Source organism: Micromonospora sp. LOL_023 (assembly GCF_048060115.1).
GTDB lineage: Bacteria > Actinomycetota > Actinomycetes > Mycobacteriales > Micromonosporaceae > Micromonospora_E.
Genome location: NZ_JBHMIM010000015.1, coordinates 56,140 through 113,810, shown reverse-complemented (window position 1 = coordinate 113,810; position 57,671 = coordinate 56,140). Strand labels below are relative to the sequence as shown.

The window sequence follows — 57,671 nt, the reverse complement described above, 5'->3', positions numbered from 1 at the left end:
CCGGGCAGCCGGTGTGCAGCCTTCGGTGGGCCCGAACCCGCCCGGGCTGGTGCCAGGCCGCCCTTTTCACCGCCGGTGATTGGGGTGGCAGGGGCGTCGGCGAGGGTGATGACTGCGGACAGCGCTGGGCGCGGACTCGAGCGTCACGACACCACGGTGGCATGGCTGGCGGTGTACGCCGCGCCACGTCGAAGGTGCGCCAACTGATGCGTACCAGTTGGCGCACCTTCGGGGCGATCGTGGCGCGGGGGTGAGCCGACACCGGAGTCGTCACCGACCCTGATACCGGCAGGCTGTGGTGCGCCGACCTGTTACATGTCGTGGCACTGGCAACCGGAGCTTTGGACCTGCCATACCGACAGGGATGGAACCAGGCCACCGGCTGCGGTACCCGCCCAGCGCAACACCACCCGCACACTCAGGAACACAGGGTGGGCGCTGCGGAGGAACTGGACGACCTCACCGAAAGCCCAGCAGGCCGACCTGGACTGGATCGCGATCGGACCCATACACGCTATCGGAGATCCATTAGAATGCCTCAGTCAGCCGACATATGGCACGGCTGCCTTGGCAGTCCGCAGCGCATTCGCCCACCAGAGCAACTGGTCCATGAAGGACTTCGCGGCAGTGCTGACCGCCTCTGTCTGGTGCGGCTGGCCCTTCTCGTCGAACTGACTGTGTGCCATGTGGAAGCTGACTGTCTCCCGGATCGTCACCGCCTGCAGTTCCGCGAAGACCAGCCTTAGCTGTTCGACCGCACGAAGGCCGCCTGCCAGACCGCCGTACGACACGAAGCCTACCGGCTTGGCCTTCCATTCCTCGAGGACCGAGTCGATGGCGAACTTCAGCGATGCGGGGTACCCGTGGTTGTACTCGCAGGTGATGACGGCGAAGGCGTCGGCGGCACCGGTCCGCGACGTCAGCTCATTGATCTCAGGAGTCGGTTCCGCCCGGTGCCTGCTGGGAAGATCGAGGTCAGCGAGGTCGATGAGATCCACTTGTACGTCGTACTGCCTGGCTTGATCGACGAACCAGCGAGAAACAGTTTCAGAGAACCGCCCCTCACGAGTGCTGGCGACGATAACGGCGAGACGGATCTGTTTTTCAGACATTGTTTGGCATTCTCCCGAATGAGAAGGGGCGTGGCTACTGTTTGGTGAGGCTGGGCGGGATCAAGTGATCATGGCGACACTGCGTTCTTGACCAGATCGTTGAAAACTTCGATCGGCTTCAGCCAGTTCAACGTCTGATGCGGTCTGCCGTTCAACTCTGAAGCGACCTTATCAAGATCATCCTGGGTGTGCAAGGAAAGATCCGTACCCTTCGGAAAATACTGCCGGAGCAGACCATTCGTGTTCTCGTTGCTCCCACGCTGCCACGGCGAATGCGGATCACAGAAGTAGACCGGCATCCCCGTCCGAACCGTGAAATCAGCATGCCGGGCCATCTCCTTCCCCTGATCCCAGGTCACACTCCCACGCATGAACTCCGGCAACGTCTCCATCTTCGCCGCGAGCAGGAAAGCGACCCGGTCAGCGGTACGGTCGAACGGAATCCGCACCAGCATGACGAAACGGGTGGTCCGCTCGACCAACGTGGCGATCTGGGACCTGTTGCCCTTCCCGATGATCAGATCACCCTCCCAGAACCCGGGCACCGCCCGGTCCTCAGCCTCCACCGGCCGCTCGCTGATGTTCACCATGTCCTTGATGGAACCCCTGGCCACGACAGGACGCGACCGGTTCACCCGCTGCGTACGACCACGCCGCAGCGCCAGCTTCAGCTGCGTCCGCAGCTCCCCACGCGCCTGGAGGTACAGGCACTCGTAGATCGTCTCGTGCGACACCCGCATCTCCGGGTCATCAGGATGATCCACCCGCAACCTCTCGCCGATCTGCCGCGGTGACCACCTCTCCGCGAAACCGTCGTTGACCGCATCGTGCAACCGCCGCGAAGACTCCAGCTTACGTGGCTTCGGTCGCAGACGATTCCCGTCGCAACGCGCCTGCGCCTCGACCGCACGGTAATCCAACGATCCACCGTTGCGTGCGATCTCCCGAGCGATCGTCGAATGGTGCCGCCCGAGCAACCTTCCGATGGACCGAGCCGACGCCGAATCACCACCCCGGCCCAACTCCCGCGAGATCGTTTCTCGCTCCTCAACCGTCAACGGAGAAGACCCGCTCATCTACCACCCCGATCACTCGACACCCAAGATCATTTTGCCGGGTGTCGCCATGACCGTTTGACTCCGCCCTGTCTTCGTTGTCGGTCGTGCTGTGCCAGGCACGCTCCACGTCAGACCAGGTGGCCGGCGCGGCGGGCAACGGGCTGCGGTTGTCTGCCCGGAGACCGTCGAGCAGGATGCCTAGAAACCGCTGCCGGAGGGCAGGATCGCGATTGCTGTGAGCCGCCCGCAGTTCCCTGAGGGTATGCAGGAGCAGTACCAAGTCGTGGGCGTTGACGTCCGGCCGTAGGCTGCCGTCGCGCTGGGCGTACTCGACGAGTCGCTGCACCGCCTCGCGGGTGCGCTTGCTCGCCTGGAGAACCTCATCGGTCACCGTGAACGGGCCGGTCAGCCGGGGCGAGCCGTCCACGCCAGCCTCGACGCACGTGTCGATGAACCCGGTCAGCCCAGCCCAGGAGTCCGACGTCTGGACGGCTGCCTCGGCCGCCTGTCGAGTGTCGTCCATGTCCGCGAGTGACAGCTCGCGCATGAGGTGACTCTTGCTGGGATACCGGCGATACAGGGTGCCCATTCCAACACCGGCACGCTCGGCGATGACCGAGACGGGCGCGTCGGGTCCCAGCTCGCTGAAGATTGCGCGAGCGGCGGCCAGGATCCGGGTGTCGTTGCGGCTGGCGTCGGCGCGGCGCACGGGCGGCTTGTCTGGGGTGGACACGTCCCGATGCTAGCACGGAGTCGAGCGTTCCGCTCTCTTTGGGTCACCACGCCAAGCCCCCGTTCACCTCGAGCACGTGCCCGTTGACGTACGAGCTTTCGGCGCTGGCAAGGAACACGGCGGCGGCGGCAACCTCCTCGCCCAGCCCGGTCCGCCCCATGCTGAGCTTGCCCCGGAAACGCAGCCAGACCGCCTCGTTGCGCTGCAACGCGACGCCCATCCCCTCATCGATGAAGCCTGGCGCGAGGCAGTTCGAGGTGATTCCCCGAGGTGCCAGCTCGAGAGCGACACTGCGGGTGAACGCCTCGATAGCGGCCTTCGTCGCGCAGTAGGGGGCGGCACCGGCGACCGCTCGGCTAGCCAGCACTGACGACATCGTGATCACGCGCCCCCCGTCCGATCGCTCGAGGTGTTCAACCGCTGCCTGGACAGAGTTGAACACTCCGGTGAGGTTGACGCTGAGCACCTCGTTCCACTGCTGAGTGGACAGCGCCGTGATCGGACCGGGGATACTGATCCCGGCGTTGGCGACCAGGATGTCCAGACCACCGAACTGCTCGGAGGCTGTCTTTATCAGCTCGGCGGTGGCCTGTGGGTCCCGTACGTCGGTCGGGTGGAAGGCAACTTGGCTGGCGCCCGCTTCGAGCAAAGCAGCAGCCGCGCTCGCGTCCCGGCCGGCGATCATGACACTCGCCCCCTCTGCCAGGTACCCCTCAGCGATCCGGCGGCCGAGTCCACGGGTGCCGCCGGTGACGACGGCGACCTTTCCTTTGAGCCGCACTTTTGCCCCCTGTCCGTTGTCGTACGCCACCTGGGGTCTCAGGCTGCCCGGACCACCTCTGTCTTGGCTCGAGGAAGGCTGGTGCTCCCTTGGACCGATGACCGTCGGATCCGTTGGGCGTCTCGACCGGTCCTCCAGCCGGTGTCGACCGTCACCGGGCTTCATGGTGGCGGTGTCCGCGAGGGGCGCGCCGGAAGGCGGTGGACAAATGGGCGTGGTCGCACCGGAGCGGTCGGTTGCTGACGTCACACGGTCGTGGTGGTACGGGGCTCCGCTGGCCGCGCTTGTCGTCACGGCACCCTTCGTCGTGGCGCGTGTGATATGGATGCCGGATTCTGGGCTAGAGATAGCCGCCCACCACGGAACGCCGATCGGGGCCTACCCGGCAGTCGGCTGGTTGAGCGAGTATCCCGTCTTGGTAGGCGCCGTGGGGCTGTTACTGCTGCCCTTTCTAGGAGTCCCATTGATCTTCCCGCGGATTTACGTGGCCAACGCCCGTGGCATCCGCATACCCGTGAGCTATGCCGCCGGATCCGCGTTCGTCGGCGCGGCGGTAGCCGGTTTGGTCAGTTGGATCGCGGCCGGTGGTGCGGCAGTCGCGGCCGATGTATCGCCGGCCATGGTCGGCGTGCACGTACTGGTGGCGGCCCGGTACTGCTTCCTTCTCGGGCTCGTTTTTGGGGTCCTGGCACTGATCCAGGCCCGTTGGCACACCACGTTCCCGACCCGGGACAACGAGGCTCGGGTCGCAACAGCAGATAGTCACCGCTAGGAGAGTAATGCTTAACCGACGAGAAATTATCAAGCTGGGCGCGTTGGGCTCGGCCGTGCTTGCCCTTCCAGTAGACCGAGTCCTCCGCGCGACCGTCGGAGAGCCGACGGCAGCCCCGAGCGTGGCCACGCCCTTCTCTGTGCGTATGCCGATTCCTGCGGTGCTGCGGAGAACGGGAGTTACCGCAAATACGGACCATTACGAGATCCGCATTCGAGAGGTCCAGGCGGAGTTGGTGCCGGGTCTCCTGACCACCGTACGCACCTATAATGGAGAGTTTCCCGGCCCTACGATCCGTGCCTTCCGTGGTCGCCGGACGATAGTGCGACAGGTCAACGAACTCGGACACAATGTCGCGGTACACCTGCACGGAGGCCATGTCCCGCCTGGCGAGGACGGTCACCCGCTCGATGTCATCCCGCCGGGTGGCAGCCGTACCTATCGATACCCTAACGAGCAGCGTGCTGCCTCGTTGTGGTACCACGACCACGCTCACCACCACGAGGCGGTGAACGTCTACCACGGTCTGAGCGGTGCCTACCTGCTGAGCGACCCAGACGAAGCTCGGCTGCGGCTGCCGTCCGGGCGGTACGACGTGCCGTTGCAGATCCGCGACGCGCGGATCGAGGAGGACGGAACTCTGACATACACCAGGGCCAGTGCCCGTCCGCACATGCTAGTGAACGGCAAGGAACGGCCGTTCTTTCCGGTAGCGGGACGCAAGTACCGGCTTCGCCTGTTCAACCACTCCATTGACAGGTACCTCAACCTGGGTTTGTCGGACAACTCTGAGTTTCTCCAGATCGCTTCCGACGGTGGTCTGCTGACCGCGCCGGTCTCCACCACAGCGGTCAAGATCAGCGCTGGCGAGCGGGCCGATATCGTTGTTGACTTCTCCCGGTTCGCCCCCGGGGCCAGCGTCTATCTGCGGAACTCCGACGCCCTGTCGACCGAGAATGCCGACGTCCTGCGATTCGACATCGGGGCCGGAGTGGTAGATCGAAGCCGTGTGCCAGCGCACCTGGCTGATATTCCGCCGTTGCCCGTAGCAACAGTTTCTCGGAGCTTCGTCCTCGACCTGGATCCCGAGCGCAACATGCACGTCATCAACGGGCAGGGTTACGATTCGGCGCGGGTCGACGTCTCGACTCGCCTCGGCACGACGGAGATCTGGAGCATACGGAACGCGGAAGCAGCTATACCGCCACCGAACTTTCACGTTTCGCACAACTTTCACACCCACCTCGCGCAATTCCGGGTGCTGGACCGTGACGGCGTACCGCCCGGTCCGGCCGAGGCAGGGCTAAAGGACACGGTGTTCGTCCCCCCGGGCTCGACTGTCCGGATCGCCGTTACCTGGTCCGGCTACACCGGGCAGTACGTTTACCACTGCCATCAGCTTCAGCATTCAGTCGAGTCGATGATGGGCACGATCGAGATCACTCCCTGACCGGAGGGCCAACCCGCCGATACCCAGCCGTTGATCGGGACTCGACGACGGCCTACGCCGAGCGCGACCACTTGCCGGCCGGGGCGTCGCCGATCGGTTGGCTACCCCCGCCGGAACGACTCCTCGACAGGCTGTCGACGGTGCCCAGAGTGAGTTGACTGCCCTGCCGCAGCCAGGATTGGTCGCCCATCGACATCAGTGATCTTGACGGATTGCCGCCGCCGCTCCGGCTGTTCGGATAGCAGCGGCGGCAAATTCAAGCCATCCTGCAAGCTTCCCTCACGCCTTGCTCTGGCTGTCGATCACTTGTCGCGCGGCGGCAGGAGCGACAGGTGCTCGTTCCGGACTAGATCGTGGCGCAGCGCAGTCGAGACGAGCGCCTCGCGCTTCCACCTGATGCGTGTAGTGGAGGAGTCGACGTAGATGTAGTTGCGTAGCTTTTTCTCGGCCAGGTAGTCGATGTGATAGTTGATTGCATTTCGAGTCAGCCTGCTCCATCCGGAGATTGGGCGCAGCCGCTCGATCACTTCCGGCATGCTTGGCACGCCGCTGGGCCAGTCCCCGAGCAAACGTGGCTCGCAGAGCGCGACCAGCACAAGGAAGTACTTGCGTCGAGTGTTCAAGCCCACACATCTGGAGGAGGAGGGTGACATGATCTTTGCTGTGTTCACCCGCGGGGCGGATGTGGATAGTACGTTCAGGCTCTGTGGGCCGCAGTTGCCTGGCACCACTACGCGGGACATTTCGAACGGAACCGGCGCGGCGTCCCGGCAGGCTGCTACCTTTACGTACTCGCCGGGATCGGCGAGATTCTCCACCAGGTATGTCGTGGTGGCGTTGAAGTTGGACAGGAGCCAGTAACCCTTTGCCGCTGTGATCTGGCCAGCGGCAAGTGTGGCCAGCTCGTCCTGCCTTCCTACGGCGAGGGAACCGGCCCCCCGGCGATAGCCGAACTCGAGTACTTCCCCGGGGTCCAGGCGTACAGTCTCGGAGGTCCGGTTGGAATCCACCCGGGGCTGGGGAACTTGGACGATGACGTGCTGCACGGCACCTCCGAACGCCAAACCCGCTGGGAGCGGAAGCAGGCGCAGTGTTGAGTGTGGGCTGATCTCCGCCCGTGCGAATCCTCAGTATACGCCAAACGTATCGATTGGATGCGATGGAGGTTGTTACGTACTCCACCCGAGCATCGATGGCCTGCGTCGATCTCGCATTGGCGCAGGTCACCTACGGGTGGACGTGATGATCCCGGCGTTCGGAGTGGTCGGGTGGCGTGGAAGATGCAGATTGAGTCCTGACGGTTGTCAGGGTAACGACAGGTGCTGAGGGGTACCCAGGGTGAACGATGCCCTCGGCAGATATCGGTCAAGGTGTACATTTGATACTATTTGTCTTGGCGGAACGTGGGCAATAGCGGTTGTGACCTGAAGTCCGTCACTTTGGGTAGCTAGAGGGTGCCTGCTTGCGGTCGGGTGGATCTGTCGCCTAGATTGAGAGGTAGTTGGATCTGCAGTGACTTCGTGGCGGGCAGAAATCTGTGTCGATGGTGATGCGTTTGGAGCACCTACTGTCCCGAATCGGCCTTCTTGATCGTTTTCCGCGGGTTGTCGCTGAGGCGGTGCGCCGTTCTTCTTCAATTCTCGGCGAGTGTTCGTCTGATTGCGTGCCAGTCGAGCTTGCCTCGTTGGATGGAACCGAGGTGTCCAGATTAGGTTATTTTCGTTCTTCACTGCGAGGATGCAATGCCTAGTTACAGTGACGAAACAAGAATGGTCAGAGGCCGTTACGTGACGACTGCGGGGATGGATGTGGGAGTTTCACCGATCGGAATCGCCAATGGCGCTGTGCAGTTCCGTGTGCTTGGTCCGTTGGAGATCGTCCACGACGGCAGGGAGTGCACACCCAGTGCGCCGAAGGTTCTTCAGGTCCTCGCGCTGCTGGTGCTGCGAGCGAACCAGATCATCCACACTGGCGCGCTTATCGAGCAGCTATGGGGAGAAAGCCCACCTCGGAGCGCTCTGACGACGGTCCAGACCTACATCTACCAGCTGCGCCGGTTCCTCGAGCAGAAGGCGCTGGCTCGGAACGGGGAAGACATGGTCGTCACCCGGGCACCGGGCTACATCCTACGGGTGGAGCCCCATCAGATCGACCTGCGATCGTTCCAATCGCTGGCCGAGTCAGGGCGGGAACTGCTCAGACAGGCTCGGTACGCCGAGGCGGCCCGTGACCTGCGGGCTGCTCTGGCGCTGTGGAGCGGCAGCCCGTTGGTCAACGTGCAGTTGGGCGGCCAGCTCGGTGCGTATGTCGCGGACCTGCAGGAACAGCAACGCGCTGTGCTGCAGCTGCGGCTCGAGGCGGAGATGGAACTCGGGCTGCACCGGGACCTGATCGGTGAGCTGCGCTCACTGGTAGTGCTTCACCCACTCGACGAGTGGCTGCACGGACAGCTCATGCGCGTACTGGATCGCAGTGGTCGACGTAGCGAGGCCCTAGCCGCATATCACAACCTGCGGCAGACCTTGGACGCCGAGCTGGGGCTGAGCCCGTCGGCCGAGGTGCAGGAAATTCATCACCAGCTACTCCGGGCCAGCTGATTCCCGTACTGGCGATGCTGCCAATCTTTGAAGGTCGTCCGTCACCAGCTGTCGTCAAGCTTGTTTCGCCGGCACGGTTACCGCCACGCCGATCGACTGATCCTCCGCCGAGCCACGCTCACCTGCACCCGACCTGTCAATGGATGAGGGGGGCCAAATCACTGGCCAGCGGCGCGGTCTCGGTCTTGGGCGCCAACACGAGTTTGTATCCGACCTGCCGCACCGTGCCGATCATCGACTCGTATTCGGTGCCGAGCTTCGCGCGTAGCCGCCGCACGTGCACGTCGACGGTACGGTGACCGCCGAAGTAGTCGAATCCCCACACCTCCCGCAGCAGCTGATCGCGGGTGAACACCCGACCCGGATGCTGGGCGAGGAACTTCAACAGCTCGAACTCCTTGAAGGTGAGATCGAGCGGCCGACCCTTGAGCTTCGCGGCGTACGTGTCGGGGTCGATGGAAAGGTCACCGCTGGTCACCAGCGAGCCGGCGGCACCGGATGCCTGCGCGGTACGGGTGACCAACAGTCTGAGCCGGGTCTCTACCTCGGCCGGACCCGCCGATGCCAGGACGAGATCGTCGAGCCCCCACTCGGCGGAGACCGCGACCAGCCCGGCTTCCTCGACGACGGCCAGCAGCGGCACCCGCAGACCGGTGGTGCGCAGCATCCGGCAGGTGCCCCTGGCCTCGGCGAGCAGTTGCCGGGCGTCCATCAGCACAACGTCCGGATTCGGGCCGGACATCAGGGCCGACATGTCGTGGCCGGCGAGCCGCACGGAGTGCGGCAGCAGGTCGAGCGCGGGCAGTACCCGCTGGACCTGCTCGGTGTGGGGTCGGGTCGTCAGTACGAGAATCTCCACGGAATCCCACCTCTCGGCCGGCTCGGAGTCCAGCTGAAGCCAGCTTCCAGCACGAGTGTTTCCATTCTCGTAACAACGATGTTTCTCCTCGGGACACCGGCGCGGCGACGGCGCGGTCAGAGCCCGGCAGCGGCGTCGTACCTACGGCGCAGGTCGGCCATCTCCGACTCGGACAGCGCCTCGGTCATCGCCAGGGCCGCGTACCTGGTCGGGAACATCTCCCGCAGCCGGTCGACGAACATGACGTCGCCGCCGCCCTCGACCACCTGGATGCCCGGCGGGTCGGTGGACCTGTCAATGATCAACGGCCCGGCCAGCTTGGGTGCCACGTCCCAGGGGCGGTCAGGCCCGGCGACCCCGCAGAGGTGGAAGCCGTAGATCGTCCGTACGTCGGCGAACGCGGTGACCTCGGTCGGCTCATGGCCGTACACGTGGACCCCACAGATCACTGTCTGCTCCGGTCCCTCCCTGGCGGCAACCTGCTGGCCGTCGGGTGCGGTGTGGTTGTGTGTCTCCGGGTCCGCCTGTTCGAGCGTGGCCCGCATCCAGGTCAGCATCTGCCCTTGCAGATCCGCCGGCTCCACCTCGGAGGCAGCGGAGTTGACCAGTGCGGCTACGCCGGTCGACGTGGCCAGCAGGATCACCGTCACCCATACGAAGCGGTTTCGGTACCACCTCGCGACGCTCTGCGGAACTACCATGATTGCTTCTCACCTCGTCGCCGGTTCTGGTGCGTTGGCGGAGCGGGTCGGAGGGACGTACGCGCGGGCGGCTCGGCGTCCATTGAGGCGGCACCCCGCCGGGAATGCGATGCTTCCGCGCTGGCCGTACTCAGCAGCGGTTGCCCCCGCGCTGCGGCGATATACCCTATTCCAGCACGGCCGAGTCCACTTCGGCAACATCGACGAGCATCATTGTCATGCTTGTCGCGTCGACGTCACCGGCGCGACCGTTCCGAGCCACTCACCTCGTGCTGCCCTGCCGTGCCCGGCGATGCGGAGCCGGGCAAGTAGGTCACCGACTTCCAGGGTGCTCTCGTCGTCGGGTCCGTACAGCACGTGCAGGTCGGCGTGCAGCGGCTCCAACTCAGCCTTCGCCTGGTCGCTGCCCGCACCCTTCAGGTGGGCGTACGCGGCGGCGGCCTGAACGAAGCGTTCCTCGGTGAGCCGCTCCCACGAACGAACTTCCTCGCCCACGGGGGAAGCACTGCCCAACTACCGGGGGCGTACGGAGTAGGTCAGGTGCGTCACCCGTGTCGACGCCTCCGAACGGATCGGCTCCAGCGCGACCTTGGACGCGTCCACACCATCGAACAGGCGGGTGCCGGAACCGAACAGTACGGGCGCGAGCGCGATCGAGAACTCGTCGACCAGACCGGCGTTCACGTACTGCAGGATCGTCTCGCTGCCGCCGGCGATGCGGACGTCCCGGTCACCGGCGGCCTCGCGGGCCCGCTCCAGCGCACGGTGGATGCCGTCGTCGACGAAGTGGAAGGTGGTGCCGCCCGGCCGCTCCCACGGGTCACGCCTGTTGTGGGTCAGGACGAAGACCGGGGTGTGGAAGGGCGCCTCCGCCGGCCACGCCCGCTCGCCGAAGTCGAACATCCGCCTGCCCAGGATGCTCGCGCCGGTGCGTTCGAACGTCTCCCGGGCGATGTCGTTGTCGCGCCCCTGCTCGCCGCCTTCGCCCAGCTTCAGGTTCTCCCGGAAGAACCGCAGCGGGAAGATCCACGCCTGCAGCTCCATCCACTGCGCCATCCAGCGTTCCAGTTTCGGGTCCTGGTCCCGCTGCTCGGGCGCGCTGAAGCCGTCCAGCGACATCGACACGCTGAAGAACACCTTGCCGGCCATCAGCGGCCCTCCTGCCGATTGGTGAGTTCGGCGACGTAGGCCGCCAGGTTGCTCAGCGTCTGCTGGCCGCCTTCGATCGCGTGGTACTTCTCCACAGCCTGGTCGCGCAGCTCGCGGGTGGGGAAGACGGTACGCATGACGATCCGGGTCGCCGCGCCGTCCGGTGCGAAGGCCAGGGTCGACTCGAAGGCGTTCGGATCGTGGCGGGACTCGCCGTGCAACAGCGCGATCCGCTGTGGTGGGACGATCTCGGTCCAGGTGATCCATTCGGAGTAGTCGGTGCCGTCCGGGCCGTGCATCACGAAGTCCCACTCGCCGCCGACCCGGAACTCGAAGGACCGCGTGGTGGTGCTGAACCCATCCGGACCCCACCACTGCGACAGGTGCCGTACCTCGGTGAACGCCTCGAACACCAGATCAGGTGGGGCGTCGATGACTCGGGAGATCATGATCTCCCGGTCGGCCGTCGCCGGCCCCGCCGGTGTTTGCCGCTCTGCTCCTGCCATCGGTCATTGCTCCTGTCGTGTCTGCTTGAGGTCCTGCACGTAGGCGTCCAACCGGTCGAAACTGCCGTTCCAGAACGGCTCGAACCCGCCGACCCACTCGTGGATCGGCCGCAGGCCGTCGGCGTCCAGGCCGTAGAGGCGCTGCTTGCCCGCCTCGCGGACCCGCACCAGCCCCACCTCCCGGAGCACCCGCAGGTGCTTGGACGCCCGTGGCTGGCTCATCCCCAGCTCCCGGGCCAGGTCGGTCACCGGCCACTCGCCTGCCCGCAGCAGCGCCAGGATGTCCCGGCGCTGCGGCTCGGCGATCGCGTTGAAGACGTCCGACGTCGTCGCTGCCCGTGCCACGCAGCAATCATATTCCCATAACGGAATGCGTCAAGCCGCCTACGCCGCTCGTGCCGCCCACGGTCGTAGTTCCTCGGCGATCTTGGGGCGTGCCCGTCCTCCTGATCAGCAAAGTTTGCCTAGAACCCGCTGTTTGCCTGTCACTGGCAAACGGCTGCTTTATGGCAAACTTTGCCAAGTGGGGTTGCGATCTGAGCAAGATGTTCTGACCGAGGCATATGAGCTGCTGCGGAGTCTGCTCCCTGACGACGTGGGTATGGAGCTACGGCCGGAAGGCGCTGGTCTGTCCGACAGCGGCCGGGATGCGGCGTGGCAGATCTCCGCGCCCAACCACACCAGCCCGCTGCTGATTCAGGCATTCCGTAGATTCACCCCTCGCGACGTCGACCGGATGCTGGGCGGTATCTCCTCACTCGTGCGCAAGATGCTGCGGGATCCGCCGATCGTCGTCGTCGCGCCGTGGCTCAGCCCACGATCACAGCAACTGCTGACCGAACGCGGGCTCAACTACCTCGACCTGACCGGCAACGTCCAGCTCAGGGTGGCGCGACCGGCGGTCTATCTGCGCCTCGATGGCGCACGTGAGGATCCGGACCCGCCAGCCAAGTCGCCGGTCCGGCTCCACGGGGCGGGGGTGCACGCCTTGGTGCGTTTGCTGGTGGACGTCGAGCCGCCCTACCGGATGCTGCACCTCGCCAGGGCCGCAGGGCTGAGCGCGTCCTACGTCTCGCGAACCCTCACGGCTCTTGACGACGAGCGTCTCATCGAGCGGGACCCGCGGAGCAAGATCGTCACGGAGGTGGACTGGCAGGGGCTACTCGCCGCCCGGGTCGAGCACTACGGGTTGCTGCGGTCCAACCGGCACCAGACATACATCGCGCGTACCGGCGCGCGTACCCTCTATCGCCGTCTTGCGGCAGAGCAGCAGGACCAGGCGGTGGTCACCGGGTCGTACGCGGCGACGGAGTACGTCCAGCTCGCCGCCCCAGCGCAGTTGGCGCTGTATGTGCCTGACCTCGATCAGTTTGCCAAGGCGTACGAGCTGATGCCGGCCGCCCAGGGTGCGGATGTCCTGCTGCTTCGGGCGGCGAACGACTCGCAGCTCGACCGGGCGCGGCAGACCGGATCCGGATCGTTCCACGTAGGAATCTCTCAACTCGTCATGGACTGTTCGAGTGGGAATGGACGGTTGCCTGAGGAGGGAGACGCGCTGCTGGAGTGGATGGCTGGCAACATCTCACGTTGGCGTGCGCGTCAACTGCCCCTGGCATAGAAGGCGACCAGTAGCCTCGCCGAGTGCCTGATGTCCAACCGCTCTACGTTGCCGCGCGCCGGGTCCTGCTCGACGCCCTACACACTCTCGATCGACATCGGGACGCCGTTGTCCTGGTCGGTGCGCAGGCCATCTATCTCCAGGCTGGTGACGCCGACCTCGACGTCAGCGTCGCACCGTTCACTGCCGACGCCGACTTGAGCATCGACCCGGACAAGCTCGGCCCGGATCCCCGAATCGCGGAGGCGATGCAGGCGGCGGGTTCCATTTGAAGATCAAGGGCGGCAATGGTGGGGAGGAGCCCGGCACCTGGCTCGCCACCACCATGGTCGACGGCCGCAGCGTTGACGTCCCGGTCGATCTGCTCGTTCCGGAAAGCATGGATCCGGCGGCACGGGGCCGCAGGGACGCGCGACTGCCCGAGCATGGCAGGAACGCCACTCGGTGGACACCGGGCATTGAAGCCGCTGTCCGGGACAACACCGAGATGGTCATCGCCAGTCTCGAACCTGAGGTCGACGGTCGGTCGGCGAAGGTCCGGGTGGCCAGCCCTGGTGCGCTTCTGGTCGCCAAAGCACACAAGATCGCGGAACGCCTCGGCGACGGCGACCAGGGCCGAACCCATCGGGTCAAGGCGAAGGACGCCGGCGACGTCTACCGGCTGATGACCAGCCCGGCATCACCGACCCAGATCGGCACCCGGCTGCGTGAGCTGGCGGACGACCCGATCTGCGGGGTAAGTGTCCGCACTGGCGTCGACCACCTGGATCGCCTGTTCGGCGTACCCAACGCTGCCGGCGTCGCGCTGGCCGCGCAGGCGCTCGCCGCCGCTGTCCCCGAGGACCGGATTCGTCAGTTGGTGCCCGCGTACCTGGCCGCGTTCCTCGCCGCCTACCGAGGCTGACCGCGATCATCAGGGAAGCGGCGGCACCCGCAGCCGACGGGGGAGACCCGCACGACGGCGGCGAGCCCACGCGCCCCGCCGGTACGCAGGTCAGCCGAAGGCTCTGATACCCGGATAGACCGTGCTGGACAGGACCTGCACCGGGGTCCCGGCGTTGGTGGTCGACGGGTGGTAGATCCGTAGCTGTCCGTCGGATGAGAACCTGGCCCAGATGTCGGGCCGCCCGTCGCCGTTGAGGTCCGGCACGCCGACGACCGCGTTGACGGCGGACGCGGACCAGCCGGTGCCGAAGGAGACATCACCGTCACGGGAGTTCACGGCCAACTTCAGCGAGTGCAGATCGACGCTACCAGCGACGGTGCCAGGTAGGCCGTGCCGCACAGACATTCTGCCGTTGTCCAAGTCGCGCCACAGTAGGTCAGGGGTGCCGTCCTGGTCGATGTCGGCCACGTTGACGACCTCCCGCCGGGCCCAGGCGGTGCCCTCCATCAGGGTTGCCTGCTGGAAGCTCGCTCCGGTGTAGCCGCTCAACGTCCAGAAGGCGGTGCCGGCCAGCAGCACCAGATCGGGGTGTCTGTCGCCGGTGATGTCACCGACCGCCTTGACCTGGGTCCAGGTCGCCGGGTCGGGCACGCCGGCCGGCAGCAGGACGCGGATCCGGTCGTCGACATCGAAGCTGCCGTAGCCGTCGCCGGGGTAGAGCCAGAAGCCTCCGTCGGGCGTACGCGCGAACAGGTCGGTGACCCCGTCCCCGGGAAACGCGTCGCCGTACTTGGTGATCAGGGCGGCCTGGCCGGTCGACGGGTCGTACCAGTGGCCGGTCGGGTTGAGCGAGGTCCCGTCGCGGTACGAGGCCGCCAGGGATTCGTACAGCGCGCCGCCGGTGTCGCTGGGATAGGTCCGCAGGTTACCGTCGGCGTTGATGATCGTCAGGTCGGGCCGTCCGTCGCCGCCGGTGTCGCCGGGTCCGTCGGCCACGTCACGTGGCGGCACGTAGAAGGTGTAGTCGGTGCGGACACTGCGGTTGCCGGCGGCGTCGAAGGCGAAGACCTGCAGGGTGGTCGGGCCGGCGTGCCGAGGCCGCAGGTCGGGCACGGTCGCGGTGCCGGAGTTCGCGTTGACGTATGCCAGCTGCTGGCCGCCGAGGGCGTAGCTGAATCTGGTGGCATCTGCGGCGGTGAAGGTGATCGGACCGGTCTGGCCGAACTTCACCGTCGCCCAGGTCGCCGCGTCGGGGGTGGCTTCCAGGAACACCGCGCTGGTGACTGTCGGTGCCGGCGGGGCCGTGGCATCGATGGTGATGCGGCATGGCTGGTCGCCGGGCGGGAAGTAGGTCGACGCCGCACCGTCAGTGTCCTCGGACCGAACGTCCCAGGAGTAGGTGGCCTGGTCTTCCAGGCTGGTGGCGGGGATCGTCACGCTGCCCCGACCGCTGCTCAAGCTGGTGACGAGGGTGCCGGCGGGAACGGTCGTGCCGGTCTTCCAGAAGCGGAACCGCAACCCGCGCAGGTTACCGTCCGGGTCGGAACCGGTCGCGGCCAGTACGAGGTTGGTGCGGGCGACAATGGTGCCGCCCCCGGGCCCGGGAGCGCAGTTGCCGCCGGGGGTGATCGTGCCGTTGACCGGCTCGCTGGGCGGTCGGTTGAACACGACGGTCAGTTCGGTTGCGCTGACCCGGAACCTGCGCCAGGTCTGGGTGTCCGACTCGCTGGTTGCCCGCATCACGAAGGTGAGCTGCGACAGCCCACCGTCCGCGCCGACCTGGGCGCCCTGGAGCACGTTGAAACTGACGTACGCGTCGGCGCAGCTACTGCCGTAGCCGTGCGCGAACGAACGCCGCTGCTGTTCGGCGATCCACCCCGGCTGGCTGTTCCAGGTGGTGCCGGAGGAGATCGCGCCGGTGAGCCACAGCTGCATCTCCCGGGCGTTGCAGGACCAGGAGTGGGTGTTCAGTACCCGGAAGGACGCGGAGCTGACGGTCGCGCCCCTCATCCGGGTGTCGAAAGCCATCCGCCAGTAGGTGCGGGTGCGCAGCGGGGTGTCCTGCTCGTAGCCGACCCGGGCATCGGTGCTGCCGTTGTTGAAGTTGGTGCCGTTCCAGGTGTTGGTGTTCGGGTGCTGGCTGTAGACGGTGGCCCAGGCCTGGGTGGTGCTGCGCATCGTCGGGTCGAGGAAGATCGGATAGCGCGCCTGCGGGTTGTCGAACAGGCCAGCGGCGGCGGCGTCCAGGTGCAGCCTGGCGGTGCCGGTGCCGTCGCCGTCGAGACTGCTGGGCATCGGGGCGGCCTTGGCGCCCGGCTCGGCACCGGTGAGGCCGGACAGTTGCAGTACGTCGGCGTTGGTGGCGACCGAGGTGCGGGCAGCGGCGTCGGGATCGTCGATGTTGCGGCCGGATGAGTCCCAGGCGAACGGGGTGGGGATGGCACTGATCTCGTCGCCGTCGGCGGGGTCGAGGACCAGTACCCCGCCGGTGACCGGGTCGTGGCGGAAGATCGCGGTCGTCGACCGGAGCCCGTAGCTGATCTGCTGTACGGCTTGCGTGGTGCCGGCGGCGGGCGTCTTGACGATCAGCAGTTGGCCGAAGCCACCGGTGTCGATCGCGACGACCAGCAGATCCACTCCGGGCAGTACTTCTGGGTAGAGCGCCCGGGGCCCGTCGAGCACCGGCTCGGGGAGCGGACCCGGCCAGGTGTACGCGATGGTGTGGCCGTCGATGTCCAGCTCGGCGAGCACACTTTCGGTGGCGTCTGTCGTATCGGTGGGCTGGTACCGCGCTGGTGCGTACCGGGCGGCTGGGCCGCCGCTGGAGAAGCGGACCGGCACCGGGGCGTGGATCGGCCGTACGCCGAGTCCGTCGCCGGTGTGTTCGACGGTGGTGAGGGTGTTGTCGAGGGCGGTCCACTGGCCGGCGGCGTCGCGGGCCCGCTGCGCGACGGCGTGGGTGGTGGTCCGGAGCTGTCCGTCCGGGCGGGCCCAGGTCTGCGAGGTGGCCGTCGTCTCGGTGTCGATCAGGACCTCTTCGCCGGTGCGCCGGGCCTCGTCGAGGGCGGCGGCGTCATCCCGAGGGCCGGCGGTGGCTGCTTCCGCGTCGGGCCCGGCAGTCTGATCGACTGTGGACCTGAGCAACGGCACGAGCATGGCGGCGACGAGCGTGATCGAGAGCAGGCCGGCGGTCAGGGCGAGCCTGGTACGCGTACGCATGAATGGGTTGAGCAGGCGTGGCGCGGTCACTGCGGTCTACTCCCGTGGGACCCGGTGGCATGGGGACAACGTGGACGCCACTGCACCCGACCTGCGGCCTCGGGCAGAAGCCCGCACACGATCGCACGGCGGACGCCGTCGGCGCGTCCCCCTTTACTGTTATAAATCTGTTATATCCGGCTGACGTACGTCACTCGTTGCGTCGGAATCTTGATCATCTGTAGGGATTTGCCGGTACCAACTCATCCACGTATTACGATTCCTCCATTAGTGCACCTTGTGTACAGTTTGCCATCGGTAGCACTGGTTGAGCCGTGACGCAGTTCACTGAAGATCAAGTTTGGTCGTCCGGTCCTCACTTGAGTGTCAGCTCGACTTGACGCACAGTGCTCACGACCGTGCCGCGCCTGGCGTGTGCTTCCCGCGGTCCGTCCGCACCTTCTCTTCGCGCCTGGGAGTCGACGCGCATGCGTGGTACCGGTCCGCTGTCCTCGCAGCGGGATCTCCGAGCAGCCCGTACCGGATCCGGTCGTCGCGAGTGGCGGCGCACCAGAAGGGCCGGCACGCTGCTGCTGGCGGCCACGATGGCGGTGACGATTCTGCCCGCGCGGGCATGGGCGGTGCCCGGCCCCGGGATGAGTCGCGAAGGGATACAGGTCGAGCTGCCGGACGTCCCGGTCACCGACCAGATCGGCCAGGACGAGTCCGCCGAGTCCGGTCTGACCACCGCCGACGAGGTCCCAGTGGTCCTGTACGAGCCGCAGGCGGTCACCCCGTGGTCCTCCGGCGACGGCACCGTCGACCTGACCGGGCTCTCTGCCGGGGACACCCTGCCGGTCGACGACCTGCCGGTCGCCCTCGGCGTACCGTCCGATGGCGACCCGACCGCGCTCGCCGGAAGCTGGACAGTCGGCCTCGCCGCCCCGGAGGCGTCCCAGGCCGCCGGTGTCGCCGGCCTGATCATGAAGGTCACCCCGCCGGCGACCGCCGACCCGGCGGCCGAGGTGGCGCTGGCCGTCGACTACACCACCTTCGCCGACCTGTACGGGCCACAGGCCGCCGACCGGTTCGGCTTCCTGCTGCTGCCCGACTGCGTCTACGACGACCCGGACGGCGGCGACTGCGCCACCGACGACGGCACCGCCGGGCAGCGGGCCGGCGCCCAACCGGGCAGCTCCAGCGACATCGCCGGCAGCGGAGTTGGCAGCGGCACGGGGAACAGCACCGCGGCCGGCGGAATGGCCGCCGCGTCCAGCGAGGTCAAGCTGGTGCCTGCCGCCGAGGCACCCACCCGTGCACCAGCGGCCCGCACCGCCGCAACCGGCGACGCCAACAACCCGGAAGCGTCGATGCGGCGGATCGTCACCGGCACGATCTCCGTCGGCGCGCTGATCGCCGGTGAGGACGTCGCGGCCCGCGCCGCCGCCGCGTCAGGTTCGTCGAGCGTGGTCGGTGTGCTCGACACCGGGGCGTCGGCGGCCGGTGACTTCACCGCCACCCCGCTGCTGTCGGCCGGTTCGTGGGCGGCCGGTGCCTCCTCCGGCGCGTTCACCTACGGCTACCAGGTGCAGGTCCCGGAGACCTCCGGCGGGCTGATGCCGCAGATCAACCTGTCGTACTCGTCGCAGTCGGTGGACGGGCGGACCTCGGCCACCAACAACCAGGCATCGTGGATCGGCGACGGCTGGGACTACAGCGCCGGCGCGATCACCCGCAGCTACGCCAACTGCCGGCAGGACTCGACGAAGGCCGGCTCCAACAACGCCAGCCACCGCACCGGTGACCTGTGCTGGGGGTCGAACAACGCCACCCTGTCACTCGGCGGGATGACCACCGAGCTCGTCTTCGACGACGACGAGCAGACCTGGATCACCGGCAACGGTGACGGCTCCCGGGTCGAGCTGCTGACCGACACCGGGCTGGCCAACGGTGACGCCGACGGCGAGTACTGGGTGGTCACCACCCGCGACGGCACCCGGCACTTCTTCGGCCGGCACCGGCTGCCCGGCTGGTCCACCGGCGACCCGGTGACCAACTCGGTGCTGACCGCCCCGGTCTACGGCAACCACGCCGGTGAGCCCTGCTACCAGGCCGGTAACTGGGCCGGATCGGCCTGCACCCAGGCATGGCGCTGGTCCCTCGATTACGTCGAGGACGTCCACGGCAACGCGATGAGCCTGTGGTGGGCCAAGGAGACCAACTACTACGCCCGTAACTTCAACTTTAAGGACCCGGTCCGCTACGACCGGGGCGGCTACCTGACCCGGATCGACTACGGCCAGCGCGCCGACAGCATGTACTCGGCCGTGCCGGTCGCCCAGGTCGCCTTCACCGTCGCCGAACGCTGCTTCGCCGAGGGCTCGCTGACCTGCACCGACGCCAACTTCGCCAGCACCAACCCGAACAACTACCGGATCTGGTACGACACTCCGGCCGACCTGGGCTGCGTCGCCGGGCAGAAGTGCTGGAACTCGTCACCGGCGTTCTTTTCCCGCAAGCGTCTCGACAAGATCACCACGTCGGCGCAGCGCCAGCCCGGCACCAACACCCGCCAGACCGTCGACGAATACCAGCTCAAGCAGTCGTTCCCGATCCTGCGGACCGGGCTCAACACCGCACTGTGGCTGGAGTCGGTGACCCGCACCGGCTACGGCCGCAGCGGCAACACCAACGACAAGGTCACCCTCAACGCCGTCCGGTTCGAAGCCCACCCAGACGACATGCCCAACCGGGTACGCCGCGACGACCGCCCCGGCTTCGCCCGGCTGCGCATCGGCCGGGTGATCAACGAGTACGGCGGCGAAACGATCATCACGTACAAGCAGCCGACCGGTGGTTGCGCCACCGGCACCGGGCTGCCCGGCAAGGACGACACCGCCGCGCTGCGCAACAACACCCGGCTCTGCTATCCGTCGTTCTGGCATCCGGACCCGGCCGTCGAGGACATCGACTGGTTCCACAAGTATGTCGTCGACAGCGTCGAGGAGTTGCCCGCCGTCGACGGCGCCTACCCGACGGTCACCCGGTACTCCTACGCCAACGCCGGCTGGAAACTCGCCGAGCAGGAGTTCACCAAGAAGTCCACCCGCACCTACTCACAGTTCGCCGGCTTCGCCCAGACCACCGTCATCACCGGCGACGACGACCCGGCCATCGGCAGCGCCAGGACCAAGTCGGTCACCCGCTACTTCCGTGGCATGGGCGACACCGTCTCCGTACACGACATCGACGGCGTCGTGATCGCCCCCGACGCCGAGCCGTTCGCCGGCCGCGTCGCTGAAGAATTCACCTACACCAGCGCCGACGACGCCGACACCGCCTGGCTGACCCGCAGCGTCACCGTGCCCGCCGCGACCGAACTCGGCCGGCGCGACCGCGACGACGGACTCAGCCCGCTGCGCGCCTGGCGGGTCACCGAACCCCGACAGATCACCTACACCCGGTCCTCCGGCACCGGCGACGACACCCGTACCCAACGGGTCGTCGAGTCCCGGACCAGCTACGAGCCGACGTACGGGCTGCCGACCCGGATCGAGTCGCTCGGCGACACCGGCCGGGCCGGCGACGAGTCCTGCACGGTCGTCGACTACGCCCACCGCACCGACAAGCATGTCATCGGGATGACCCGGCAGCTGCGGACCAGCCCCACCAGCTGCGCCGCCGCCGACTTCGACGACCTGACCACGCTGGCGTCGGCCAGCCGGGTCGGCTACGACAACCAGGCGTACGGCACCGCGCTGGCCGCCAACACCCGGGCGTTGGTCACCCAGTCCTGGTCGCTGCGCCCCGACGGCTCCGGCTTCCAGTCCGACGGCACCGTCGCCTTCGACACGATGGGCCGGGTCGTCTCCCGGACCGACCCGGACGGCAAGACCGCCACGACCACCTTCGAACCGGCCCTCGGCCAGACGTACCGGGTCATCGAGCGCAACTCCCTCGGTCACCAGCAGACCCAGGAGATCGAACCGGGACGTGGCGCCGTCACCCGGACCACCGACGCGAACAGACACGTCAGCCAGGCGACGTACGACCCGCTCGGCCGGCTGATCGAAGCCTGGGGACCCGGCCGTACGCCGTCGGCCGGCGCGGTGCCCGACTTCAAGGCCGAATACCACCTGCCGGCCGGGAAACCGCCGTACGTGGTCAGCCGGACCCGCGGCCACGAGAACCGGGTCGAGACCGCCGTCACCCTCTACGACGGACTCGGCCGGGAACGGCAGAGCCAGCAGGAGGCGGTCGGCGGCGGCCGGTTGATCAGCGACACCCTCTACAACACCTCCGGTGAGATCTGGCAGACCAACAACGCCTACTTCGCCGACGGCGCGCCCTCCGGCCGGCTGTTCACCCCGCTCGCCGACACCGCCGTGCCCAACGCCACCCGCTACACCTACGACGGCCTCGGCCGGGTCGTCACCGAGATGCCGGTGCTGCGCGGCACCGAGGCACCGGAGCGGGCCACCCGCTATACGTACGGCACCGACCACTCCACTGTGATCAACCCAGTCGGCGCGGCGTCGTACCGGATCTACAGCGACGCGGTCGGCCGCACCGCCCGGGTCGACACCTTCACCAACGCCGCCCGCACCGAGTACACCTCGATGCGGTACGAGTACGACCCCCGTGGCCAGCTGGCGCGGGCATCGCACTCGGCCGACCCGGACCGCCCGTGGACCTGGAGCTACGACCAGCGCGGCCGGCTGGTCACCGCGACCGACCCGGACTCGGGTGCCACCACCCTCGGCTACGACCACCGGGACCGCCCGCTCACCTCGACCAACGCCCGTGGGATCACCGTCTGGAACGGCTACGACGAGTTGTCCCGGCCGGTGGCGCAGCGGCTCGACGGTGCGTCCGGCACGTTGCTGGCCGAGTACAGCTACGACACGGTGCCGGGTGGGATCGGGCTGCCGGCGGCGGCGACCCGGTACACCGACGGGTTGGCGTACACGCAGCAGGTCGGCGGCTACACCGACGACTACCAGCCGACGTCGACGACGCTGACCCTGCCGCAGCAAATCGCGGACACGTGGGGTCTGGCCAGTTCGTACACCTACAACTACACGTACACCGACACCGGTCTGCCGGCGTCGGTGCAATTGCCGGCGGTCGGTCGGCTGCCGGCGGAGAAGATCCTGGTGCGCTACACCGCTGACGGGCTGCCGTTGACGGTGTCGGGGCAGGACTGGTACGGCTCGGAGACGGTGTACTCGCCGTACGGGCAGGTGCTGCGGTCGGCGTTGGGGGCGCAGCCGTACCGGGTGTGGACGTTGGCGTCGTTCGACGAGGCCGATGGGGCGCTGCTTGATCAGCGGGTGTTCCGGGAGCAGGCCGGGGACGGCTCGGTCGTGGCCGGGAATCTGGTGTCGCAGCGGTCGTACGCCTATGACGCGGCGGGGAACGTGTTGGCGATCCGGGAGCACGCGGGTGGGATCGCGGAGCGGCAGTGTTTCAACTACAGCTCGGCGGGTGCGTTGCGGCGGGCGTGGACGGCGAGCAATCAGGCGTCGTGTGCGGCTGCGGAGCCGGCGGCGGGGACCGTCGCGGCGGGGCCGGACGGTTCCGGTTACTGGCAGGAGTACGAATACGACCTGGTCGGGAACCGGACCAGGTTGGTGGAGAAGGACCTCGGTGGTGACGTCGCGAAGGATGCGACGACCACCTACACGTACGGGAAGTTGGATGGTTCGCAGCCGCGGACGTTGACGTCGGTCCGCAAGCAGTACGTGACGCCGGCGGGTGCGCAGGTGACGGCCGAGGCGAAGCGGTTGTACGAGGCGACCGGTGAGACGAAGTCGGTGGAGTCGCTGCAGAACGGCGACAGTCAGACACTGTCGTGGACCTACGACGGTCAGGTCGAGCGGATCACCGGCCAGGGCGCAGGTGGCGAGACGGCGTACGTGGGTGTGGTGGGTAAGTGTCTGGATCTGCAGGCGGGGTTCGCGGTCGCGGGTCAGCAGGTGCAGTTGTACGAGTGCAACGGCACGACGGCGCAGCGGTGGACGTTCGCGGTGGTGGATGGCCAGCCGGATCCGGATCTGGGCACCATGCGGGTGTACGACGACTGGTGTGTCCAGCCGAACGGGAACACGGCCGGATCAGCTGTCCAGCTGCGTGCGTGTGACGGCACCCCCGCCCAGCGGTTGGCCCGCACGGCGGCGGGGCAGTTGCGGCATGTCGGGTCCGATCTGTGCCTGGCGGTGCGTGGCGGCGCGACCGACAACAGCACGCCGGTCGAACTCGCCGTCTGCGATTCTGCCGCGACCGGTCAGGTGTGGGCGGCGCAGGACGAGACCCGGCACGTCTACGGTCCGGACGGGTCGCGGCTGCTGACCATCCAGGACCGGCGGGCGACGCTGCACCTGGGTGACGCGGTGGTCACGGTGGCCGTTGGTGGGGTGAACGTCAACAGTCAGCGCAGCTACGCGGTGCCGGGTGGCAGCATGCTGCGGTACGCGTACGGGTCGGCGTCGGTCCAGTTGGCGGCGGTCGCGTCCGATCATCAGGGCAGTCCGTACGCCGAGGTGGGTTCGACCTTGGCGGGGATGCCGGTACGGATCGTGAAGCGGGATCCGTTCGGTAACCGGCGGGCTACCGACGCCCTTGCCACGAATTTGAAGACCCGTGCCGGGTTCCTGGGCGCGACCTCGGACGAGGCGTCCGGGTACACCCCTTTGGGTGCCCGGTTGTACGACCCGGTGGTGGGTCGGTTCCTGTCCGCCGATCCGATCCTGGATCTGGCTGATCCGGCGCAGTCCAACGGCTACACGTACGCGCACAACAACCCGGTCACCCACTCCGACCCGTCGGGTCTGTCGATCTCGTTGACCGCGTCGGAGAAGGCCGCCGCGTTGGCCGGTGCTGGCCTGTCCGCGTCGCAGGTCGCCCAGGCCAACTCGACCATGGGCCGGTCCCTGACCTCGATCATCCTGTCGGTCGCCTGGGACGTGCTGAAGGAGTTCATCGGCCTCAACGCCGCCCTGGGCTGTTTCGGCGGCAACATGTGGTCCTGCGTCGACCTGATCACCGAGTTCATCCCGTGGGCCAAGGCGTTCAAAGCAATCCCCAGGGTTATCAAAGCGGTCAACCGGACCATTTCCGCGATCCAGGCCTGGCAGTCGGCGAAGCGGGCCGCCGAGCGGGTCCTGAAGATCGCCCGCGCCGCTGAGACCACCGCCCTCAACGCCAAGAAGGCGGCCGCCGAACGGGCGAAGCGTGCCGCGCAGGCCCTCGCGAAGAAGGCCGCCGACAAGGCCAACACCACCAGCAACAAGGCTGTCAACGCGTCCAAGAAGACCGGCAACCCCGTCCAAAAGCAGGCCCAAGCCAAAACCAACCCCAAGGCCTCCAGTAGCAGCGGTGGTGGCGGGAAGAGCGCCGCCAGCGGCAAGAACACCTCCAAACCCGGCGGCAACACTGGCGCCAGCACCCGATCCAACGGCGGATCCAGCGGCGGAGGAGGAAAACCGGCCGACAGTTGTCCGCTGAACAACAGCTTCACCCCCGGCACGAAGGTCCTGATGGCCGACGGCGCCACCAAGCCGATCGAGCAGGTCGAGCCGGGTGACAAGGTCATCGCCACCGACCCCGAAACCGGCACCACCACCGTCGAGACCGTCACCGCCACCATCACCGGCGACGGCGTCAAGCACCTGGTGAAGATCACCATCGACACCGACGGCGACCAGGGTCCGGAGACCGCCGAGATCACCGCCACCGACGGCCACCCCTTCTGGGTCCCGGAGCTCGACGAGTGGATCGACGCCACCGACCTGCAACCCGGCCAATGGCTCCAGACCAGCTCCGGCACCTGGGTCCAAGTCGCAGCCATTCAACGCTGGTCCACCCCACGAGCTGTCGTACACAACCTCACCATCAGCCGCGTCCACACGTATCATGTATTAGCCGGCACCACCCCGGTGCTCGTACACAACTGCGGCAACGAGGGGTACGCCGAGGTGTTCCTCGACGACCATCAGGGCCACGCGTCCATCGCGGTGACCCACAATGGCGAGACAAAGCACACCCAAGCGGGGTCCGATCCGGGCATGCCGTCTATCGCGGATTTCCGAACCGATTCACACTCACCCGGCACCACAGTGATCAAGATTCCTTTGTCTAACGCCAAGAGGGCGCAGGCCGCACAAGAAGCCTTCGATGGTTACGATTTCGGACCGCACGATAGTGAAACGAATAACTGCGTCACCTACTGCGCAAAAATTCTCGAGATTGGAGGCTATAAAATGCCCGTTTCGGAGTCCTCTCAGATAGCGAGTTGGCTAATCAACTCCTCCCATCCTCGGCGGAGGCTCTGACGTGGCCTTGGATGGATGGGATTGGCTGAAGGAGATGCCTCCCAACTGGCAAGCACCCGAGATATTGGGTACGCCGACTGCCTCGAGACATTTCAACTTGGGTTTGCTCATCATTGGCAGCAACATTGGGAGTAATGAGCTGGTCGCGGCTGTTGCAGATTTCATAGCAGCTAAGGCTCGGCTTGAGATTTGGATGGGTGAGGCAGAACCTCGGTTGACCTTTCGGGAGCAGTTCGCCATCGGTCGAGTGGCGTCCGAGGCGTTAAGGGTCGTTTACGAGGCGTGGGTCGCCTTCGAGGCCGCGCATCGGGCGAGCGGGGGTAGAGCGCTTCCTGTACAAAACTACGAAGTGTTGCAGCGATCCGTATCTGATGGCACCGCGATCCTCGTGCAAGCGCGGAGTCGTCCCGCAGGCTGACGAACGGCGGCCCCGCTCGACGGTCATATGGGGACGCGCGCGCCCGGGAATTCGGTTTCGCGGGCGTCCAAGTGGGCGACGACTTCGCCGGACAGCGGCCGGCCGGACGCGGAGGTGACGTCGGCCGGCTGCTGGGCGATGATCCACTCGTGTGCCGGTGACGTCAGTGCGGAACCGAGCAGAGTCAGGTACCTCCGTCGGCGCATGCCGCCTCCCGACTCGGCAACCATCATCGGCCGTGACTTGACGCAGTTGGTGAGCTCGTGGTGGCTCCGCTATGCAGAGCCGCCACGAGCAGGGGAGCCAGGGATTACGGGCGGGTGCTGTCGGACTTGAGGGTGGTGGTGAAGGTGGTCCAGGCGGCGGGGTCGAAGGTCAGCGTGCCGGCGGCAGGGGCTTTGGAGTCGCGTACGTCGATCTGGGTGCCCCGGTCGCGGACCTCGACACACTGGCCGTTGCTGCCGGACCGGCTCGACGTGCGCCAAGTGTTACGTTCCATCCTCGCTCAGCTCCTTGATCAGCTTGACCGACTCGGCCGGCGACATCGCCAGCATCCTCAGATTGTCGTACGCCGCCGAGATCCGCGCCAGGTCGCGGGTTGACTCAAGGAACAGTTCACCGGCCAGGGTCTCGATGTAGCCGAGTGGTGGATCGTCTCGCTCGAAGCTGAGCAGAGCGAAGCCGCTGCTGTCGGCCAGGTGTGCGCCGGCTTCGAAGCGCAGCACCTGGATCGTGACGTTGGGCAGTTCGCTGAGGGTGACGAGGTGGGCGAGTTGGTCGCGGAGCACGTCTGGGCCGCCGACCTCGGTGCGTAGCGCCGCCTCGGACAGGACGGCGTGCAGCCGCAGCGGTGTTGGTTGCCGGTGCAGCACCTCCTGTCGGGTCAACCGGGTGGCGACGCGCTGGTTGACCGTGTCCGGGTCGACCTCCCGGCCGATGATGTTGACCGCGCGGGCGTAGCGCTCGGTCTGGAGTAGACCGGGCACCAGCGTCGGCTCGTAGTTCTTCAGCTCGACGGCTTCGCTCTCGTAGGCGATGTACGTCGCGTACTTGCCGCCGACCCGTTGCCACCAGCCGTCCTCGCGCAGGTCGCGTGCCTGGGCCAGCAGCGACGAGCCGGGCTCGGCGTCGAGCGGGACGCCGTAGGCGACCAGTAGCTCCATGACGTCACCGGCTCGTGGCTTGATCTCGCCGGACTCGATCCGGCTGATCCGCGACGACGAGCAGCGGACCGACTTGGCGACTTCCTCGCCGGTCAGGCCCTTGGCTTCACGGAGCTTGCGTAGATCGCGGCCGAGCCGCCGGGAGCGTGGAGTGGCTGGGGCAAATCGAGGCATGGCCATGATTCTGCACGACTCTTGCTCCTCTGTCTGCCCCTGAGGACATGCTTTGATTCATTGATCATGAACGTAGTCTTGCCATGCATCAAGTGATGCTGCAATCTGTAGTCGACACACCACGGATCAGCCCCGCAGCGTGTGCCGCTGCGGCAACGCGGTGACCAGCCGGCGGGTCGGGGCGCGGCAACGCTCCGACCCGCCGGCCTCGCCAGAAGGTGAGAGTGCTCGTGATCGCCAGACTGCTACCGATCGTCTTCGCCGGTCTGATGCCCGGCTTCCTGCTCGGCCTGTTCACGTTCCGCGTCAAGTCCCGGTGGTGCCCGCGCTGCGGGGCGACCACCGAAGCCATCTACCGCAGCCTGCATCAATGACCGCGCCCGGCCGCCACCGCATCGCCGAACTGCCCATCGGCCGGCGGGTCGCTCAACTCCGCGCCCGGCGTGGCCTGACCCAGCAGGTCTTCGCCGATCGGATCGGCAAATCCCACTCGTGGGTCGACAAGGTCGAACGCGGCATCCGCTCCCTCGACCGCATCTCCGTCGTCCACACCGTCGCCGCCGTCCTCGGCGTCACCCCCGAGACCATCCTCGGCCCCACCACAACCCGCCGACCCGAACCCGCCACCGATACCACGGCCGCCGCCGTCGAACACCTGCGCGCCGCCCTCGCCCGCTACGACACCCCCACCCCCAACCAACCCTCACCGTCCGTCGAGGACCTGCACCACCGCATCGGGTACGCCCACAGCGCCTACCAGCACGCCCACTACCCGCAACTGCTTCGGATGCTGCCCGACCTGCTCACCCACACCCGCCACACCACCAGCGCCCACGCACCACGATCCGACGCCGCCGCGCACCTGCCCACCCGCGTCTACCGGATCACCGCCCACCTACTTACCAAACTCGACGAACCGCACCTCGCCTGGCTCGCCGCCGACCGCGCCATCGCCACCGCCGCTGGCCACCCCCGACACACCGCCGCAGCCGCCATCGCGCTCGCCCAGGCGCTCCGCGCCCTGCACCGGAGCACCCTCGCGATGCAGGCCGCGCTCACCGCCGTACCGCTGATCGACCCGGCCGCGACCGACGACCCGGCACCGGACGACCATGCCCTCGCCGGCACCCTGCTCGTCGAAGCCGCCCTCGCCGCCGCCACCGGCAACGACCCCGCCGGCGCCCACCACTACACAGACCGTGCCGCCAAACTCGCCGCCACCCGCCCCGGCGACAACGCCACCGACACCACCACCGGCTTCGGGCCCACCGCCGTCGCGCTCGCCCAAGCCCAGATCGCCACCATCCTCGGCAACCCGCACCAGGCCATCACCCACCACAAGCACGCCACCGCCGGTCACGGCTGGCGGGAGCTACCCGCCGAGCACCGCGCCGCCCACCTGATCGACATCACCCGTGCCTACCTCGACACCGGCAACCCCACCGCCGCCGCCCGCGCCATCGTCGCCGCCGACCAGATCGCTCCCGCCGAAACCCGCACCAGACCCGCCGCCCACCGCGTCGTCACCACACTCCTGCGGACCGGCCCCACCCCCGACCTGACCCGCCTCGCCACCACCATCGGCCTCACCCCATGACCGTGACCAGCCGGCTGCTGGAGCGCAACTCCTGCGAAGTGCTCGAGATTTGGTAGTTAGCTTGCTGAGATCTTGGTATCTGCACTCCTCGGATTATGGTAGTTTGACATCCTGGGATTTGGTACTTCCTCCTACGGAGGGGACCGGGGTGATGGAACCACTCGCCGGGATCGCACAGCGGCGAGTCTCTGCGCTGCTCGATGACCTGCTCCGGGTGGAGCCGGTCATCGCTCTACACGGCCCTCGCTCCGTTGGCAAGTCCACAGTCCTGCGCGCTCTCGCCGACCGGCATGGGGTCCCCGTTCTAGACCTGGACGAGGTGGGCATCCGCGACGCCGTGGTGGCCAACCCGCAGACAGCTGTCACTGCGCCGGGCCTGCTCTGCGTGGACGAGTATCAGCACGCCCCGCAGATCCTCGACGCGTTGAAGGCTCGACTCAACCGCGAAGGCAGCCGGCCGGGTACCGCAGCGCTGACCGGGTCGACCCGCCAGGACGCGCTGCCCCGCACCGCGCAGGCGCTCACCGGCCGCCTGCACACCATGACGATCTGGCCCATGTCACAAGGAGAGATCGGCGGCGTCCACGAGAATTTCCTGCCGGCGCTTCGCGCAGCGCCCGACGCGACCGTCGCAGCTTGGCCGGCGTCAACGACCACCCGGACGGAGTACGTCGATCGACTCTCCGCGGGAGGGTTCCCCTTGGCCCTGCGCCGCACAGGCCCCGCGCGCGATCGTTGGTTCGACGACTACGTCCGCCAGTCGCTGGAGCGCGATGCCATCGAGCTTGTCCGGGTACGGCAGCGCAGCATGCTGCGCGAGATGCTGGGTCGACTGGCTGGACGAACCGGGCAGGTACTCAACCTGACCAGCGTGTCCCAGGGCCTCACAGGTGAGCGCAAGACTATCGAGGGCTATGTCCGCCTCCTCGAAGACCTCTTCCTCGTCGACCGACTCCCTGCTTGGGGTACGACGCTACGCGCGCGAGCCGCAGCATCACCGAAGGTGCATGTCGTCGACACCGGGGTGGCCGCCCGGCTGTTGCGAGTCTCCCCCGCCAAACTCGCCACACTCGACCCGACCGCCTTGACGGAGTTTGGGCACCTCCTCGAGAGCTTCGTCGTCGGCGAGCTTCGCAAGCAGGCCTCCTGGCTTGACGAATACGTAACTACGGGGCACTGGCGCACCTATAACGGCGACGAGGTCGACTACGTCATCGAGTTCGACGACGGCAAGGTCCTTGCGTTCGAAGTCAAGGCGAACGAACGCGTCGCGGGCGCAGACCTCAAAGGCCTCCGGGCGCTACGGGACGCACTCGGCGACAGGTTCATCGCCGGCGTGGCGTTCAGCACCGGACTACGCTCGTTCACCTACGAAGACCGCATTCACATCATGCCCGTCGACCGACTCTGGACACCCGTCAGAGGCTGACCTCGGCCCTTCACCAAGGGGAATCGGGCCGGTCCCACCCCCGACCTGACCTGCTTCGCCACCACCATCGGCCTCACCCCACCCTGACCCGATGAGGGGGTGCAGGTCGGCGACCTGTTGCTGGGTCAGGCCTCGGGCCTTGCGTACCTCGGCGAGGCGGTGTCCGACGACGGTGGCCAGCAGTTCCCGCTTGCCGGCCTCGACCGCCTGCTCGCCACCGGCCCGATCGACGTATGCACTACGGACGTTGCTCCAGCGCGTGTAGGCCATCACGGTTTTCCTTCCTGCTCGGCGCGTTCCGTCAAGTAGATCCCGTAGCGAAGTTCGGCCAAAGGAGGGGTGGTCTGCTCTCCACGCCTGACCCCACCCTGGCCGGCCGGATGGTGTCCCGACGACCTGGCCAAATACGATGCGTCGCATGCCTGCCGCGCCACCCCTTGCGCTCACCACAGATCTGAGCACCAGCTACCCCGAAAACGTCGAGCTACGTGCTGCCCTGGACAAGGCGGACTGGGCCGCAGCGTCGGAGCTGATCATTGGTCAGCCGCCTGGGGCCGGCACCGATCTGATCTGGTACGCCAGCACGGTCGACGCCGCCCACGAGGTGGCGCGGCGCCAACACGACACTGACCCGACCGACGGCACCGCCGCGGCTCTGCTCGGCGCTTGCCTGATCAATCAGGCGTGGGCGGTCCGGACCCGGGCTCGCGCCGAGTTCGTCAGCCAGGAGCAGTTCCGCGAGTTCTTCCGTATCCTGCGGATCGCCGAACGTGTCCTCATCGACGCGACCGCGTACCACCCAGACAATTGTGCGGCCTGGTCGTACCGTCTGGTCACCGCCCGTGGCCTGCAGCTCGGCCAGGCCGAGGTCCGTCGCCGCTACGACCGGCTCGCCGAGACCGATCCGCATCACCTTGCCGGGCAGCGGCAACTGCTGCAGCAGCTATGTCCGAAGTGGGGCGGTTCGTTCGAGCAGATGCTCGCCTTCGCCCGGCAGTCGGTGGCCGCCGCCCCGTCCGGTGCCCTCAACGGGCGTCTCGTCGCCGAGGCCCACGCCGAGCAGTGGCTGGAGCTGAAAGGCAGCGCGCTGCGTGACTTCCGCAAGGATCCGCAGGTGCGTCAGGAACTGCGTGACGCCGCCGCCAGGTCCGTGCTGCACCCGGCGGCGACCCGGGTGTACGGGTGGGTGGAGGCGCACAACGCCTTCGCCATGATCTTCAGCGTGATCGGTGACCACGCTGGTGCCGCGCCGCACTTCGCGGCGGTCGGCAACGTGATCGCGTCCGACGCCTGGGCGTACGTCAACAACCCGGTGGCATCGTTCGGACGGTTCCGTGAGCTCGCGACGAAGGCCGCAGGTGAGGCACGATGATCCGGCAACTCGACGTCGACGGGGTCCCGGCGCTGCTGGCCCCGACCGGAGGACCCACCCACGCCGGACTGATGTTCCGGGTCGGTCAGGCCGACGAGACCCTGGCCCGCCGTGGCCTCACCCACCTGCTCGAACATCTGGTCCTGCATCCGCTGGGTGCCGCCGACTACCACTACAACGGCACCACCGGCAGCGTCGTCACCCACTTCCACCTGCAGGGGTCCGTCGATGACATCACCACCTTCCTGACCGGGGTGTGTGCTTCGCTGCGAGAGTTGCCGGTGCACCGCATGGCGACCGAGAAGGCGATCCTGGACACCGAGTGGGCCGGCCGGACCTCAGCGACGACCGATCAGTTGCCGCTGTGGCGTCACGGTGCCCGCGACTACGGGCTGGGTTCCTTCGCGGAGCTCGGGTTGCCCGTGATCACCGACGAGGACCTGCAGGAATGGGCGGCCCGCTACTTCACCCGGGAGAACGCGGTCCTCTGGCTGGCCGGCGCGGAGCTCCCGTCGGGCCTGCGGCTGGACCTGCCGACCGGTAGCCGGATGCCGGCACCTGTCGCGTCGTCGGCGCTGCCGACGACGCCGGCCTACTTCCACGGCCCCGGTCGGGCGACCGCGACCGACATGGTGGTGCCCGCCGGAGCCGCCGCCACTGTCTTCAGCGGGGTATTGGAGCGGGAACTGTTCCGGGCTCTGCGGCAGCGCGATGGCCTGTCGTACACGACGGCAGCCCACTACGAGCCACGCGGCGACGGCAATGCGGTGATCACGGCTGTCGCGGACGCCCCGACGGGCAAGGAGACTGCGGTCCTTGGTGGATTCGTCGACGTGCTTGCCAAGATCCGGGTCGGCCGGATCGAGGAGACGGACGTGGCTGCGGTGGTTGGCAAGGCCACCGCGTCGCTGTCCAGCATCGAAGCGGATGGTGCCCGGCTGCCGTCGATGGCGCTCAATCTGCTCACCGGCCAACCGGTTTCGTCCAGCGACGATCGGACCCGGCAGCTGAAGGAGGTCACCGTCGAGTCGGTGCAGGCGGTGGCGACGACCGCGCTGAAGTCGGCGCTGCTGATGACGCCCCGTGGGCGTGGTGCCGACTGGGCCGGTTTCGTGGAGGCGGAGTCGGGCACGGTGGGGTTGCTGCCTGGCACCAGCCACCGGGGACTGGGCGGGCTGGACGGCCAGCGCCTGGTCATCGGGGCGCAGGGCGTCAGTCTGGTCAGCGAGTCCGGGCAGGTGGCGTCGGTTCGCTATGACCGCTGTGCGGCGATGTTGGCCTGGCCGGACGGTGGCCGCCAGCTGATCGGCGACGACGCGGTCAGTATCCGGCTGGAACCGACGGTGTATCAGGGTGCCACCGCCGAGCTGGCCGACGCGGCGGTCCCGGCCCAGCTGCGGGTCGATATGCCGGCCCGTGACCCGCAGGAGATCCCGCAACCGGAGACTGCTGGCGGGTCCCCTGGCCGGTACACCCAGGCCGGTGCCACCGCAGGCGGTGCGATCGACCGGTTCCGGGGGCTGAGCGGCGGACAGAAGTTGAATGTCGGTGCGCTGGGGCTGGTCACGGTTGTCGTCGGGGCCGCCGTACTGGGGCTGACCATCGCCATGATCGTCGGAGCGGTCGGCTTCCGGCCGCTGCCTGCGATCGGCAGTTGGATGGCGGTCGGATACCTCGGCCGGGCGTTCCTCAAGGCATGGAAGAACGCCTACTGAACGGCGCAAACCCGAAATCCGGCACTAAGACCGTTTCGCGCCATTTATCGTATTGGTATGCCGGTACCGACCCTGAAGCCCCACCGGGCGTAGCGACCAGCGGATGGACTTCGAGTCGGTTGTTCTGATCGTCGGAACGACGATCGACGCGGTCGGGGTGCTGATCATCATCGCCGGGCTGCTGGTGGGCAGCGTGGTCTACCTGCGCGACGTCATTCGCCAGCACGGCCTGCGGGCCAACTACCGCCGCTACCGGCAGAACATCGGCCGGGCGATCCTGCTCGGCCTGGAGTTTCTCGTCGCCGGTGACATCATCCGGACCGTGGCGATCTCGCCGACCTTCGAGAGCGTCGGCGTCCTGGCGTTGATCGTCGTCGTGCGTACCTTCCTCAGCTTCTCGCTGGAGGTCGAGATCGACGGCCGGTGGCCGTGGGGCAAACGGGCCACCACCAGCGACGGCCCGGCCGGCCCGGGATCTGTCGGAGGAGGTTCGTAGACTCCGGCGCCATGGCGATGGTGACCTTTGTCGACGAGAGCACGGCGGGTGCGCGTACCCCCGCTTGGGCCTTGCGGATCTTCGAGGAGCGGTTGACGCTGCGGGAGTTGATCCGCCGGCGCATCCACCAGGAGGTGGCCGAGTACCACGCCGCCGAGGCGACGCCCCGGCGGGCGCTGGTGCAGCCGACCCCGGTGGAGCGGGCGCTCAACGGTGACCCGGGCGCCCGACCGCGCCCCAGGGTCGACCCGGAGAAGCAGGTCGCCCTGGCCGAGACCGCGTTCAGCCGCAACGGGTTCGTGGTGCTCGTCGGCGACCGGCAGATCGAGGAGCTCGACGAGGTGGTCGATCTGCGCCGCGACACCGAGGTCACCTTCCTCAAGCTCGTCGCGCTGGTCGGTGGCTGATGACCACGACGGGCATGAGATCGATCTGGCGGGTCGAGCGGGTCGGCGAGCTGGTAGCGGCCGGCGAGATGGCCGACCTGGCCGGCTACCTGCAGACCCATTCGAAACAGGCGCTGGACAGCAAGGCGGCATGGGCGGCGATGCGCCCGTTGTCCCGGCCGGATCTGGTACGCCTGGTGCGCGTCATGATCGAGGCGACCCCACCCGGGCACCGACGGTCGTGGGCGGCGATGGAGGTCCTTTCCCGGCTAGCCCGGCGGCTGCCGGACGACCTGACCGAGGCAGACGCCCAGGTCATCGCCGAATTCACGGTTCGGGAGTGGATCTGGATCCCGGCCGGCGCGCTGGAGGTGGTGGCCCGCCGCCTGGCCGTCGCTGGCGGGCTGCCCGAGGCGCTGCTGCGGACGGTGATCCACCGGTCCGGTGAGAGCGCGAGGCTGCGCCAGCTGATGGTCGAGCTGGGTCTTGCCCCGTTGTCCACCAAGGACCCGTGGGCCGGGCAGATCCTGGCCGAGCTGCCTACGCTCGATCCGGTCTGGCCCCGGCTGGTGGCACATTCCAGTGGCGCGGTGACGGTGCGGCCCCCGGCCGCCTGGACCACCGAGGCGCGGAAGTTGCTCGCCGAGGTCGACCCGGACCAGGCCGGTGCGGCGCTGAGCCGGTGGCTGGGCCTGGCGTGCCGTACGCCGGAGCAGCCACCGGCGGCGGCGAACGCGGACGTGTTGCGTGGTCTGCTCTGGCTGGTAGAGCTGACCGACCCGACCTTGGGGCAGGTCCGCCAGCTGGGCGCACTGGTCGAGGTGATGTTGCGTCGGCTGCCGGGGATCGGGCCGGCCAGCCCGAAGGTGGCCAACGCGGCGGTCGGGGTGCTCGGCCGGCTCGACAGCGAGGCGGCGTTGGCGCAACTTGCCCGGCTGTCGGCGCGGCTGACCTACAAGGGCACCCGCAAGGAGGTCGACAAGGCACTCGACGCCCGTGCGGCGGCCCTGGGCATCAGCCGGGGCGAGATCGAGGAGTTGGCGGTGCCCGACTACGGCCTGTCCGAGGTCGGCCGGCACGAGGTGTCGGCCGGCGGTTGCCGGGTCGAGCTTCAGGTCAGCGGTACGGCCACCACGGTGACCTGGTTCAGCGAGTCCGGCCGGGCGGTGAAGAGCCCACCGGCGGCGGTACGCCGCGATCATCCGCAGGTCGTCGCGGACGTCAAGGCGCTTGCCAAGGACGTGACCGGGATGCTGGCGGCGCAGTCCGCCCGGCTGGACGGGCTGTTCCTGGCCCGGCGCGGCTGGACCATGTCGGTGTGGCGGGAGCGCTACCTGGACCATCCGCTGGTCGGCACGCTGGCCCGGCGGCTGCTGTGGCTGGTCGACGGGGTGCCGTGCGGCTGGGCCGATGACGCGCTGCGGACGGTCGACGACGCCCCGGTGCGCGCTGCCGCCGACGCGTCGGTGCAACTGTGGCATCCGATCGGCCGGCCGGTGCCGGAGGTGGTGGCCTGGCGGGACTGGCTGGAGCGGCACCGGGTGGTGCAGCCGTTCAAGCAGGCCCACCGGGAGGTGTACCTGCTCACCCCGGCCGAGGAGACGACCGGGACGTACTCGAACCGGTTCGCCGGGCACATCCTGCGTCAGCACCAGTATCACGCGTTGGCCGCCGCCCGGGGCTGGGCCGACAAGCTGCGGCTGATGGTCGACGACGACTACCCGCCGACGGTGCGGGAGTTGCCGCAGTGGGGTCTGCGGGCCGAGTACTGGGTGGAGGGGATCGGCGACGACTACGGTGTCGACACCACCGACGCCGGATCCTATCTGCGGCTGGTCACCGATCAGGTGCGGTTCTATCCGATCGACGCCGCCGCGAACTCGGCGCACGCCTCCGGCGGTGGCTACAGCCGGGACATGTGGCGGCACGGCGACGCGGATCCGGCCGAGCCGTTGCCGTTGGATCGGGTGCCGCCGCTGGTGCTCAGCGAGGTGATGCGCGACGTCGACCTGTTCGTCGGGGTGTCCAGCGTCGGCAACGACCCGACCTGGTCGGACGGTGGACCGCAGGGCAGGTACCGGGACTACTGGACGTCGTACAGCTTCGGGGAGTTGTCGGCGACCGCCCAGACCCGCCGGGACCTGCTGGTCCGGCTGCTGCCCCGGCTGGCGGTCGGCAGGCAGGCCAGCGTCGACGGCCGGTTCCTGGTGGTTCAGGGGGAGCTGCGCACCTACAAGATCCATCTGGGTTCGGGGAACATCCTGATGAGCCCGAACGACCGGTACCTGTGCATCGTGCCGGACCGGTCGACGTCGCGGTCGGCCTCGGCCGCCGGGCAGCAGGAGTTCCTGCCGTTCGAGGGCGACGGGGTCCTCGCGGTGATCCTCAGCAAGGCGATGCTGCTGGCCAAGGATTCGGAGATCACCGATCAGACGATCGTCCAGCAGATCGAGTCGGCCCGATAGTGAGCTTCGGTGTCGCCGGCCGGATCCCTGCCTTCATCCACCCTGCAGACCTGTTGGCGATCACCCGTGTGGCCGCATCCGCCGGCTGGGCGTCGCCGCGACCGTGGCGCTCGTCGGGGCCGTACTCGCCCCCGTCGACGCACCCGCGCAGGCCGCGCAGCAGCAGACCTGGTTGCCTCGCTCGTCGTACACGTCGACCGACACCGGCGACGGCAGCTACTCCGTCCCGCTGCTGCGCTCCGACGTGCCGGACATCAGCGTCGAACGGGTCTCGGCCGCAGACAACGACGAGGGCCGCGACATCTACTACATGATCAGCACCACGATGCACCTCAGCCCCGGTGCGCCGATCATGAAGTCCTACGACCTGGTCGACTGGGAGATCGTCAACTACGTCTTCGGCCGGGCAAGCATCGGCGACTCGTTCTCGCTGCGCAACGGGCAGAACTCGTACGGCCAGGGCCAGTGGGCGTCGTCGCTGCGCTACCACGACGGCATGTTCTACGTCGCGTTCAACACCAACAACCTCGGCGGGCGTACGTCTACCGTACCGACGATATCGACGATGGTGCCTGGCGGCGGACCGCGCTCGGCCGCGGTCTGCACGACCCGTCGCTGTTCTTCGACGTCGACGGCACCCCGTACATCTTCTACGGATCCGGTGGCACCAGCGCGGTGCGGCTCAACGCCGACCTGACCGCCATCGAGCGGAACTACCCGAACATCTTCACCGCCGCCGACTACGCCGGCCAGCCGTTCATCGGCGGACTGTTCGAGGGCGCCCAGTTCTACTACATCGACGACTACAACTGCGCGGTGCTCATCACCTGGCCGTCCGGGCAGGGCCGGCAGGTCGTCATGTTCCGCTCCACCGAGCTGCTCGGCCGCTCCACCTCGGCCGGTGGCGTTAACACATACGTTGCCCGTAGGGTGCTCAACTCCAACGGCTTCGCCCAGGGCAGCCTGGTGCCGATCGCCATCGCCGACGGCGGCACCGACTGGCACGGCATGTTCTTCCGCGACACCTTCCCGATCGGCCGCATCCCGGCGCTGATCCCGGCCACCTGGTCCGACGGCTGGCCGGTCTTCGGCACCAACGGCGTGGTGCCGGTCGGCGGCACGTGCGCCAAGCCGGTCCAGCTCAGCCCGGCCGAGGAGCTGTTCCATCGGCAGCAGAGCATCGTCGTCTCCGACGACCTCGCCAACGACGCGCCGCACAAGGCGTACCAGGACGAGCAGTGGACGATCCCGACCCCGCCGCCGACCGGCGATCACCCGACCGAGGCCGAGATCACCCCGAACGGGTCCTGGCTCGACATGGCGTGGGGGTGGAACCACGGCCCGGACAACCGCTACTGGTCGCTCACCGACGGAACGGCTGGCTGCGACTGACCACCGGCAAGGTCGTGACCGGCGGGTACGTCTACACGAAGCTGTCCAACCGGGCCGAGCTGGCCTGGTTCGAGGAGGCCCGCAACACGTTGTCGCAGCGTACCTTCGGGCTACGCCAGTCCGTCGAGACCAGGATGGACATCTCCCGGATGCGCGACGGCGACGTGGCCGGCCTCGCCGCGTACAACCGGGGCTTTTCGTACGTGGCGGTCATACGCGTCGCCGGCGTCAACACCCTCGGGCTGTTCAACTACGCCACCCAGAGCACCGGCGGGCAGGTCGACTTCGACCACTACCTGCTCAGCGACGTGCTGACCGCGCAGGGCCGGCTGCTGGACACCGGCGCCCTCGACGACGCCATCGCGTACGCCGGCACGCTGTCCGAGGCCGACTACCCGGCGGACGCCCGGGCGGCGATGCGGGCCGCACTCGACGCCGCGGTGATCGCGCGGGGCGGCCAGTTCGGCACCCAGAACCAGATCGACGCGCCGGAGCGGGCACTGAGCTACCAGCTGGCCCGGCTCGGTGTGCTCCGGCTCGACGTGCCGAGACTGCTGTCGGTCACCGCGTCGAGCCGCTGCCTGGCGAAGAAGGCGCAACTGGTTGTCGAACTCACCAGTGTCGCCCCGTCCCGGGTGACCGGCGCGGTGACCTCGCCGTACGGCAGCAAGGAGTACGGGTCGCGCCGGCGGCGAGCAAGGTGCGGACCTTTCCGACCGGTGTGGCGTCGATGTCGGCCGGCGAGGTGACGGTGACCGCGACGGCACGCGTCGACGGTACCCCGGTCAGTGCGACGGTGACTGTGCCGTACGCCGCGCAGAACTGCCAGTGACCGAACTCAACCCACCAAACCGGAATCACTCAGAGAGGATTCTCGTGAGACGACACGTGACAATGACGGCCCGGCGACGGGTCGGCGCGCTCACGGCGGTCGGCGCCCTGATCGCCGCCGGGCTCGTCGCCCCGGCGTCGCCGGTCTACGCCGATGACTCCGACCTCGTCGTCAACGGCGGGTTCGAAGCCGGACTCGACGGCTGGTTCGTCAACAACGGCAACGCCACCGACAGCGCAACGCTGACGCCGACCGACGACGCCTAGACGGGCGCGACCGCGGTGCTCGTCACCGACCGGGTGACGACCGGATCCGGCCCGATGCAGGACCTGACCGGCAAGGTGCAGGCCGGACAGACGTACACCCTCACCGGCCCGGATCAAGTACGACAACGAGGCCTCGCCGGCGACCAAGCAGTTCTTCGCCACGATGCACTACGGCGGGGCCACCTACACCAACCTGGTCAGCGTGACCGCGACCAAGGGCCAGTGGGCCCAGTTCACCGGGCAGTTCACCATCCCGGCGAGCCAGAGCGTCGCGACGGCGCGGCTGTTCTTTGAGACGCCGTGGACTTCTAACCCCGCCGCGGACTCGGACCTGCACCTGATGGACTTCACGCTCGACGACGTGTCGGTGGTCGGCGCCCCGCCGCCGGCGGCACCGTCGAAGACCATCGAGGTCGTCGGCAAGCTGCCCGGCGAACACAACCCGTTGATCGCACAAGTTCGGGGCCGACGGGTACGGCTTCGTCCACGACGGCCGGGTCTACCTGTACCTGACCAACGACACCCAGGGGTACGCGCCGAACCCGGCTACCGGCGTCTCACCGGGCATCAACTATGGCGACATCAACCAGATTACGGTGATATCCACGACCGACATGGTGAACTGGACAGACCACGGCGAGATCCAGGTCGCGGGCTTGAACGGGGTAGCGCCGTTCACCAACAACTCGTGGGCGCCCGGCATGGCCCGCAAGGTGGTCGACGGTGAGGAGAAGTTCTTCCTCTACTACGCCAACGGCGGCGGATCGAGCAACGTGATCACCGGCGGGTCGCCGCTCGGCCCGTGGACCAGCGAGCGGACGAGCACCCTGATCGACGGCCGTACGCCCGGTGCCGAGGATGTCGCCTGGAAGTTCGACCCGGCTCCGTTCGTCGACGACGACGGCGAGGAGTACCTCTACTTCGGCGGCGGCCCCGCGTCGACCAGCATGCCGGCGGCGGAGCGGTTCAACAACCCGAAGAACCTCCGGGCGATCGAACTCGGCGACGACATGGTGTCGACCGAGGGCACGGCCGCGGTCGTGGACGCCCCGGTGGCCTTCGAGGCGGCGCAGGTGTTCAAGCGTGACGGCAGGTACTACCTGTCGTACTCGTCGCACTTCGGCGGGCCCGACTTCGGCGGCAACCAGACGCCGCTGCCCGGCTACCCGGCGGCGGCCAGATCGGCTACCTGATCTCCGACGGCCCGATGTCGTGGCCGAAGGAGACCTACGCGGGCGTGCTGTTCCCGAACCAGTTGCAGTTCTTCGGGGCCGGCACCGGCGGTAACAACCACCAGTCCGTGTTCGAGTACGAGGGCAGATCCTACTTCACCTACCACGCCCCGACGCTGAACAAGCGGATCAACGGCAACACCACCCAGGGCTACCGCAGCCCGCACATCCAGGAGTTGACCTTCAACTCCAACGGCACCATCCAGCAGGTCGTCGGCACCTATGCCGGCGTCGACCAGGTCCGCGACTTCGACCCGTACCGTGTCTTCGAGGCCGAGACGTTCGGCTGGAGCAAGGGTGTCGCGACCGCGAAGGTCGACGGCGGGTCGCCGCAGTTCGGCGACGCGGCGCCCAACCTGGTGGTGCGCGACGTCGACGACGGCGACTGGACTGCGCTCTCCTCGGTGGACTTCGGCGCCGGTGCCGCGAGCCTGACGGCGAAGGTCCGCCCGCTGGTGGACGGCGGGTCGATCCAGCTCCGGCTCGGCGACGTCACCGCGCCGGTGGTGGCGACCATCGGCGTCGACGGGCCGCTGGGCGAGTGGGACGGAGCTCACCGCTTCCCTCGACGGGGTCACCGGGGTGCACGACGTGTACTTCACCTTCGTCGGACCGGCCGGGGACGACCTGTTCGAGGTCGACTCGTGGTCGTTGACCCCGGCGGCGGACGGCCCGGATCACCGGCACGGTCACCACCGGGTACGGCGAGAAGGAGTACGACGTACAGCCGGCGACGAGCAAGGCGCGGACCTTCCCGACCGGTGGGGCGGTCGTCCCGGCCGGCACGGCGACGGTGACCGCGTCGGCGTGGGTCGACGGCGAGCTGGTGTCGATGTCGCTGGACGTGCCGTACGAAACGCACATCTGCGACTGATCACGCGAGCAGGGCGGCCCGGCCAACGCTGGGCCGCCCAACGGTCAGCTGGTTTCCAGACAGAAAATGCCCCTGACCAGCCGATTGCAAGCGATGCCGCATCTTGTGGCAATCCGGAAGAGGCGCAATGCTTCCGCGTATGCGATGGTCGATTCACGTTGTAGGCTCTTCAACTGGAGGCTGAAGGTGTCCATCGCTGAAATATCGAGACATCAACCGACGCTGGAACAGGCAAAACGATCCGCTTCGGAGTTGGTGCCGGCGCTCAGAGACAAGGCGCAATGGTCGGAGGAGAATCGCCGCATCCATGACGAGTCCATCCAGGCACTCGTCGACGCCGGCATTTTCCGACTGCGGATGCCGGCCCGATACGGCGGCTACGAGGCCGACACCCGGACACTAGTGGACGTGGCAATTCAGCTGGGTCGGGCGGACGGTGCGCTGGCGTGGACGGTCTCCACGTACTGGATCGCGTCCTGGATCGTCGGCCTGTTTCCGGACGAAGCTCAGGACGAGGTATTCGCCTCTCCAGATGTTCGGATCTGCGGTGCAGTCAGTCCGAGCGGTACGGTGGTTCCGGTGGATGGTGGAGCCGTCCTGAACGGCGCCTGGAAATTCGTCAGCGGTGCGTGGCACGCCGATTGGCAGGAGTTGGCCACGATCATGCTGCGACCGGGTGCCGACCCCGAGCCCGTCATTGTTGCGGTGCCGATGTCGAGCTTGCAAATCGTGGACGATTGGTATACGTCGGGGATGGGCGCTAGCGGTAGCGTCAGCACAGTGGCGAAGGACGTGTTCGTTCCGGACACGCACATCATCCCGATGGCCTCCGCCATTCGACCGAACAGCCTCTCGAAGTTGAGCGCCAACTCGCCGATGTGGCGTAGCCCGACCATTCTGGCTGGCTCGGCCGCTACCGTCGGCATCCTGGTCGGCATGGCGAAGGCTGCCCGCGAGGCCTTCTTCGAGCGGATGCCGAACCGTCCGATCAGGTACACCGACTACGAGCACCAGGCAGAGGCGCCTGTCACGCACATCCAGGTCGGTACGGCCGTGATGAAGACCGAGCAGGCGGAGTATCACGCGTACCACGCCGCAGACCTGGTGGACGCGAAGGCCGCCAGTGGCGAGCCGTGGACCATGGAGGAGCGCGCTCGGGTTCGGGCCGACGAAGGGTGGGCCACGAAGCTGGCCAAGGAGGCGGTGGATATCTTCGCCGCAGCGAGCGGCGGCTCCTCGATCTACAAGAGCGAGCCGATCCAGCGGATCGTGCGAGACATCCACGCGATCAGCGTGCACCCGATGTTCAGCCCGGACAGCAACACCGAAACCTACGGCCGGGTGCTTTGCGGCCTCCCGCCCAACACGCAGTTCATCTAGCCGGTTCCCCGGGACCGCTGGCCGTCGACGACCAGCGGTCCCGGGGTTTTGCGGTGGTTCCGTCGGTGGTTGCCACGACCTGACTTCGGTCACCGGCTTTCGGCGCGACGGCGCCCGCGAACTGCTCGCCGATCCCTGTCAGGGCGAGTTCGACCTCGGTATCGCCCCGGGCCCGCCGAGAACGACGCTGGTCGGCCCGTCCCGGCCCGGCCAGCGACGCGGGGCTGTTCGGCGCTGGGGGTTCGTCGGAGCGTGGGCCGGCGGTGGTCGCCGCGCCGCGGGTGCTGTAAGAGGGGTTCCCGTTGGAGATCGGCTGCTTCGAGCTGGTCGGCCTCAAGGGCTACGTCAGCAACATCCCCCACAGCGTGATGAGCCCCGCCGACGTGATCTCCCACCACCACGACCTGTGGAACGTGGAGCAGTCCTTCCGCATGTCCAAGACCGACCTCGCCGCCCGGCCCACGGTCCACCACCGCAGAGACGCGATCGAGGCGCACCTGACCATCGTGTTCACCGCCCTGGCCGTGACCCGCGAAACGCCACCCAGACGTTCCCACCCCAGATCGGCCCCGGCCGGCAGTCCATCATCGACGCCATCACCACCAGCCGAGCATCAGGCACTAGCGAAATGACCGAAGTCAGCTGGCCGCCAAGAGTCGCCGCGCCATCTCGGCGCGGCGACTCTTGGCGGCCAGTGGCGGTTGCTACGAGGGCTTCGCCTGCCCCGCCGCCGCCGAACCCCTGTCGGAGCGACGCCGAATGCCCGGCCAGCGGAGGGAGGCTGGCCGGGCATTCGTCCGGTACGCGTGGTGCGCAACCAGTGTCCTACTTGAACTGGATGATCTGCAGGTAGTTGCCGTCCGGGTCGGCGAACGTCCCGAAGCGGCCGGAGGGGCGGTCCGCCACGGGGAGGAGCCAGTCGACGCCGGCAGCTTTCAGTTGCGCCTCGACCGCATCGAAGTCATCGACGTGGAAGTTGAGGATCATACGCCCTGGCTCGTTGTTCTTGACGTCGACGTCGTCGCGCCCCTCGATGACCAGGAGGAAGCCGCCGAGGTCGATCGGACCCTCACCACTGTATTCCGGTGCCAGGGTCTTGCGGTACCACTCCCGTAGCTCGTCGGGTCGGGTCGTACCGAGAAGCATACTGCTGGGCTTGGGTGTGAGCATTGAAATCTCCTTGTCGGGAACTTTCCGGTGGGGTGGCATTGCCTGGCCTCAGTCCAAAGAGGCGGCCATGGGCTGACCAGTCTCCTTAGCAGCTGGCGCCTCCGTCACTGTAGTCTGGCTGTCCCCTCCGCGGGTGCGTAGCCCAACCCAGATCAGGGCCGAACTGGCCAGAGTCACCGCCACGTTCACGCCCAGCGCGAGCTGGAGCCCGGTCAACTCGACGCTTTGCGTCGCCGCGATCGACACCATGATCGGCGCGCCGATGGTGAGGGCTACCTGCTGGGTCATCGAAGCAAGTCCGGTCGCCAGGCCCTGCTCTTCATTGGGCAGACCAGAGGTTCCGACCACTGTGTACGACACGATGCAGGTGACATGTACGAAGAACCCGATGAACAGCGCGGGGATCAAGACCAGGAGCGCCAGTCGGTTGGTGCTGAGGAACGCCAGCGGCAGGATCAGCAGGCCCTGCAGAGCCAGCCCCAGAGTGAGGACCGTACGGCTGTTGTAGCGCCCGAGGATGCGCCCAGCGATCGGTCCAGCGGCGATCGCCGCCAGGCCTGGTACGCCGAACGTGAGACCGGTGGCCACTGGGGAGAAGTCCAGGACGTTCTGTAGGTAGAGCGTCATCAGGAAGATCATGCCGGTTTCCATCGAGAAGATCACGAGGCCGGCGTAGTTTCCCCACTTCACGTTGGGTTGCTTGAGGAAGCGGACCGGCACCAGCGGCGCGGGTGAACGCACCTCGATCATCCAGAAGGCAATCAGCAGCGCCGCTCCTACGGCGCCCCAGATGATGCTCTTTTCCAGGATCGCGTACACCACGGCCAGCAGACCGCCGGTCATGGCTACCGCGCCAGGGACGTCGAGCTTCACCCGCTCAGGTATCCTGCTTTCCTTGATCAGCAGCGGTGTGACCACAAGAATCGCCGCGGCGATCGGGATGTTGATAAAGAACGCGGCCCGCCAGCTCAGCAGGCTCACGAGGGTGCCACCGATCAGTGCACCCGCGGTGAAGCCACCAGAGAGGATCGCCCCGTTGAGCCCGAGCGCCCGCTCACGCATGCCGCCTTCGGTGAACGAGGTGGTGATCAGCGACAGTGCCGCAGGCACCGCCATGGCGGTAGCGGTGCCCTGCAGGGCGCGGGCGGCCAGCAGCATCTCGGGGTTGACGGCGAAGCCGCCGAGTAGTGAGGCTCCGGCCAGCAGTACGATGCCGGACAGGAAAAGTCGACGACGGCCGAAGAGATCCGCCATCCGGCCGAACAGCAGCATGAATCCGGCTGCGGGAAGCGTGTATGCAGAGACGATCCAGGGTAGCCCGGTCAATCCCAGCCCGACACCTGCGCCGACCTCCGGGAGGGCTACATTCAAGATCGAGTAGTCGGCCGCAAATACAAATGCGGCGGCGAGTAGCACCAGCATGGTCATTCTCTGGCGGCGGCTGAAGCGTGGCGGAGCGGACGCGATGGTGGTCAAGGTGCGATCCCTTCCTTGAGGAATCCGATATCCAGCGGTCAGGACGCTCTCCGGACTTGCCGAAACCTCGGGTACCTATTTTCCGCATGCCGGCATAAGGTCCGGAGAGCATGGACCAGTCCTGTTTCGCGGATTTCTAGAGGCCGGCGAGGAACTTCAATAGTTCCGCGTTTACCTCCTCCGGAGCTTCCTGTTGCGTCCAATGGCCTACCCCTGGCAGGGCTACCGTGTTGGTCAGGTTCGGCACGAGGAACCGCAGGTTGGGGATCAGTTGGTCCATCCCGGGAAGCCCGATGCTTCCGTCTCGGTCGCCGTGGATGTACAACGCTGGAGGCGTCATCGTTGCGCCTTGCCACGGTGCCGTCAGTTCCCAGCTCAGATCGATCGTCCGCCACCAGTTCAGGCCGCCGGAGAATCCCGTCCGGCTGAATTCGGCGGTGTAGAAGTCGAGGTCGCCGTCGGTCAGCCAACGGGGTACCGCCGTCGCCTCCGGCATGATGTCGAGGAGACCATCGCTGGCCGGGATCACTGGCAGGGCCGCTGCTGCTGCCTGTGGCGAGTCACCGAAGCCCCAGTGGAAGAAGCGGGTGAGGCTGGAACGCACGTCCCGTTCCAGTTCGGCCTCGGCCGTTCCGGGCTCCTGCAGGTACTGCATGTAGAAGCCGTCGCCGAGTGCTCCCCGCAGCGCCGTCAGCGCGCTGACGGCGCCACGCGGCAGGTAGGGCACGCTCAGCGCCACCACGCCGCGGATGCGGTCGGGCCGCATGAGTGCCGCGTTCCAAGCGACGGACGTACCGAAGTCATGTGCCACCAGTACCGCTTGCTCTTCGCCGAGCGCATCGAGCAGGCCGATGACGTCGCCCACCAGGTGCAGCTGCGAGTACCGCTCAACCTCTGCCGGTCGGTCGGTCTGACCGTAGCCGCGCAGGTCGGGTGCGACGGCGTGGTAGCCCGCCGCAGCCAGAGCCGGGAGCTGGTGGCGCCACGAGTACCACGACTCCGGAAATCCGTGCAGGAGGACGACCAGCGGCCCTTCACCCTGCTCGGCAATGTGCATCTGGATGCCGTTGGTCTGCACATCGCGGTGCCGGATCTCGTTCGTCGTCTCCCGGGCCAGTGCCGAATCTTCGTTGCTCACGGTGTACCTTCCTTCTCCGTTGCATGAAGTGGTTTCACCGAAAAATCTTCTCCCCCATGCCCTAGCCGATTCCACTCCTTCCTTGCCCATAGCCGATCTGCTCGACTGGAAGCCGGCATCGAAGAACCTTGGGAAGGTCGAAGTGAAACTCTCGCTACGGTGCAGAACCGTACGGAACCGTCAGGTGCGCTGTTTCGGCGCGATCCGGTTGGCGCTGCTCGGGTCGTCCCGGTCGCGGCCCGGTGGGTACGGGCGTACCCACTGGGCCGCGAATTGTCTGTTCGCTGAGGTACTAGCCTGGATCCCGCTCCGCGGCCTCGGCGACCCGTTTGATGGTTGCCAGCCGCCGATCCCAGTTCGCAGCTAGTGCGGCCATCCATCGCACGGTCTTGTCCAGAGCCGCAGACTGTACGGCGTACCGCATTTCGCGTCCCACGCGGTTGCTTGAGACCAATCCGGCGGCGTCCAGGACTGCGAGATGCTTGACGACCGCCTGTCGTGAGACCGGGAGTTGCCTGGCAAGAATCGTCGCGGTGACCTCGCCCTGATCGGCGAGCAAGTCGAGCAGGTGCCGTCGGGTCGGATCGGCCAGCGCTACGAGAACGCTGTCGACTACTTCGACCTCGCCGCGACTTTCCACCGTCACACAGGTGCCTCGGCGCGCTTCTTGAACGCGTCGAAGACCTGGGGCCAGCCGTCGTCGTTGTTCTTCCGCGCCTCGATCCGCTGCTCCGCGGAGGCGGCCAGCGCGGCGAATCCACTCTCCACGACGCGGAGCCGCGTCTTGTCGCCCTCCGCAGTCAGGGTGAACTCCACCAGGGTGCTGTTGTCCGCGCGCAGTTCGTCGCCGGGGAACGCGCTGGCCCAGCGGTACGCCACGTAGGTTGGTGGCTCGACCTTCTCCACCTGAACGGGGAAGTCGCCGTACTCAGGGTTGCGCGCCACCATGGACTCGCCCGCCTTGGCCACGGTGCCGGCCACGGTCGCCTCGTCCGCTACCCAGAAGCCGGGCTCGGCCACCAGTGACCAGACCCGTTCCATCGGTGCCGCGATCAGGGTCTCCCGCTCGATCCGGTCTTCGCTCATTGGTGACTCCTTGAACCATCGTCGTTGATTGCCCCCCATGGTGGCACGTCGCCCACGATGGTGCAACCCATGGGTTGCACCATCGTCCGGGTGGCCTCTCGGCGCGGGCGCGTGGCCCAGTGGCGGCCTCGGCGGGTCAGGGGAGTCGGTCGCAGCGATACCGGAGGCGTGGGTGTCCACCATTCTCGACGTCCGATGTGTTCGTGTCATCTCCGAGAGTGCCTTGTCTCGGATCCCTGTCCCTTTTCTGCAGATTTTCTGGATCCGTTTGCACGGAAGGCAATTCTGAGGTCGGTCACCGGCAACAAGTGGGCATTGTGGTGACGTCGGCAGGGCAACACCAAAGAAGCGTTCTGGACCTCGTCTTGTGATGCTCATACGGAAGCCTGCCCCGGCAAAAGGGCCCACCGTCAGGGCCCCTCGATCAGGGCGGCGAGGCGGCCATTGTCGCGTCTGAGTGCAGCTCGTCGATTGGAGAGGGAGTCGAGATGATCGTGCTGGAGACGGTGAAGCTCGAATTGGACGGCCCGACGGCCACCATCTACTTGAACCGCCCGGACAAGAAGAACGCGATGAACCCGCAGATGCACCGGGACATGAACCAGGTCCTCGACACGATCGAGGCGGCCGGGACGGTCAAGGCAGTCGTCATCACCGGAGTCGGTGACAGCTTCAGCGCGGGTATGGACCTGGAGGAGTGCTTCCTTCAGCCGTTCGACGATCCACAGCTGTTCTACCGGACGAACCTGGTGGCGCTCAACTGGTTCAAGCGACTCAAGGCGTTCCCGGCGGTGACCATCGCCAAGGTGAACGGTTTCGCCTTCGGCGGTGGATTCCTGGTGACCGGCCTCTGTGACCTGGCGATCACGTCCGAGAGCGCCGTGTTCGGGCTGTCTGAGATCAACTTCGGGATCTTCCCCGCTGGTGGGGCTACCTGGGCGGCCACCCACAACCTGCCCCGCAAGCAGGCGCTGTACTACATCCTAACCGGGGACACCATGACCGGTCAGCAGGCGGAGGCGTACGGCCTGGTGAACAAGGCGGTTCCGGCCGACCAACTCGACGCGGAGACCGACCGGTTGGTCCGCAAGATCGTAAAGAAGAACCCGATCACCCTGGAACTGGCCAAGCAGGTCTACGAGCGCACAACGACCATGGATCTGCCGACCGCGATCGACTACGACCAGGCCAAGCTCTGGGAGCTCTCCCGACTCAGCGGCAACGAGTGGATCAACGTCGCGCTGAAGCAGTTCGAGAAGCGAGCGTTCCAACCCGGACTCAGCTCGTACAGCCGGGCCGAGGTGAAATCATGATATTCACCGCTGAGCGTCTGGGAGTCGACATCCCGGACCTCGCGCTGACGGAGTACGTGCTGCGCCACGCGGATCAGTACGGTGACCGGCCGGCCCTGGTCGACCTCTCGGGCGGGGACGGGTACACGTACCGCCAGCTCGCCAGCGCGGTTCGGCGGCTGGCCGCCGGGCTGCGGGCGCGGGGCTTCGGCCGCGGTGACGTGCTGGCGATGCTCGCGCCCAACGTGCCCGAGTACCCGATCGCCGTCCACGCGGCGGTCCTGGCCGGCGGCACCGCCATGTTGCTGAACCCGCTGGACACGGCGGACGATCTTGCCTCCCATCTCGACGAAGCTGGCGCCCGACTGCTGGTGACCGTGCCGCCCGAGGTGGACAAGGCGAGGTCGTTTGTCGGCCGTACCAAGGTGGAGGAGCTCGTCGTCATCGGTGCGGCCGACGGCGTGACGTCGATGTCGGAGCTGTACGGCAGTGACGTACCGATGACGTCGGGCGTCGACCCGAGCGAACAGGTCGCGCTGCTGCTGCACTCCAGCGGCAGCACCGGATCGCCCAAGGCCGTCATGCTGACGCATCGCAATGTCGTCGCCACGGTGCAGCAGACGAGCCTGGTCGCGCCGCTCGGTGAGGACGAGATGGTCCTCGCCATGCCGCCGTTCCATCACGCCTTCGGCATGATCATGGTCCTGAACGCCAGCCTGCTGCAGGGGGCGACGATCGTGACGATGTCGCGGTTCGATCCCGAGGGGTACCTCCGGGCGATCCAGGACCACCGGATCACCCGGCTTTACATCGTGCCGACGCTCGCCGTTCTGCTGGCCCGCAGCCCGCTGGTGCAGCGGTACGACCTGTCGTCGATCCGTTCCATCGTCTCTGGCGGTGCCACCCTCGACCCGGAGATCGCACAGATGTGCCGGGAGCGCCTCGGCTGCCACATCGCCCAGGGGTACGGCATGACCGAGGCGATGACCTCGTTCATGCAACTGGAGGATCCGGTGGTGCCCGCATCGGTGGGTCGGGCCGCACCGAACATCGAGTTCAAGATCAGTGACGTGACGACGGGTGCGGCGCTGGGGCCCAATCACAACGGCGAGATCCTCATCCGGGGCCCGCACGTGATGAAGGGGTACCTCAACGCGGCCGAGGCCACCCGCCAGGCGCTCGACGCCGATGGCTTCCTGCGCACCGGCGACCTCGGCTACGTCGACGACGATGGTGAGCTGTTCATCGTCGACCGCATCAAGGAGCTCATCAAATACAAGGGGCAGCAGGTGTCGCCGGTGGAACTCGAGGCGGTCCTCATGGCGCACCCGGATGTCGCCGACGCGGCGGTCATCGGGGTGCCGGACGAGGAGGCCAGCGAGATCCCGAAGGGCTTCGTGGTCGCCAGGCAGGCGGTCAGTGCGGAGGACCTCATGACCTTCGTTGCCGCGCGGGTCGCTCCGTACAAGAAAGTCAGGCAGATCGAGTTCGTCGACGAGATTCCCCGTACGCCGGTTGGCAAGATCGAGCGCCGGCGCCTGAAGGAGCGGGATCGCGTCGCTTGAAGCTGCGGAACTCGGTACGCAATTTCGAAGGGGATTCGACAATCGAATTCTGGCAGTCTGGAGGCGGACGGTTCCGCCGGAAGTCCTGAGGAGTTGTAATGAACCTTCCGCAAGTAGTGTCAAGAGAAGAGTGGCTGGTAGCCCGTACCGCTCTCCTGGAGAAGGAGAAGGAGGTCACCAAGGCGCGGGATGTGATTGCCGAGGAGCGTCGCAATCTACCGATGGTCAAGGTGGAGAAGGATTACCTCTTCGAAGGGCCGAACGGCACGCTGACGTTGCTCGACCTGTTCGAAGGGCGTCGTCAGCTGATCGTGCGGCACTTCATGTACTCGCCTGGCCAGGAAGAGGGCTGCATCGGTTGCTCGATGCAGGCCGACAGTGTCGGCGAGTTGTCGCACATGTGGGCGCGGGACACCACCTTCGTGATGATCTCCCGGGCCCCGCTGGCAGACTTCCAGGCGTTCAAGGCCCGCATGGGGTGGGACATCCCGTGGTACTCGTCGTTCGGTAGCGAGTTCAACTACGACTACGAGGTGTCGACCGAGCAGGGGGAGTCACCCGGCGTCAGCGCGTTCTATCGTGAGGGCGACGACGTCTTCTTCACGTACTCGATCTTCGACCGCGGCGGTGACATCTTCAAGAGCTTCTACAACTACCTGGACATCACCCACCTGGGGCGGCGCGAGGACGAGCTCGAACACCCTTGGGACTGGTGGCGTCACAAGGACCGCTACGACGCCGAGAACGCCTCCGTGCCGGGCAGCAACTGGTGGAACGGCACCAGGTATCAGAAGTAGTCGACGAACCGCTGACGGCTCCGGCTCCTGGCGCGCCCGCAATGCGCCAGGAGCCGGAGCCGTCAGCCCTGTGTCGAGGGTCTATCGGGTCGACCGGCCCGAGAGTCAGCAGCACCGAAAGTTGGAGGAAGCATGAGTGACATGTCCGCAAGGACCACCATCGTCGTCGGCGCGAGCCGCGGTCTCGGCCACGGGATCGCCGTCGCGTTCGCCGAGGCCGGCGCCCCGGTGATCGCCGTGTCGCGGACCACGACGGAGTTCCCGGAGCCGTCCAACGGTGCCGGGTCGATCCGGACCGAGACCACCGACGCCGGCGCGGCGACGGTGCCGGCGAGCCTGATCGATCGGTACGAGCCGTCGACGGTCGTGCTGGTCGCCGGTGCCACTCCGCACATGCGTCCGCTGCAGGAGCAGACCTGGGAGACCTTCTCGGTCAACTGGGAGACCGACGTGCGGATCACCTTTCACTGGCTGCGTGAGGTGCTGCTCAAGCCACTTCGGCCCGGCAGCCGGGTAGTGGTGATCAGCAGCGGTGCGGTGCTCGGCGGATCGCCGCTCAGCGGCGGGTACGCCGGAGCCAAGGCGACCCAGCGCTACATCACCGGGTACGCGCAGGACGAGGCGAACCGGGCAGGCCTGGACATCACCTTCACCACGGTGCTACCCCGGTTCGCGCCGATGACCGGAGTCGGTCTACCAGCCGTGCAGGCGTACGCTGCGCGCGCCGGCCGGCCGGTGGAGGACTTTGTCAACCGGATCGGCCCGCTGCTCACTCCGGAGCTCGCCGGAACGGCGATGGTGGACCTGGTCCGAACGGGCGCCGCCGAGGTCGCGGCCGGCTACGAGCTCAACGGCGCGGGACTGCGCAAGCTTTCCTGACCCGTCCCGGCGGGCGCACCACATCCGGTGCGCCCGACAGGAAGGCGCCCCGCGGGCATCAGCACGCGGGGCGCCCAGGATCGGCCGGGGCGGGATCAGGAAGCGCGGAGCGAGTCGGCGAGTCGCTCACCGATCATGATCGAGGTCAGGTTGGTGTTGCAGTTGACGATCGACGGCATGACCGAGGCGTCACCGACGTACAGGTTGTCGATGCCGTGCACCTGCAGCCGCTCGTCGACCACCGCGTCGGCGTCCTCGGCGCTGCCCATTCGGGCGGTGCCGACCGGGTGGTAGCCGCTGTCCAGGCTCAGCCGGACGTAGTGACCGAGCATTTCGTCGTCGGCGGCCATGTCCTCGCCGAGGACGACGAAGCGGTCTCCCCGGTCGACGATGCCCGGGGTCTGCATCAGTTGCCAGCAGGTGCGGACCGCGTCGACCAGGATCTGGATGTCCTGCTCGGTGTCGAGGAAGTTCAGGTCGATGTCCGGCGGAGCCGCCGGATCGGCGGAGGTGAGCACCAGCCGTCCCCGGGACTGCGGCCGTTGATGGACGACCATCACACCGAATATCGTCTTCGCCGCGGCGAGCATCTGCAGCTCGGGGAAGAGCGTCAGGTCGAAGTGGTTGATCATGTAGTACTGCAGGTCGTTGAATTCCGTCGAGCCGGGTGCGGTGGTGCGTACCATCGTCTGCAGGAAGGCGTCCTCGGGGTTGAACGTGCCCTCCTTCGGCACCATGAAGGCGCCGGTCCGGGGGTGATCGATCAGAGTGCCGCCCACTCCGGGCCGGTCGAGCAGCACGTCGATGCCGAGCCGTTGCAGGTCTGCGGCGGGACCGATGCCGGAGCGCATCAGGATGGCCGGGGTGCTGACGGCTCCGGTGGCCAGTACGACGGTGCCGGCGTGGATCTCCTCGATTCCGCCGGCCGGATTGGTCACCTCGACGCCACACGCCCGGGTGCCTTCGAACAACACCCGGTTGACCTGTGCCCCCGAGTAGATGGTCAAATTCGGTCGCCCACGCGCCATGGCCAGGTAGCCCATGGCGGTGGAGAAGCGGGTCCGGGTGTCATTGCGGTTCGACGGGATCGGTCCGACCCCACTGGCCTGCGGGTGATTGTGGTCCTCGACCTCGGGGAAACCGGCCTTGAGCGCTGCCTCGTGGAAGACATGCTGAACCGGGGCCAACTCTTCGGGCTTCCACCGGCGGATCGGGATCGGGCCGCCCCGCCCGTGGTACTCGTTGTCGAAGTCGAGGTCGTTCTCCAGCCGCTTGTAGTACGGCAACACCTGGTCCCAGGCCCAGGCCGGGTTGCCCATCGACGCCCATTCGTCGAAGTTGTTCGGAGTGCCGCGCAGGGCGATGGTGGCGCCGACAGCGGAGGAACCGCCGGCGACCTTTCCGCGGGGAAAGATGATGCGTCGCCGGTCGGTGATTTCAGCCTTGTAGTGCCAGTCGAACGCGGACATCGACATCGCGCTGCCGTCGAGGATCTCGCGTGGCGTCTCCGCGATGGTCGCGTAGTCGGGGCCAGCTTCCAGTAGTAGCACCTTGCGCCCGGGATCCTCGCTCAGCCGCGCAGCCAACGCTGCGCCAGCCGATCCGGCTCCGACCACCAGGTAATGGAATTCACTCATCAGGGCGTCCTTCGGCAAGTGGAGGTTGGCGATCCTGCGGTGCTCGATCAGGCGTGGATGCGCTTCCAGCACGGTCTTTTTGTGGGTCCCCGATGAGCATTACAGTTGCCAATACCGGTTACTTCTCCACCGTTGCTCAGCGTGCCGACAGCTTCCTGCCGGGGCGAATGTCGCCTGCTACGGGTTGCCGGTCGGCTGTCCCAGGTCGCTGGTCGGCCGGGGTGGCCGACGACGGCGGGCCCGGGCGAGCGAGATCAAAGTCGTGTCGTGATCGTCGCCGGCGCCAACCATCAGCGACCGCAACTGGGATTCGAAGCACAGCTCCGCGTCGTACGGATCGATCAGGTAGCCGCCGAGTTCGAGGCTGACCAGCCCATGCAGCGCGATCCACATGGTCTGCCCGACAAGAAGCGGGTCGCTCGGGCGGAACCTGCCCTGTTCGGTGGCCCGGGACACGGCGTCCACCAGCGGTTCCAGGGTGTAGCGGCCGTGCTGTCGGTCGCCGTCGCCGAGCGCGAACCCACCGAGTGCCGAGCTGCCGAACATCACCAGGTAGAGCTGGGGGTGGTCGAGTGCATTGGCGCGGTACGCCCAGCCGAGCGCCATGGCGTCGGCGACCGCGTCGTTGGTGGCACGCACCGTGGCCATCCGTCGGTGGAGGCGGGCAAAGCCTTCGTGCACCATCGCTCGGACCAGGTTGTCCATTCCGCCGTAGTAGGTGTAGACGACCGTGGTGGAGGTGCCGACGGCGGCGGCGAGCCGGCGGGTGGTGAGCGCGGCGGTCCCGCCCTCGGCCAGCAGCCGAGCGGCAGCTTCGAGCAGCGTGGCTGCCAGCTGCGGGTCGACGCGGCGAGGACTCACGTTGACATGATCTCACGACCGGCGTACCGTCGATGCATAACGCCGTTACGTAACTTAGAAATGCTACGGCGAGACGTAACGCTGATCGATCCGGTCGCGTACGACAGGTGGAGGCTCCCATGAGCGTCGTCGTCCACTACCCGCTACCCGCTAGCCAGCTGGACAACCGGCGTCCGGTCGCCATCGAGTCGACCGAGACCGAGCTCACCGTGACCGGTCGGCTGCCGATCGAACTCGACGGCTGCCTGGTGCGGGTCGGGCCCAATCCGATCCGTCCCGACCGCCGGGCGCATCCCCTCGTCGGCGAGGGGATGGTGCATGGCGTACGGCTGCACCGGGGCCGGGCGCAGTGGTACCGCAACCGGTGGGTCCGCACCGACGGTGTTGCCCGGGACCGGGGTGAGCTGCCGCTGCCGGGCCCCCGGCACGGGTTGTCCGACAACGCCAACGCCAATGTGGTCCGGCACGCCGGCCGTACGATGGTTCTCGGCGAGGCCGGCGTGTTGCCCATCGAGCTCGACTCCGAGCTGAACTCGGTGGCCCGGCTCGACTTCGATGCGACGTTGCCCCACGGGTTCACCGCACATGCTGAGGCGGACCCGGTCACCGGGGAGCTCTTCGCGGTCGCCTACTACCACGAGCTGCCCTACGTGGAACATCTCGTGGTGGGTGCCGACGGTCGGGTGCGTCGGGCCACCCGGATCGAAGTGTCCGGTACGCCACTGATGCACTCGGTGGCGCTGACCGACCGGCATACGGTGCTGTTCGATCTGCCTGTCGCCTTCGATCCGCAGCAGGCACGCAACGGATCGCGGTTCCCGTACTCCTGGTCCGACGCCCGTCCTGCCCGACTCGGCCTGCTGCCGAGGTCGACCGGTACCGACGTCCGTTGGTTCGAGGTCGACCCCTGCTACGTGTTCCATCCAGTCAACGCCTATGAGGTCGGCGACCGGTGTGTGGTCGATGTGATCCGGCACGAGCGGGTGTTCGACCGCGACCGGCTGACACCCGGTGAGACCGCGCCGACCCTGTGGCGCTGGTCCGTCGACCTGGTCCGCGGCTCGGTGGCGGCCGAGCAACTCGACGATATTCCGCAGGAGTTTCCCCGGATGGACGAACGGCGCAAGACGATGCCGTACCGCTACGCCTACACGGTGGCGATGCAGCGGGGCGTCAGCGTGCTGGGCGGCTCGGCGCTACTGCGCCACGACCTCGACCGGAGCGACGTCACGGTGCACGACTTCGGCCCGGCGTGCGAGACGGGCGAGGCGGTCTTCGTGCCCCGCGGCCCTTTCGGCGCGGAGGACGACGGCTGGCTCCTGACCTATGTGTACGACGCCCGCGACGGACGTAGCCGGCTGGTCGTGCTCGACGCGGCGGACTTCGCCGGACCACCGGTCGCCGAGGTGCACCTGCCGGTACGAATCCCCAGCGGATTCCACACCAACTGGATCGTCGGCTGACAAGTTCGACCGCCAGCTGTTCGAGAGTCGTCACCAGATTGAGCAACTCCAAGGAATCTCAACTTCGCAGTGTCCGCTACCTTCGCGACAGATAGTCGTGTCGATCTCACGGAAGGTGTGCAACATGGCTCAGCAGACCGCATCCGCTCCGCCCGGAGGGCTGCTCGCGCGGCTCAACGGCACCCACCACAAACTGGCCCTCAACGGATTCCTGGCGGTGGTGCTCGCGCACTGGGCCGAGCACCTCGTCCAGGCATATCAGATCTGGGTGCTGGGCTATCCCCGGCCGCAGGCCCGAGGCGTGCTCGGCCAGTGGATCCCCTGGCTGGTCAGCTCCGAATGGCTGCACTACGGGTACGCCATCGTGATGCTCGGCTTCCTCTTCCTGCTGCGCAGAGGCTTCACCGGTCGGGCCCGGACCTGGTGGACCGTGGCGCTGGTGATCCAGTTCTGGCACCACATCGAGCACCTGCTGCTGCTGATCCAGGCGCAGACCGGCACCATCTTTTTCGGACAAACAGTCGTCACCAGTGTGCTGCAGTTGGTCCTGCCCCGGGTCGAGTTGCACTTGTTCTACAACTCGGTGGTCTTCATCCCGATGCTCATCGCCATGTACCTGCACCTGCGTCCCAACGAGTCGGAGCGGGCGCAGATGAGCTGCAGTTGCGCCGGGCACCAGCCCGGATTGCGGCCGTTCGCCACCCATGGCGTCTGAGGCCGCCGACCGGCTACCGGCAGTCGTTCATGCGGCGGCGACCGGCCGGTGGCGGGTTCGCTTCGCGGTCGCTGCGGCCGCGGTCGTCGGCCTGCTGGCCGGCGCCGCCGGCAGCGCCTGGGCGGACGACAACCGGGTGTACGCCGACCCGCCGGCCGGGGCGGTCCTGTCGAAGGCACCGACCGGCGTGACGCTGGCCTTCGCCCACGACGTCCAACCGGAACTGTCGCACGTCGCGGTCTTCGACCGCGACGGCAGCGAGATCGGCGACGGCACCTACAGCCAGCCCGCGTCAGACCGGGTACACCTGCCGGTGACGATCGACCAGGATGGCGACTATACGGTGGCGTACCACGTGACCTTTCCCGACGGCACCAGCACGACCGATGCGTACCGGTTCAGCGTCGGTACCGGCGTACCGCCTGTTGCCCTGGACGCAGCCACCCGGCAGGCCAGCACCGACGCGGTGGCCCGGCACGCCCACCAGATCGACGGACTGAGCGCCACCCTGCTGGTCCTCGACGGGCTGGTGCTGTGCGCGGTGCTCGGGTTGCTATGGCTGCGGCCTCGCGATGGCCGGCCGATGTCGTTCCGTCCCCGAGACAGCGGGCCGACGCCGGATGGTGGTGACCCCGACCGACCCTGATG

General features: G+C 67.3%; 52 protein-coding genes and 2 pseudogenes. 32 read left to right on the top strand and 22 right to left on the bottom strand.

The window, feature by feature from the left end:
* Positions 1-542: 542 nt before the first annotated feature.
* From ACFHVL_RS10990 to ACFHVL_RS10975, 4 genes are all read right to left on the bottom strand, one after another.
* On the bottom strand, positions 543-1,112 hold the full coding sequence (locus tag ACFHVL_RS10990) for an NADPH-dependent FMN reductase (protein ID WP_416627473.1): 570 nt from the start codon (positions 1,110-1,112) through the stop codon (positions 543-545).
* 68 nt (positions 1,113-1,180) lie between these two features.
* Entirely contained in the window at positions 1,181-2,188 is a 1,008-nt protein-coding gene (locus tag ACFHVL_RS10985; protein ID WP_416627472.1) for an IS30 family transposase, read from the bottom strand.
* Positions 2,160-2,903 (bottom strand): TetR/AcrR family transcriptional regulator, encoded by a 744-nt coding sequence (locus ACFHVL_RS10980; protein ID WP_416627470.1) that lies wholly within the window; start codon positions 2,901-2,903, stop codon positions 2,160-2,162. Before ACFHVL_RS10980 ends, ACFHVL_RS10985 begins: the two co-directional genes overlap by 29 nt.
* 43 nt (positions 2,904-2,946) lie before the next feature.
* Positions 2,947-3,684, bottom strand: a complete 738-nt coding sequence (locus ACFHVL_RS10975; protein WP_416627468.1) for an SDR family NAD(P)-dependent oxidoreductase — start codon at positions 3,682-3,684, stop codon at positions 2,947-2,949.
* A 463-nt stretch (positions 3,685-4,147) separates the two neighbouring features.
* On the opposite strand from ACFHVL_RS10975, the gene ACFHVL_RS10970 reads away from it, so the two are divergent.
* Entirely contained in the window at positions 4,148-4,456 is a 309-nt protein-coding gene (locus ACFHVL_RS10970; protein ID WP_416627466.1) for a hypothetical protein, read from the top strand.
* A 7-nt stretch (positions 4,457-4,463) separates the two neighbouring features.
* Positions 4,464-5,906, top strand: a complete 1,443-nt coding sequence (locus tag ACFHVL_RS10965; protein ID WP_416627464.1) for a multicopper oxidase family protein — start codon at positions 4,464-4,466, stop codon at positions 5,904-5,906.
* Positions 5,907-6,208: 302 nt separating this feature from the next.
* On the opposite strand, the gene ACFHVL_RS10960 is transcribed toward ACFHVL_RS10965, so the two are convergent.
* Complete coding sequence (locus tag ACFHVL_RS10960) at positions 6,209-6,952, bottom strand: hypothetical protein (protein ID WP_416627462.1); 744 nt, start codon at positions 6,950-6,952, stop codon at positions 6,209-6,211.
* Positions 6,953-7,750: 798 nt separating this feature from the next.
* On the opposite strand from ACFHVL_RS10960, the gene ACFHVL_RS10955 reads away from it, so the two are divergent.
* The gene (locus ACFHVL_RS10955) at positions 7,751-8,503 is read left to right on the top strand and encodes an AfsR/SARP family transcriptional regulator (RefSeq protein ID WP_416627460.1); all 753 of its coding nucleotides are present in this window, start codon (positions 7,751-7,753) and stop codon (positions 8,501-8,503) included.
* A 136-nt stretch (positions 8,504-8,639) separates the two neighbouring features.
* On the opposite strand, the gene ACFHVL_RS10950 is transcribed toward ACFHVL_RS10955, so the two are convergent.
* The 6 genes from ACFHVL_RS10950 to ACFHVL_RS10925 form a co-directional block, all read right to left on the bottom strand.
* Entirely contained in the window at positions 8,640-9,362 is a 723-nt protein-coding gene (locus ACFHVL_RS10950) for a winged helix-turn-helix transcriptional regulator (protein ID WP_416627458.1), read from the bottom strand.
* A 116-nt stretch (positions 9,363-9,478) separates the two neighbouring features.
* Positions 9,479-10,063, bottom strand: coding sequence for a hypothetical protein (locus ACFHVL_RS10945; protein WP_416627457.1), 585 nt, complete (start codon positions 10,061-10,063; stop codon positions 9,479-9,481).
* A 216-nt stretch (positions 10,064-10,279) separates the two neighbouring features.
* The gene (locus tag ACFHVL_RS10940; protein ID WP_416627455.1) at positions 10,280-10,558 is read right to left on the bottom strand and encodes a hypothetical protein; all 279 of its coding nucleotides are present in this window, start codon (positions 10,556-10,558) and stop codon (positions 10,280-10,282) included.
* 18 nt (positions 10,559-10,576) lie between these two features.
* On the bottom strand, positions 10,577-11,212 hold the full coding sequence (locus tag ACFHVL_RS10935) for a dihydrofolate reductase family protein (protein ID WP_416627453.1): 636 nt from the start codon (positions 11,210-11,212) through the stop codon (positions 10,577-10,579).
* Positions 11,212-11,718, bottom strand: coding sequence for an SRPBCC family protein (locus ACFHVL_RS10930; protein ID WP_416627452.1), 507 nt, complete (start codon positions 11,716-11,718; stop codon positions 11,212-11,214). The genes ACFHVL_RS10935 and ACFHVL_RS10930 overlap by 1 nt, the downstream gene beginning before the upstream one ends.
* Positions 11,719-11,721: 3 nt before the next feature.
* On the bottom strand, positions 11,722-12,063 hold the full coding sequence (locus tag ACFHVL_RS10925; RefSeq protein WP_416627450.1) for an ArsR/SmtB family transcription factor: 342 nt from the start codon (positions 12,061-12,063) through the stop codon (positions 11,722-11,724).
* A 256-nt stretch (positions 12,064-12,319) separates the two neighbouring features.
* Here ACFHVL_RS10925 and ACFHVL_RS10920 point away from each other — a divergent pair, with 256 nt between their 5' ends.
* From ACFHVL_RS10920 to ACFHVL_RS10910, 3 genes are read left to right on the top strand one after another with little or no spacing between them, the layout of a single operon-like run.
* Positions 12,320-13,336 carry a hypothetical protein gene (locus ACFHVL_RS10920; protein ID WP_416627449.1) on the top strand — a complete coding sequence of 339 codons (1,017 nt, stop codon included), beginning with the start codon at positions 12,320-12,322 and terminating at the stop codon, positions 13,334-13,336.
* 23 nt (positions 13,337-13,359) lie between these two features.
* Positions 13,360-13,608 (top strand): hypothetical protein, encoded by a 249-nt coding sequence (locus ACFHVL_RS10915; RefSeq protein WP_416627448.1) that lies wholly within the window; start codon positions 13,360-13,362, stop codon positions 13,606-13,608.
* Positions 13,605-14,240 (top strand): hypothetical protein, encoded by a 636-nt coding sequence (locus tag ACFHVL_RS10910; protein WP_416627446.1) that lies wholly within the window; start codon positions 13,605-13,607, stop codon positions 14,238-14,240. Before ACFHVL_RS10915 ends, ACFHVL_RS10910 begins: the two co-directional genes overlap by 4 nt.
* 90 nt (positions 14,241-14,330) lie before the next feature.
* Here the strand turns inward: ACFHVL_RS10910 and ACFHVL_RS10905 are convergent, their stop codons facing one another.
* Positions 14,331-17,471, bottom strand: a complete 3,141-nt coding sequence (locus tag ACFHVL_RS10905; RefSeq protein ID WP_416627444.1) for a DNRLRE domain-containing protein — start codon at positions 17,469-17,471, stop codon at positions 14,331-14,333.
* Positions 17,472-17,908: 437 nt separating this feature from the next.
* On the opposite strand from ACFHVL_RS10905, the gene ACFHVL_RS10900 reads away from it, so the two are divergent.
* Complete coding sequence (locus ACFHVL_RS10900; RefSeq protein WP_416627443.1) at positions 17,909-25,753, top strand: ricin-type beta-trefoil lectin domain protein; 7,845 nt, start codon at positions 17,909-17,911, stop codon at positions 25,751-25,753.
* 441 nt (positions 25,754-26,194) lie between these two features.
* On the opposite strand, the gene ACFHVL_RS10895 is transcribed toward ACFHVL_RS10900, so the two are convergent.
* From ACFHVL_RS10895 to ACFHVL_RS10885, 3 genes are all read right to left on the bottom strand, one after another.
* Positions 26,195-26,377 carry a hypothetical protein gene (locus ACFHVL_RS10895; protein ID WP_416627441.1) on the bottom strand — a complete coding sequence of 61 codons (183 nt, stop codon included), beginning with the start codon at positions 26,375-26,377 and terminating at the stop codon, positions 26,195-26,197.
* Positions 26,378-26,481: 104 nt separating this feature from the next.
* Positions 26,482-26,670: a DUF397 domain-containing protein gene (locus tag ACFHVL_RS10890; RefSeq protein WP_416627439.1), complete on the bottom strand. Its 189-nt coding sequence runs from the start codon at positions 26,668-26,670 to the stop codon at positions 26,482-26,484.
* Positions 26,660-27,508, bottom strand: coding sequence for a helix-turn-helix domain-containing protein (locus ACFHVL_RS10885; RefSeq protein WP_416627437.1), 849 nt, complete (start codon positions 27,506-27,508; stop codon positions 26,660-26,662). Before ACFHVL_RS10885 ends, ACFHVL_RS10890 begins: the two co-directional genes overlap by 11 nt.
* Positions 27,509-27,738: 230 nt before the next feature.
* Between ACFHVL_RS10885 and ACFHVL_RS10880 the strand changes: the two genes are divergently transcribed.
* The 18 genes and pseudogenes from ACFHVL_RS10880 to ACFHVL_RS10795 all read left to right on the top strand — a co-directional run.
* Positions 27,739-27,882: a hypothetical protein gene (locus ACFHVL_RS10880; RefSeq protein ID WP_416569462.1), complete on the top strand. Its 144-nt coding sequence runs from the start codon at positions 27,739-27,741 to the stop codon at positions 27,880-27,882.
* Positions 27,879-29,105 carry a helix-turn-helix domain-containing protein gene (locus tag ACFHVL_RS10875; RefSeq protein ID WP_416627435.1) on the top strand — a complete coding sequence of 409 codons (1,227 nt, stop codon included), beginning with the start codon at positions 27,879-27,881 and terminating at the stop codon, positions 29,103-29,105. Before ACFHVL_RS10880 ends, ACFHVL_RS10875 begins: the two co-directional genes overlap by 4 nt.
* A gap of 151 nt (positions 29,106-29,256) precedes the next feature.
* The gene (locus tag ACFHVL_RS10870; RefSeq protein ID WP_416627488.1) at positions 29,257-30,534 is read left to right on the top strand and encodes an ATP-binding protein; all 1,278 of its coding nucleotides are present in this window, start codon (positions 29,257-29,259) and stop codon (positions 30,532-30,534) included.
* A gap of 99 nt (positions 30,535-30,633) precedes the next feature.
* Positions 30,634-30,843: a hypothetical protein gene (locus ACFHVL_RS10865; RefSeq protein ID WP_416627434.1), complete on the top strand. Its 210-nt coding sequence runs from the start codon at positions 30,634-30,636 to the stop codon at positions 30,841-30,843.
* Between the two features lie 109 nt (positions 30,844-30,952).
* A complete protein-coding gene (locus ACFHVL_RS10860; RefSeq protein ID WP_416627432.1) occupies positions 30,953-31,906 on the top strand; it encodes a hypothetical protein in 954 nt (317 codons plus the stop codon).
* On the top strand, positions 31,903-33,621 hold the full coding sequence (locus tag ACFHVL_RS10855) for an insulinase family protein (protein WP_416627431.1): 1,719 nt from the start codon (positions 31,903-31,905) through the stop codon (positions 33,619-33,621). The genes ACFHVL_RS10860 and ACFHVL_RS10855 overlap by 4 nt, the downstream gene beginning before the upstream one ends.
* 103 nt (positions 33,622-33,724) lie before the next feature.
* Positions 33,725-34,117 (top strand): DUF1622 domain-containing protein, encoded by a 393-nt coding sequence (locus ACFHVL_RS10850; RefSeq protein ID WP_416627430.1) that lies wholly within the window; start codon positions 33,725-33,727, stop codon positions 34,115-34,117.
* Between the two features lie 11 nt (positions 34,118-34,128).
* A complete protein-coding gene (locus ACFHVL_RS10845; RefSeq protein WP_416627429.1) occupies positions 34,129-34,524 on the top strand; it encodes a hypothetical protein in 396 nt (131 codons plus the stop codon).
* A gap of 14 nt (positions 34,525-34,538) precedes the next feature.
* Positions 34,539-36,968 (top strand): DUF4132 domain-containing protein, encoded by a 2,430-nt coding sequence (locus ACFHVL_RS10840; RefSeq protein WP_416627427.1) that lies wholly within the window; start codon positions 34,539-34,541, stop codon positions 36,966-36,968.
* 103 nt (positions 36,969-37,071) lie between these two features.
* A complete protein-coding gene (locus tag ACFHVL_RS10835) occupies positions 37,072-37,665 on the top strand; it encodes a family 43 glycosylhydrolase (protein ID WP_416627425.1) in 594 nt (197 codons plus the stop codon).
* A complete protein-coding gene (locus tag ACFHVL_RS10830) occupies positions 37,644-38,360 on the top strand; it encodes a hypothetical protein (protein WP_416627423.1) in 717 nt (238 codons plus the stop codon). Before ACFHVL_RS10835 ends, ACFHVL_RS10830 begins: the two co-directional genes overlap by 22 nt.
* Before the next feature lie 14 nt (positions 38,361-38,374).
* A complete protein-coding gene (locus tag ACFHVL_RS10825; protein WP_416627422.1) occupies positions 38,375-39,109 on the top strand; it encodes a hypothetical protein in 735 nt (244 codons plus the stop codon).
* A 139-nt stretch (positions 39,110-39,248) separates the two neighbouring features.
* The gene (locus tag ACFHVL_RS10820; protein WP_416627421.1) at positions 39,249-39,458 is read left to right on the top strand and encodes a hypothetical protein; all 210 of its coding nucleotides are present in this window, start codon (positions 39,249-39,251) and stop codon (positions 39,456-39,458) included.
* Positions 39,459-39,621: 163 nt separating this feature from the next.
* Positions 39,622-40,185, top strand: a complete 564-nt coding sequence (locus tag ACFHVL_RS10815) for a hypothetical protein (protein WP_416627420.1) — start codon at positions 39,622-39,624, stop codon at positions 40,183-40,185.
* Positions 40,076-40,651: a family 43 glycosylhydrolase gene (locus tag ACFHVL_RS10810; protein ID WP_416627419.1), complete on the top strand. Its 576-nt coding sequence runs from the start codon at positions 40,076-40,078 to the stop codon at positions 40,649-40,651. Before ACFHVL_RS10815 ends, ACFHVL_RS10810 begins: the two co-directional genes overlap by 110 nt.
* Before the next feature lie 14 nt (positions 40,652-40,665).
* Positions 40,666-41,728: pseudogene (locus ACFHVL_RS10805) on the top strand (carbohydrate-binding protein).
* Positions 41,729-41,765: 37 nt separating this feature from the next.
* The gene (locus ACFHVL_RS10800; RefSeq protein WP_416627487.1) at positions 41,766-42,944 is read left to right on the top strand and encodes an acyl-CoA dehydrogenase family protein; all 1,179 of its coding nucleotides are present in this window, start codon (positions 41,766-41,768) and stop codon (positions 42,942-42,944) included.
* Positions 42,945-43,267: 323 nt separating this feature from the next.
* Positions 43,268-43,492, top strand: a pseudogene (locus ACFHVL_RS10795) (IS1634 family transposase); the annotation flags it as partial.
* 277 nt (positions 43,493-43,769) lie between these two features.
* Here ACFHVL_RS10795 and ACFHVL_RS10790 read toward each other — a convergent pair.
* From ACFHVL_RS10790 to ACFHVL_RS10770, 5 genes are all read right to left on the bottom strand, one after another.
* Complete coding sequence (locus tag ACFHVL_RS10790; protein WP_416627418.1) at positions 43,770-44,114, bottom strand: VOC family protein; 345 nt, start codon at positions 44,112-44,114, stop codon at positions 43,770-43,772.
* Positions 44,115-44,162: 48 nt separating this feature from the next.
* Complete coding sequence (locus ACFHVL_RS10785; protein WP_416627417.1) at positions 44,163-45,590, bottom strand: MFS transporter; 1,428 nt, start codon at positions 45,588-45,590, stop codon at positions 44,163-44,165.
* Positions 45,591-45,726: 136 nt separating this feature from the next.
* A complete protein-coding gene (locus ACFHVL_RS10780; protein WP_416627416.1) occupies positions 45,727-46,818 on the bottom strand; it encodes an alpha/beta fold hydrolase in 1,092 nt (363 codons plus the stop codon).
* A 202-nt stretch (positions 46,819-47,020) separates the two neighbouring features.
* A complete protein-coding gene (locus ACFHVL_RS10775; RefSeq protein ID WP_416627485.1) occupies positions 47,021-47,368 on the bottom strand; it encodes an ArsR/SmtB family transcription factor in 348 nt (115 codons plus the stop codon).
* Positions 47,369-47,370: 2 nt separating this feature from the next.
* Complete coding sequence (locus ACFHVL_RS10770) at positions 47,371-47,814, bottom strand: SRPBCC domain-containing protein (protein WP_416627414.1); 444 nt, start codon at positions 47,812-47,814, stop codon at positions 47,371-47,373.
* A gap of 488 nt (positions 47,815-48,302) precedes the next feature.
* Here ACFHVL_RS10770 and ACFHVL_RS10765 point away from each other — a divergent pair, with 488 nt between their 5' ends.
* The 4 genes from ACFHVL_RS10765 to ACFHVL_RS10750 all read left to right on the top strand — a co-directional run bounded on the left by ACFHVL_RS10765 (position 48,303) and on the right by ACFHVL_RS10750 (position 52,347).
* Entirely contained in the window at positions 48,303-49,127 is an 825-nt protein-coding gene (locus ACFHVL_RS10765; RefSeq protein ID WP_416627412.1) for a p-hydroxycinnamoyl CoA hydratase/lyase, read from the top strand.
* Positions 49,124-50,671, top strand: a complete 1,548-nt coding sequence (locus ACFHVL_RS10760) for an AMP-binding protein (protein ID WP_416627410.1) — start codon at positions 49,124-49,126, stop codon at positions 50,669-50,671. Before ACFHVL_RS10765 ends, ACFHVL_RS10760 begins: the two co-directional genes overlap by 4 nt.
* Before the next feature lie 98 nt (positions 50,672-50,769).
* A complete protein-coding gene (locus ACFHVL_RS10755) occupies positions 50,770-51,468 on the top strand; it encodes a DUF899 domain-containing protein (RefSeq protein ID WP_416627409.1) in 699 nt (232 codons plus the stop codon).
* A gap of 132 nt (positions 51,469-51,600) precedes the next feature.
* Positions 51,601-52,347: an SDR family NAD(P)-dependent oxidoreductase gene (locus ACFHVL_RS10750; RefSeq protein WP_416627407.1), complete on the top strand. Its 747-nt coding sequence runs from the start codon at positions 51,601-51,603 to the stop codon at positions 52,345-52,347.
* A gap of 95 nt (positions 52,348-52,442) precedes the next feature.
* On the opposite strand, the gene ACFHVL_RS10745 is transcribed toward ACFHVL_RS10750, so the two are convergent.
* Positions 52,443-53,984: a GMC family oxidoreductase gene (locus ACFHVL_RS10745; protein WP_416627405.1), complete on the bottom strand. Its 1,542-nt coding sequence runs from the start codon at positions 53,982-53,984 to the stop codon at positions 52,443-52,445.
* 177 nt (positions 53,985-54,161) lie between these two features.
* Positions 54,162-54,845, bottom strand: a complete 684-nt coding sequence (locus ACFHVL_RS10740; protein ID WP_416627403.1) for a TetR-like C-terminal domain-containing protein — start codon at positions 54,843-54,845, stop codon at positions 54,162-54,164.
* 119 nt (positions 54,846-54,964) lie between these two features.
* On the opposite strand from ACFHVL_RS10740, the gene ACFHVL_RS10735 reads away from it, so the two are divergent.
* The 3 genes from ACFHVL_RS10735 to ACFHVL_RS10725 all read left to right on the top strand — a co-directional run bounded on the left by ACFHVL_RS10735 (position 54,965) and on the right by ACFHVL_RS10725 (position 57,669).
* Positions 54,965-56,308, top strand: a complete 1,344-nt coding sequence (locus ACFHVL_RS10735; RefSeq protein ID WP_416627402.1) for a carotenoid oxygenase family protein — start codon at positions 54,965-54,967, stop codon at positions 56,306-56,308.
* Between the two features lie 124 nt (positions 56,309-56,432).
* Complete coding sequence (locus tag ACFHVL_RS10730) at positions 56,433-57,023, top strand: hypothetical protein (RefSeq protein ID WP_416627400.1); 591 nt, start codon at positions 56,433-56,435, stop codon at positions 57,021-57,023.
* Entirely contained in the window at positions 57,013-57,669 is a 657-nt protein-coding gene (locus tag ACFHVL_RS10725; RefSeq protein ID WP_416627398.1) for a copper resistance CopC family protein, read from the top strand. The genes ACFHVL_RS10730 and ACFHVL_RS10725 overlap by 11 nt, the downstream gene beginning before the upstream one ends.
* The last annotated feature ends 2 nt before the right edge of the window (positions 57,670-57,671 follow it).

What these genes read in the sequence shown, in the direction of transcription:
- ACFHVL_RS10990 (WP_416627473.1), bottom strand. Translation starts at nt 1,112, where the DNA reads ATGTCTGAAAAACAGATCCGTCTCGCCGTTATCGTCGCCAGCACTCGT.
- ACFHVL_RS10985 (WP_416627472.1), bottom strand. Translation starts at nt 2,188, where the DNA reads ATGAGCGGGTCTTCTCCGTTGACGGTTGAGGAGCGAGAAACGATCTCG.
- ACFHVL_RS10965 (WP_416627464.1), top strand. Translation starts at nt 4,464, where the DNA reads ATGCTTAACCGACGAGAAATTATCAAGCTGGGCGCGTTGGGCTCGGCC.
- ACFHVL_RS10945 (WP_416627457.1), bottom strand. Translation starts at nt 10,063, where the DNA reads ATGGTAGTTCCGCAGAGCGTCGCGAGGTGGTACCGAAACCGCTTCGTA.
- ACFHVL_RS10935 (WP_416627453.1), bottom strand. Translation starts at nt 11,212, where the DNA reads ATGGCCGGCAAGGTGTTCTTCAGCGTGTCGATGTCGCTGGACGGCTTC.
- ACFHVL_RS10930 (WP_416627452.1), bottom strand. Translation starts at nt 11,718, where the DNA reads ATGGCAGGAGCAGAGCGGCAAACACCGGCGGGGCCGGCGACGGCCGAC.
- ACFHVL_RS10920 (WP_416627449.1), top strand. Translation starts at nt 12,320, where the DNA reads ATGGAGCTACGGCCGGAAGGCGCTGGTCTGTCCGACAGCGGCCGGGAT.
- ACFHVL_RS10900 (WP_416627443.1), top strand. Translation starts at nt 17,909, where the DNA reads ATGCGTGGTACCGGTCCGCTGTCCTCGCAGCGGGATCTCCGAGCAGCC.
- ACFHVL_RS10895 (WP_416627441.1), bottom strand. Translation starts at nt 26,377, where the DNA reads ATGCGCCGACGGAGGTACCTGACTCTGCTCGGTTCCGCACTGACGTCA.
- ACFHVL_RS10890 (WP_416627439.1), bottom strand. Translation starts at nt 26,670, where the DNA reads ATGGAACGTAACACTTGGCGCACGTCGAGCCGGTCCGGCAGCAACGGC.
- ACFHVL_RS10885 (WP_416627437.1), bottom strand. Translation starts at nt 27,508, where the DNA reads ATGCCTCGATTTGCCCCAGCCACTCCACGCTCCCGGCGGCTCGGCCGC.
- ACFHVL_RS10875 (WP_416627435.1), top strand. Translation starts at nt 27,879, where the DNA reads ATGACCGCGCCCGGCCGCCACCGCATCGCCGAACTGCCCATCGGCCGG.
- ACFHVL_RS10870 (WP_416627488.1), top strand. Translation starts at nt 29,257, where the DNA reads ATGGAACCACTCGCCGGGATCGCACAGCGGCGAGTCTCTGCGCTGCTC.
- ACFHVL_RS10860 (WP_416627432.1), top strand. Translation starts at nt 30,953, where the DNA reads ATGCCTGCCGCGCCACCCCTTGCGCTCACCACAGATCTGAGCACCAGC.
- ACFHVL_RS10855 (WP_416627431.1), top strand. Translation starts at nt 31,903, where the DNA reads ATGATCCGGCAACTCGACGTCGACGGGGTCCCGGCGCTGCTGGCCCCG.
- ACFHVL_RS10850 (WP_416627430.1), top strand. Translation starts at nt 33,725, where the DNA reads ATGGACTTCGAGTCGGTTGTTCTGATCGTCGGAACGACGATCGACGCG.
- ACFHVL_RS10845 (WP_416627429.1), top strand. Translation starts at nt 34,129, where the DNA reads ATGGCGATGGTGACCTTTGTCGACGAGAGCACGGCGGGTGCGCGTACC.
- ACFHVL_RS10840 (WP_416627427.1), top strand. Translation starts at nt 34,539, where the DNA reads ATGAGATCGATCTGGCGGGTCGAGCGGGTCGGCGAGCTGGTAGCGGCC.
- ACFHVL_RS10815 (WP_416627420.1), top strand. Translation starts at nt 39,622, where the DNA reads ATGCACTACGGCGGGGCCACCTACACCAACCTGGTCAGCGTGACCGCG.
- ACFHVL_RS10790 (WP_416627418.1), bottom strand. Translation starts at nt 44,114, where the DNA reads ATGCTCACACCCAAGCCCAGCAGTATGCTTCTCGGTACGACCCGACCC.
- ACFHVL_RS10780 (WP_416627416.1), bottom strand. Translation starts at nt 46,818, where the DNA reads ATGGGCAAGGAAGGAGTGGAATCGGCTAGGGCATGGGGGAGAAGATTT.
- ACFHVL_RS10770 (WP_416627414.1), bottom strand. Translation starts at nt 47,814, where the DNA reads ATGAGCGAAGACCGGATCGAGCGGGAGACCCTGATCGCGGCACCGATG.
- ACFHVL_RS10765 (WP_416627412.1), top strand. Translation starts at nt 48,303, where the DNA reads ATGATCGTGCTGGAGACGGTGAAGCTCGAATTGGACGGCCCGACGGCC.
- ACFHVL_RS10760 (WP_416627410.1), top strand. Translation starts at nt 49,124, where the DNA reads ATGATATTCACCGCTGAGCGTCTGGGAGTCGACATCCCGGACCTCGCG.
- ACFHVL_RS10755 (WP_416627409.1), top strand. Translation starts at nt 50,770, where the DNA reads ATGAACCTTCCGCAAGTAGTGTCAAGAGAAGAGTGGCTGGTAGCCCGT.
- ACFHVL_RS10750 (WP_416627407.1), top strand. Translation starts at nt 51,601, where the DNA reads ATGAGTGACATGTCCGCAAGGACCACCATCGTCGTCGGCGCGAGCCGC.
- ACFHVL_RS10745 (WP_416627405.1), bottom strand. Translation starts at nt 53,984, where the DNA reads ATGAGTGAATTCCATTACCTGGTGGTCGGAGCCGGATCGGCTGGCGCA.
- ACFHVL_RS10735 (WP_416627402.1), top strand. Translation starts at nt 54,965, where the DNA reads ATGAGCGTCGTCGTCCACTACCCGCTACCCGCTAGCCAGCTGGACAAC.
- ACFHVL_RS10730 (WP_416627400.1), top strand. Translation starts at nt 56,433, where the DNA reads ATGGCTCAGCAGACCGCATCCGCTCCGCCCGGAGGGCTGCTCGCGCGG.
- ACFHVL_RS10725 (WP_416627398.1), top strand. Translation starts at nt 57,013, where the DNA reads ATGGCGTCTGAGGCCGCCGACCGGCTACCGGCAGTCGTTCATGCGGCG.